This is a genomic window from Enterobacter hormaechei subsp. hoffmannii (genome assembly GCF_001729745.1).
In the GTDB taxonomy this organism is placed as follows: Bacteria; Pseudomonadota; Gammaproteobacteria; order Enterobacterales; family Enterobacteriaceae; genus Enterobacter; species Enterobacter intestinihominis.
On record NZ_CP017186.1, the window covers coordinates 2,120,542 to 2,175,918 of the forward strand.

Annotated in this window: 58 protein-coding genes (2 of these 58 cut by a window edge); 39 read left to right on the forward strand and 19 right to left on the reverse strand. The window is 56.1% G+C overall.

What is annotated here, in order from left to right; all coding sequences use genetic code 11:
• Positions 1 to 429: the final stretch of an EAL domain-containing protein gene (locus BFV65_RS09920; protein ID WP_069596541.1), read on the forward strand. 1,029 nt of this gene lie to the left of the window's left edge; the window shows 429 of its 1,458 coding nt (coding positions 1,030-1,458); the start codon falls outside the window, past its left edge; its stop codon occupies positions 427 to 429.
• An 85-nt stretch (positions 430 to 514) separates the two neighbouring features.
• Here the strand turns inward: BFV65_RS09920 and BFV65_RS09925 are convergent, their stop codons facing one another.
• The 5 genes from BFV65_RS09925 to BFV65_RS09945 form a co-directional block, all read right to left on the reverse strand.
• Entirely contained in the window at positions 515 to 793 is a 279-nt protein-coding gene (locus BFV65_RS09925) for a biofilm development regulator YmgB/AriR family protein (RefSeq protein WP_075208094.1), read from the reverse strand.
• Between the two features lie 23 nt (positions 794 to 816).
• Complete coding sequence (locus BFV65_RS09930; protein ID WP_023300066.1) at positions 817 to 1,116, reverse strand: hypothetical protein; 300 nt, start codon at positions 1,114 to 1,116, stop codon at positions 817 to 819.
• A gap of 112 nt (positions 1,117 to 1,228) precedes the next feature.
• Complete coding sequence (gene ycgZ / locus BFV65_RS09935) at positions 1,229 to 1,468, reverse strand: regulatory protein YcgZ (protein WP_003857265.1); 240 nt, start codon at positions 1,466 to 1,468, stop codon at positions 1,229 to 1,231.
• A gap of 191 nt (positions 1,469 to 1,659) precedes the next feature.
• Positions 1,660 to 1,932 (reverse strand): ElaB/YgaM/YqjD family protein, encoded by a 273-nt coding sequence (locus BFV65_RS09940; RefSeq protein WP_003857263.1) that lies wholly within the window; start codon positions 1,930 to 1,932, stop codon positions 1,660 to 1,662.
• A 186-nt stretch (positions 1,933 to 2,118) separates the two neighbouring features.
• On the reverse strand, positions 2,119 to 2,724 hold the full coding sequence (locus tag BFV65_RS09945) for a transporter (protein ID WP_069596542.1): 606 nt from the start codon (positions 2,722 to 2,724) through the stop codon (positions 2,119 to 2,121).
• Positions 2,725 to 2,967: 243 nt separating this feature from the next.
• On the opposite strand from BFV65_RS09945, the gene BFV65_RS09950 reads away from it, so the two are divergent.
• The 3 genes from BFV65_RS09950 (at position 2,968) to BFV65_RS09960 (ending at position 6,242) form a co-directional block, all read left to right on the forward strand.
• On the forward strand, positions 2,968 to 3,243 hold the full coding sequence (locus BFV65_RS09950) for a metal/formaldehyde-sensitive transcriptional repressor (RefSeq protein WP_003857256.1): 276 nt from the start codon (positions 2,968 to 2,970) through the stop codon (positions 3,241 to 3,243).
• 32 nt (positions 3,244 to 3,275) lie between these two features.
• On the forward strand, positions 3,276 to 4,394 hold the full coding sequence (locus BFV65_RS09955; RefSeq protein ID WP_069596543.1) for an S-(hydroxymethyl)glutathione dehydrogenase/class III alcohol dehydrogenase: 1,119 nt from the start codon (positions 3,276 to 3,278) through the stop codon (positions 4,392 to 4,394).
• A 159-nt stretch (positions 4,395 to 4,553) separates the two neighbouring features.
• Positions 4,554 to 6,242: a methyl-accepting chemotaxis protein gene (locus BFV65_RS09960; RefSeq protein WP_038416029.1), complete on the forward strand. Its 1,689-nt coding sequence runs from the start codon at positions 4,554 to 4,556 to the stop codon at positions 6,240 to 6,242.
• 41 nt (positions 6,243 to 6,283) lie between these two features.
• Here BFV65_RS09960 and BFV65_RS09965 read toward each other — a convergent pair whose 3' ends face one another.
• The gene (locus BFV65_RS09965; RefSeq protein ID WP_022648073.1) at positions 6,284 to 7,207 is read right to left on the reverse strand and encodes a LysR substrate-binding domain-containing protein; all 924 of its coding nucleotides are present in this window, start codon (positions 7,205 to 7,207) and stop codon (positions 6,284 to 6,286) included.
• Positions 7,208 to 7,434: 227 nt separating this feature from the next.
• Between BFV65_RS09965 and hglS the strand changes: the two genes are divergently transcribed.
• A complete protein-coding gene (gene hglS / locus BFV65_RS09970) occupies positions 7,435 to 8,778 on the forward strand; it encodes a 2-oxoadipate dioxygenase/decarboxylase HglS (RefSeq protein ID WP_022648074.1) in 1,344 nt (447 codons plus the stop codon).
• Positions 8,779 to 8,820: 42 nt separating this feature from the next.
• Positions 8,821 to 10,326, forward strand: a complete 1,506-nt coding sequence (locus BFV65_RS09975) for a carboxylesterase/lipase family protein (RefSeq protein WP_063147346.1) — start codon at positions 8,821 to 8,823, stop codon at positions 10,324 to 10,326.
• Here the strand turns inward: BFV65_RS09975 and BFV65_RS09980 are convergent.
• Positions 10,313 to 11,155 (reverse strand): LysR family transcriptional regulator, encoded by an 843-nt coding sequence (locus tag BFV65_RS09980; protein WP_023306170.1) that lies wholly within the window; start codon positions 11,153 to 11,155, stop codon positions 10,313 to 10,315. The genes BFV65_RS09975 and BFV65_RS09980 overlap by 14 nt on opposite strands.
• Positions 11,156 to 11,268: 113 nt before the next feature.
• On the opposite strand from BFV65_RS09980, the gene BFV65_RS09985 reads away from it, so the two are divergent.
• The 4 genes from BFV65_RS09985 to rimL all read left to right on the forward strand — a co-directional run bounded on the left by BFV65_RS09985 (position 11,269) and on the right by rimL (position 15,752).
• Positions 11,269 to 12,438, forward strand: coding sequence for a pyridoxal phosphate-dependent aminotransferase (locus tag BFV65_RS09985; RefSeq protein WP_023306171.1), 1,170 nt, complete (start codon positions 11,269 to 11,271; stop codon positions 12,436 to 12,438).
• Positions 12,439 to 12,448: 10 nt separating this feature from the next.
• Positions 12,449 to 13,222: an ABC transporter substrate-binding protein gene (locus tag BFV65_RS09990; RefSeq protein WP_023300074.1), complete on the forward strand. Its 774-nt coding sequence runs from the start codon at positions 12,449 to 12,451 to the stop codon at positions 13,220 to 13,222.
• 230 nt (positions 13,223 to 13,452) lie between these two features.
• On the forward strand, positions 13,453 to 15,108 hold the full coding sequence (locus BFV65_RS09995) for a glucan biosynthesis protein D (protein WP_032622222.1): 1,656 nt from the start codon (positions 13,453 to 13,455) through the stop codon (positions 15,106 to 15,108).
• 104 nt (positions 15,109 to 15,212) lie between these two features.
• Positions 15,213 to 15,752: a 50S ribosomal protein L7/L12-serine acetyltransferase gene (gene rimL, locus BFV65_RS10000; RefSeq protein ID WP_022648080.1), complete on the forward strand. Its 540-nt coding sequence runs from the start codon at positions 15,213 to 15,215 to the stop codon at positions 15,750 to 15,752.
• On the opposite strand, the gene ydcK is transcribed toward rimL, so the two are convergent.
• Positions 15,747 to 16,727, reverse strand: a complete 981-nt coding sequence (gene ydcK / locus BFV65_RS10005) for a YdcK family protein (protein WP_023306173.1) — start codon at positions 16,725 to 16,727, stop codon at positions 15,747 to 15,749. The two genes, rimL and ydcK, sit on opposite strands and share 6 nt — an antisense overlap.
• Positions 16,728 to 16,848: 121 nt before the next feature.
• On the opposite strand from ydcK, the gene tehA reads away from it, so the two are divergent.
• Together tehA and tehB are read left to right on the forward strand one after the other, a co-directional pair.
• Complete coding sequence (gene tehA, locus BFV65_RS10010; protein ID WP_069596544.1) at positions 16,849 to 17,844, forward strand: dicarboxylate transporter/tellurite-resistance protein TehA; 996 nt, start codon at positions 16,849 to 16,851, stop codon at positions 17,842 to 17,844.
• Entirely contained in the window at positions 17,844 to 18,437 is a 594-nt protein-coding gene (tehB, locus tag BFV65_RS10015) for a tellurite resistance methyltransferase TehB (protein ID WP_063200289.1), read from the forward strand. The genes tehA and tehB overlap by 1 nt, the downstream gene beginning before the upstream one ends.
• Here tehB and pepT read toward each other — a convergent pair.
• Positions 18,434 to 19,663, reverse strand: coding sequence for a peptidase T (gene pepT, locus BFV65_RS10020; RefSeq protein ID WP_069596545.1), 1,230 nt, complete (start codon positions 19,661 to 19,663; stop codon positions 18,434 to 18,436). The two genes, tehB and pepT, sit on opposite strands and share 4 nt — an antisense overlap.
• Before the next feature lie 111 nt (positions 19,664 to 19,774).
• On the opposite strand from pepT, the gene BFV65_RS10025 reads away from it, so the two are divergent.
• Together BFV65_RS10025 and BFV65_RS10030 are read left to right on the forward strand one after the other, a co-directional pair.
• Entirely contained in the window at positions 19,775 to 21,370 is a 1,596-nt protein-coding gene (locus BFV65_RS10025) for an ABC transporter substrate-binding protein (protein ID WP_022648085.1), read from the forward strand.
• A 135-nt stretch (positions 21,371 to 21,505) separates the two neighbouring features.
• Complete coding sequence (locus tag BFV65_RS10030; protein ID WP_022648086.1) at positions 21,506 to 22,180, forward strand: DUF3313 domain-containing protein; 675 nt, start codon at positions 21,506 to 21,508, stop codon at positions 22,178 to 22,180.
• A 33-nt stretch (positions 22,181 to 22,213) separates the two neighbouring features.
• On the opposite strand, the gene BFV65_RS10035 is transcribed toward BFV65_RS10030, so the two are convergent.
• A complete protein-coding gene (locus tag BFV65_RS10035; protein WP_022648087.1) occupies positions 22,214 to 23,110 on the reverse strand; it encodes a DMT family transporter in 897 nt (298 codons plus the stop codon).
• Between the two features lie 174 nt (positions 23,111 to 23,284).
• Here BFV65_RS10035 and BFV65_RS10040 point away from each other — a divergent pair, with 174 nt between their 5' ends.
• The gene (locus BFV65_RS10040; RefSeq protein WP_022648088.1) at positions 23,285 to 24,157 is read left to right on the forward strand and encodes a helix-turn-helix domain-containing protein; all 873 of its coding nucleotides are present in this window, start codon (positions 23,285 to 23,287) and stop codon (positions 24,155 to 24,157) included.
• Here the strand turns inward: BFV65_RS10040 and BFV65_RS10045 are convergent.
• Entirely contained in the window at positions 24,137 to 25,303 is a 1,167-nt protein-coding gene (locus BFV65_RS10045; protein ID WP_069596546.1) for a benzoate/H(+) symporter BenE family transporter, read from the reverse strand. The genes BFV65_RS10040 and BFV65_RS10045 overlap by 21 nt on opposite strands.
• Before the next feature lie 92 nt (positions 25,304 to 25,395).
• On the opposite strand from BFV65_RS10045, the gene BFV65_RS10050 reads away from it, so the two are divergent.
• Complete coding sequence (locus BFV65_RS10050) at positions 25,396 to 25,923, forward strand: helix-turn-helix domain-containing protein (RefSeq protein ID WP_032676237.1); 528 nt, start codon at positions 25,396 to 25,398, stop codon at positions 25,921 to 25,923.
• An 80-nt stretch (positions 25,924 to 26,003) separates the two neighbouring features.
• Complete coding sequence (locus BFV65_RS10055) at positions 26,004 to 27,968, forward strand: peptidase U32 family protein (protein WP_069596547.1); 1,965 nt, start codon at positions 26,004 to 26,006, stop codon at positions 27,966 to 27,968.
• Here BFV65_RS10055 and BFV65_RS10060 read toward each other — a convergent pair.
• Positions 27,965 to 28,198 carry a DUF2554 family protein gene (locus tag BFV65_RS10060; RefSeq protein ID WP_069596548.1) on the reverse strand — a complete coding sequence of 78 codons (234 nt, stop codon included), beginning with the start codon at positions 28,196 to 28,198 and terminating at the stop codon, positions 27,965 to 27,967. The genes BFV65_RS10055 and BFV65_RS10060 overlap by 4 nt on opposite strands.
• A gap of 242 nt (positions 28,199 to 28,440) precedes the next feature.
• On the opposite strand from BFV65_RS10060, the gene BFV65_RS10065 reads away from it, so the two are divergent.
• On the forward strand, positions 28,441 to 28,803 hold the full coding sequence (locus tag BFV65_RS10065) for a hypothetical protein (RefSeq protein WP_015570547.1): 363 nt from the start codon (positions 28,441 to 28,443) through the stop codon (positions 28,801 to 28,803).
• Positions 28,804 to 28,951: 148 nt separating this feature from the next.
• Here BFV65_RS10065 and ftrA read toward each other — a convergent pair whose 3' ends face one another.
• Positions 28,952 to 29,947: a transcriptional regulator FtrA gene (ftrA, locus tag BFV65_RS10070; protein WP_069596549.1), complete on the reverse strand. Its 996-nt coding sequence runs from the start codon at positions 29,945 to 29,947 to the stop codon at positions 28,952 to 28,954.
• A gap of 73 nt (positions 29,948 to 30,020) precedes the next feature.
• On the opposite strand from ftrA, the gene BFV65_RS10075 reads away from it, so the two are divergent.
• The 8 genes from BFV65_RS10075 to zinT all read left to right on the forward strand — a co-directional run bounded on the left by BFV65_RS10075 (position 30,021) and on the right by zinT (position 38,028).
• Positions 30,021 to 30,431 (forward strand): rhodanese-like domain-containing protein, encoded by a 411-nt coding sequence (locus BFV65_RS10075; RefSeq protein WP_023300088.1) that lies wholly within the window; start codon positions 30,021 to 30,023, stop codon positions 30,429 to 30,431.
• A 156-nt stretch (positions 30,432 to 30,587) separates the two neighbouring features.
• Positions 30,588 to 31,691 (forward strand): cobalamin-independent methionine synthase II family protein, encoded by a 1,104-nt coding sequence (locus tag BFV65_RS10080; RefSeq protein ID WP_023300089.1) that lies wholly within the window; start codon positions 30,588 to 30,590, stop codon positions 31,689 to 31,691.
• Positions 31,692 to 31,890: 199 nt separating this feature from the next.
• Complete coding sequence (urtA, locus tag BFV65_RS10085) at positions 31,891 to 33,162, forward strand: urea ABC transporter substrate-binding protein (protein WP_023306184.1); 1,272 nt, start codon at positions 31,891 to 31,893, stop codon at positions 33,160 to 33,162.
• Between the two features lie 22 nt (positions 33,163 to 33,184).
• The gene (gene urtB, locus BFV65_RS10090) at positions 33,185 to 34,759 is read left to right on the forward strand and encodes an urea ABC transporter permease subunit UrtB (RefSeq protein WP_069596550.1); all 1,575 of its coding nucleotides are present in this window, start codon (positions 33,185 to 33,187) and stop codon (positions 34,757 to 34,759) included.
• On the forward strand, positions 34,759 to 35,832 hold the full coding sequence (gene urtC, locus BFV65_RS10095) for an urea ABC transporter permease subunit UrtC (protein WP_063148874.1): 1,074 nt from the start codon (positions 34,759 to 34,761) through the stop codon (positions 35,830 to 35,832). Before urtB ends, urtC begins: the two co-directional genes overlap by 1 nt.
• A complete protein-coding gene (gene urtD / locus BFV65_RS10100; protein WP_032624266.1) occupies positions 35,832 to 36,629 on the forward strand; it encodes an urea ABC transporter ATP-binding protein UrtD in 798 nt (265 codons plus the stop codon). The genes urtC and urtD overlap by 1 nt, the downstream gene beginning before the upstream one ends.
• A 9-nt stretch (positions 36,630 to 36,638) precedes the next feature.
• The gene (urtE, locus tag BFV65_RS10105; RefSeq protein WP_023300094.1) at positions 36,639 to 37,337 is read left to right on the forward strand and encodes an urea ABC transporter ATP-binding subunit UrtE; all 699 of its coding nucleotides are present in this window, start codon (positions 36,639 to 36,641) and stop codon (positions 37,335 to 37,337) included.
• Positions 37,338 to 37,389: 52 nt separating this feature from the next.
• Entirely contained in the window at positions 37,390 to 38,028 is a 639-nt protein-coding gene (gene zinT, locus BFV65_RS10110) for a metal-binding protein ZinT (RefSeq protein WP_069597098.1), read from the forward strand.
• 46 nt (positions 38,029 to 38,074) lie between these two features.
• Here the strand turns inward: zinT and ydeE are convergent, their stop codons facing one another.
• Positions 38,075 to 39,292 (reverse strand): efflux MFS transporter YdeE, encoded by a 1,218-nt coding sequence (gene ydeE, locus BFV65_RS10115; protein ID WP_069596551.1) that lies wholly within the window; start codon positions 39,290 to 39,292, stop codon positions 38,075 to 38,077.
• Between the two features lie 194 nt (positions 39,293 to 39,486).
• On the opposite strand from ydeE, the gene eamA reads away from it, so the two are divergent.
• Positions 39,487 to 40,386: an O-acetylserine/cysteine exporter gene (eamA, locus tag BFV65_RS10120; protein WP_023330139.1), complete on the forward strand. Its 900-nt coding sequence runs from the start codon at positions 39,487 to 39,489 to the stop codon at positions 40,384 to 40,386.
• A gap of 38 nt (positions 40,387 to 40,424) precedes the next feature.
• Here the strand turns inward: eamA and marB are convergent, their stop codons facing one another.
• From marB to marR, 3 genes are read right to left on the reverse strand one after another with little or no spacing between them, the layout of a single operon-like run.
• Complete coding sequence (gene marB, locus BFV65_RS10125; protein WP_003857184.1) at positions 40,425 to 40,640, reverse strand: multiple antibiotic resistance protein MarB; 216 nt, start codon at positions 40,638 to 40,640, stop codon at positions 40,425 to 40,427.
• 32 nt (positions 40,641 to 40,672) lie between these two features.
• Entirely contained in the window at positions 40,673 to 41,053 is a 381-nt protein-coding gene (gene marA, locus BFV65_RS10130; protein WP_001303241.1) for an MDR efflux pump AcrAB transcriptional activator MarA, read from the reverse strand.
• A gap of 20 nt (positions 41,054 to 41,073) precedes the next feature.
• Positions 41,074 to 41,508, reverse strand: coding sequence for a multiple antibiotic resistance transcriptional regulator MarR (gene marR / locus BFV65_RS10135; RefSeq protein WP_020884159.1), 435 nt, complete (start codon positions 41,506 to 41,508; stop codon positions 41,074 to 41,076).
• Between the two features lie 256 nt (positions 41,509 to 41,764).
• Between marR and BFV65_RS10140 the strand changes: the two genes are divergently transcribed.
• Positions 41,765 to 42,430, forward strand: a complete 666-nt coding sequence (locus BFV65_RS10140) for a MarC family NAAT transporter (RefSeq protein ID WP_045622746.1) — start codon at positions 41,765 to 41,767, stop codon at positions 42,428 to 42,430.
• A gap of 93 nt (positions 42,431 to 42,523) precedes the next feature.
• Here the strand turns inward: BFV65_RS10140 and BFV65_RS10145 are convergent, their stop codons facing one another.
• Positions 42,524 to 43,720 (reverse strand): sugar transporter, encoded by a 1,197-nt coding sequence (locus tag BFV65_RS10145; protein WP_069596552.1) that lies wholly within the window; start codon positions 43,718 to 43,720, stop codon positions 42,524 to 42,526.
• 176 nt (positions 43,721 to 43,896) lie between these two features.
• On the opposite strand from BFV65_RS10145, the gene BFV65_RS10150 reads away from it, so the two are divergent.
• The 3 genes from BFV65_RS10150 (at position 43,897) to BFV65_RS10160 (ending at position 46,065) form a co-directional block, all read left to right on the forward strand.
• Positions 43,897 to 44,685, forward strand: coding sequence for a PhzF family phenazine biosynthesis protein (locus tag BFV65_RS10150; protein WP_069596553.1), 789 nt, complete (start codon positions 43,897 to 43,899; stop codon positions 44,683 to 44,685).
• Between the two features lie 22 nt (positions 44,686 to 44,707).
• A complete protein-coding gene (locus tag BFV65_RS10155; RefSeq protein WP_069596554.1) occupies positions 44,708 to 45,520 on the forward strand; it encodes a PhzF family phenazine biosynthesis protein in 813 nt (270 codons plus the stop codon).
• 62 nt (positions 45,521 to 45,582) lie between these two features.
• Positions 45,583 to 46,065, forward strand: coding sequence for a GNAT family N-acetyltransferase (locus BFV65_RS10160; RefSeq protein WP_032622224.1), 483 nt, complete (start codon positions 45,583 to 45,585; stop codon positions 46,063 to 46,065).
• Here BFV65_RS10160 and ptrR read toward each other — a convergent pair.
• Positions 46,019 to 46,897 carry a putrescine utilization regulator PtrR gene (gene ptrR / locus BFV65_RS10165; RefSeq protein WP_022648110.1) on the reverse strand — a complete coding sequence of 293 codons (879 nt, stop codon included), beginning with the start codon at positions 46,895 to 46,897 and terminating at the stop codon, positions 46,019 to 46,021. The two genes, BFV65_RS10160 and ptrR, sit on opposite strands and share 47 nt — an antisense overlap.
• A 99-nt stretch (positions 46,898 to 46,996) precedes the next feature.
• On the opposite strand from ptrR, the gene sad reads away from it, so the two are divergent.
• From sad to BFV65_RS10205, 8 genes are all read left to right on the forward strand, one after another.
• Complete coding sequence (gene sad, locus BFV65_RS10170) at positions 46,997 to 48,379, forward strand: succinate-semialdehyde dehydrogenase (RefSeq protein ID WP_069596555.1); 1,383 nt, start codon at positions 46,997 to 46,999, stop codon at positions 48,377 to 48,379.
• Positions 48,380 to 48,506: 127 nt separating this feature from the next.
• Positions 48,507 to 50,096 (forward strand): methyl-accepting chemotaxis protein, encoded by a 1,590-nt coding sequence (locus tag BFV65_RS10175; RefSeq protein ID WP_069596556.1) that lies wholly within the window; start codon positions 48,507 to 48,509, stop codon positions 50,094 to 50,096.
• A 62-nt stretch (positions 50,097 to 50,158) separates the two neighbouring features.
• On the forward strand, positions 50,159 to 51,085 hold the full coding sequence (glsB, locus tag BFV65_RS10180) for a glutaminase B (protein ID WP_022648113.1): 927 nt from the start codon (positions 50,159 to 50,161) through the stop codon (positions 51,083 to 51,085).
• Complete coding sequence (locus BFV65_RS10185; protein ID WP_022648114.1) at positions 51,085 to 51,447, forward strand: DUF4186 domain-containing protein; 363 nt, start codon at positions 51,085 to 51,087, stop codon at positions 51,445 to 51,447. The genes glsB and BFV65_RS10185 overlap by 1 nt, the downstream gene beginning before the upstream one ends.
• A gap of 58 nt (positions 51,448 to 51,505) precedes the next feature.
• Complete coding sequence (locus BFV65_RS10190; protein ID WP_022648115.1) at positions 51,506 to 52,471, forward strand: sensor domain-containing diguanylate cyclase; 966 nt, start codon at positions 51,506 to 51,508, stop codon at positions 52,469 to 52,471.
• An 82-nt stretch (positions 52,472 to 52,553) separates the two neighbouring features.
• Positions 52,554 to 53,081 (forward strand): GNAT family N-acetyltransferase, encoded by a 528-nt coding sequence (locus BFV65_RS10195; RefSeq protein ID WP_069596557.1) that lies wholly within the window; start codon positions 52,554 to 52,556, stop codon positions 53,079 to 53,081.
• A 116-nt stretch (positions 53,082 to 53,197) separates the two neighbouring features.
• Positions 53,198 to 54,649 (forward strand): tagaturonate reductase, encoded by a 1,452-nt coding sequence (locus tag BFV65_RS10200; RefSeq protein WP_069596558.1) that lies wholly within the window; start codon positions 53,198 to 53,200, stop codon positions 54,647 to 54,649.
• Positions 54,650 to 54,850: 201 nt separating this feature from the next.
• Positions 54,851 to 55,377: the 5' portion of a bestrophin family protein gene (locus tag BFV65_RS10205; protein ID WP_003857155.1), read on the forward strand. 388 nt of this gene lie beyond the right edge of the window; only the first 527 of its 915 coding nucleotides appear in the window; the start codon lies at positions 54,851 to 54,853; its stop codon lies beyond the right edge, outside the window.

Here is a 55,377-nt window from a genome sequence, read left to right on the forward strand (position 1 = left end):
ATGTTACTCAAACCGCAGTGGGCCGGGAAACTGGTCTTTGAAGTAGCTGAAACGATTGACGTAACAAAGGATAAAAATATTCCCGAAACACTCCAGCGTTTACGCGCCGAGGGATGTCGGCTTTTTCTGGATGACTGTTTTTCAAAATATCATGCTATGCTGCCCATCAGACTGATTAATGTTGATGGACTAAAGCTTGATCGCGATATTGTTGAGCACTTTGTGGCTAACGACAAAGACTATAGCATTATTAAAGCGATACAGGTTTACAGCGACATGACGGGGACCGAATGCGTTGCGGAAGGCGTCGATAGCGAAGAAAAATTTGAAAAACTTGTCGCGTTAGGGGTTAAGCGATTCCAGGGTTATTATCTTTCCCGCGCGGTTAAAGAAGAAGAGTTGGATCGAATGGTACGGCTATTTAGTTAACGGCTTCACTATGCTGGTGGTACGACAGACTACAGTATTCGACCACCAGTAAAAAACACTCACTCACCGTCGCAATAGTGTATTCTCAGATATCATCACGCGTAAAGCCGACAACAATTTCAAGTGTGTTGCGAATGACATCGCAGGCTTCAGGCTCCTCGGTAATTTCAAGGGCGTGAATCAGTTGCAGGATGATCTCTTTATTCGAAAGGTTGTCACCGGTCAGCATAATACAGCGTATTGCCGAGCCTAACACTTCAACTTCACCACTGAGATGCTTTCCAGCATTAAGAAAGTGTTCCGCCAGTCCTTTATCGTGCAGGGCTTCAAAATTATACGTCTGGTGCATAGTCGCTTTACTCATGGTGGTCACCGTCTCGGTTAAAATTAGTGTTTCTTATTTGGGCTCAGAAGCGTGTTGTGAGTAAAGAGAGAGCGCATGCGGCCAATATCATAATCGCCCATCACTCTTCCCCGGTCGTGCGATACGCCGGTTACACGCTGGCGCACTTCATCTTCAGCGGCAATCAATGCATTTTTACGCTCATCATTTGATTCAACGTTAGCCATCGCCAGCAGGCGATTAGCAAGAGACGCAAAGGTAATAGGTCCGTTCTCTTTCAGTATGGATAATACGGCCTCACCGATAAGGTCATCCTTAAGTCGTTCAAATTTAGTTCTATGCATAGCTTAATCTCACTCTGCTACACGCGGCTGTAGCATGGGGTTAGTCATCGCATCCAGATGCTCTATTCTCACTCAGCATGACTAACTTAGTAAGTTAAAAACAGTGTTCAGGTTAACGCTCGAAGAAGAGGGCTATCAAACCGTTATAGTGCGCTTTCTCAACGTCAGACGTTGATTCTTCAATTCTGCGCAACAGCTTTGTACAAATTGTCATTCTGCTCAGTTGTACATTTTCTTTGATGATCTCACTGACGATGGCACCAAGGGTTTCCTGCTGTGTTGGGACATTATCCTTGTTAAAATACAAGGTTATAGCGCTTTCTGCTGTAGAGGGAGCATGGTTGCGACGCATAATTTTCCACCGTTGACAAACAATTTTGTAACATCACTGGCATCGAATTTATACTATCCGGTCAAATCTGTACATCTAAATTGTACAAGTTTTTCGTGCGGTTCGGGGATTTGTCAGAAGAACTATCAAAATTAGGGGGGAAGAGAGGGAGAAAAACGTGGGGAAAAGAAAAGGCCCCGGAGGGCCTGAAATTATTTCCGTCCCAGCAGAAGTCCCAGAACGATGCCTACCGCACCCGCAGCGATTAAGCCCGTTAACGGGTTATTTCTGACGGCTTCAGTAACATCCGAGACGGCATCACTGGCCTGGGCAGCATATTTTTTCGCTGCACCTTTCACCTGATGTTTAGGGGAATCAACGAATTCACCAAACTGCTGCTGTGCAGAGCCGGATAATTCATCAAGTTTGTTTTTGGCTTTATCGCCAGCGTATTGTGCATTTTTATCAGTGTCGAAATCAGACATTCCAGCCTCCTTTTGTTGATAGTCTAAGGATAGACGCTGATGGCAAGAGTGAGAGAGAATTCGCTAAAATCGACGCCTGATGACCTCTTTTTAGGATATGTCTTTCTTACATGTCCACCATAACGCCCTAAGGATGGAGTGGATAAATATTTCCCTCGCCGTCTCTGTCTACGTAGCGGGAAGAGACTATTTCTCTCGTGCGTTAGCGCGAAAGGTAATGTAATAGCCAAGGGATGCGGCCAGGCACAGCATATAGCCGAACGATTCCGAACCTTCCTCCACGGCGTTTTTCACGACACGCATATAGTCATGTTCCAGAATGGCGTGCCACAGCACTTGCATCCCAAAGAGACGGGAGAAGACCAGTACAGCCAGCAGGCCGCTCAACAGAATACCGTACCAGGGGGATTGCGTGTATTTTGCCAGCTGTTCCAGGGTAGTGCGAAAATGCATAACGGGGCGAATTATAGCCAGCAGAGCGGTAATCAGCGCGAACCACACCCAACTCCCATGAGAAATGAGATCAAAAAGCGCGTCCAGCTCACGAATTAGCATTGTCAGGAAAAATCCACCCACCAGAATATTGCAGTAACGCATGGATTCGTTCATTTTCGCCAGACGAAAATGGAGAAAAACGATAGTCGCTAATACCGTTTCCTGCATAATTTCGGTCAGTGATAATTCCGGAATATCATGGCCGACAAACCGCATATCAACCCAAAGACAAAGTATAATAAGCGCGCATGCGACCGCCGCGCCAACAAAGAATAAAAAGCTCTTTAGTACAATCATTAACACCACCATTTTGTTTGTAGCAGTATGTTAGGTGACGAGAATGTTATTTCTGTTCACATCGTGCCATATAAGTGCTGAATTTTAACATTACGAGCTAAATAGGATTCGTAGCGGCCAGAATAAACCCTAAATATCTTTTGTTCCTTGCCGGCGATGTGCTCATTGCAGCGTCTCTATCTTGTGGTTTACAGGGCAATAACATACGAGGTACCATACCCCCCTATAGTATCAGGAGGGCGTATGCCGCATTCACCCGAAGATAAAAAACGTATTCTGACCCGCGTCCGCCGCATTCGAGGCCAGGTTGATGCCCTTGAACGCGCCCTGGAGTCGGGCGATCCCTGTCTCGCCATTCTGCAGCAAATTGCCGCCGTGCGCGGTGCTGCCAATGGCCTGATGGGTGAAATGGTTGAAATTCACCTCAAAGATGAGCTGGTGACGGGGGAGACCACCCCGGATCAGCGGGCAGTGCGGATGGCGGAAGTCGGCCATTTGCTGCGCTCTTATCTAAAATAAACCCACACACCTCACAACAAGGGAAAGACATCATGAAATCTCGCGCAGCTGTCGCGTTCGGCCCAGGCCAGCCGCTGAAAATCGTTGAAATTGATGTTGCTCCGCCGAAGAAAGGCGAAGTGCTGATCAAAATTACTCACACCGGCGTCTGCCATACCGATGCGTTTACCCTGTCCGGTGACGATCCGGAAGGCGTATTCCCGGCGGTGCTCGGCCACGAAGGGGGCGGTGTGGTGGTGGAAGTGGGTGAAGGCGTTACCAGCCTGAAGCCCGGCGACCATGTGATCCCGCTCTACACCGCAGAGTGCGGCGAGTGTAAGTTCTGCAAATCCGGCAAAACTAACCTCTGTCAGGCCGTGCGCGCCACGCAGGGCAAGGGTCTTATGCCGGACGGCACAACCCGCTTCTCCTATAACGGCGAGCCAATCTATCACTACATGGGGACCAGCACCTTCAGCGAATACACGGTGTGCGCCGAGATCTCACTGGCGAAAGTGAATCCGCAGGCCCCGCTGGATAAAGTCTGTCTGCTCGGCTGCGGTGTCACCACCGGTATCGGCGCGGTGCATAACACGGCGAAAGTGAAAGAGGGTGACACCGTGGCGGTGTTCGGCCTGGGCGGGATCGGTCTGGCGGTCATACAGGGCGCGGTACAGGCGAAAGCTGGGCGTATCATTGCTGTGGATACCAACCCGGAGAAATTTAAGCTCGCAGGTGATATGGGTGCGACCGACTTCATCAACCCGAAAGACTACGACAAACCGGTTCAGGACGTGATCGTTGAGCTGACCGACGGCGGCGTGGATTTCAGCTTCGAATGTATCGGCAACGTCAACGTAATGCGCTCAGCGCTGGAGTGCTGCCACAAAGGCTGGGGCGAGAGCATCATTATCGGTGTGGCCGGCGCGGGTCAGGAGATTAAAACCCGTCCCTTCCAGCTGGTGACAGGGCGCGTATGGCGCGGGTCGGCATTTGGCGGCGTGAAAGGCCGTACACAGCTGCCGGGCATGGTTGAAGATGCGATGGTCGGCAAAATTCAGCTCGACCCGTTCATTACGCACCGCCTGCCGCTGGAGCAGATCAACGAAGCTTTCGATCTGATGCACGAAGGAAAATCCATTCGTACCGTCATCCATTTCGGCGACAACTGATTATTCTGCCAGCGGTTTTTCCCGCTGGCATTTCTTCCCTGATCTTCTCTAAAGTGTGACCTGTCTGGCGCTTTTAGGCGTAATCTAATTCCCCGCTGTGCCGATGACTCTTTTACAGGCGTGTTTTTACGCATCTTACCTATAAGAGAGTCGACGGTCATGGACAACACAACATCGATGCAGGCGCAGCACAAGCTGAGTTTCTTGCATCACATCCGGCTGGTTCCGCTGTTTTCCTCCATTCTCGGTGGCATTATTCTCCTGTTTGCCTTGAGCTCGGGTCTGGCAGGCTATTTCCTGCTCCAGGCCGATAACGATCAGCAGGATGTCACAGCAGAAATCCAGGTGCGCACCGGTCTGTCAAACAGTTCCAACCATTTACGCACCGCCCGTATCAACATGATCCACGCGGGGGCGGCGAGCCGCATCGCGGAGATGGAGGCGATGAAGCAAAACATCGCTGAGGCTGAGACCCGCATCAGGCAGTCGCAGGATGGATTTGCCGCCTATATGAAGCGCACCGTTCGCACTCAGGCTGATGAAGCGCTGGATGGCGATCTGAAAGCCCGCTATGACGCCTACATCGCCGGTATGCAGCCGATGCTGAAATATGCCAAAAACGGCATGTTTGAAGCCATTATCAACCATGAAAATGAGACCGCGCGTCCGCTGGACGATGCCTATAACGCGGTGCTGCTGAAGGCGATAAAAATCCGCACCGAACGCGCCAACGCACTGACGGCGCAGGCTCACACCCGCACCCGGCTGGGGCTGATGTTTATGTTCGGCGCGTTTGGCCTGGCGCTGGCGCTGGCGGTGATCACCTTTGTGGTGCTGCGCCGTACGGTGATAAACCCGCTTCAGCGAGCCGCTACGCGTATCGAAAATATCGCAAAAGGCGATTTAACCATGCCGGACGAACCGACCGGGCGCAGCGAAATTGGCCGCCTGACGCGCGATCTGCAAACAATGCAGCACGCGCTGGTGGCAACCGTGGGCACGGTGCGGCAGGGGGCGGAGGAGATTTACCGTGGAACCAGCGAGATCTCCGCGGGTAATACCGATCTCTCATCCCGAACCGAACAGCAGGCGGCGGCCATCGAACAGACGGCGGCCAGCATGGAGCAGCTCACCGCGACGGTGAAGCAAAACGCCGATAACGCGCATCATGCGAGTAAACTTGCAGAAGATGCCTCCGGTAAGGCCAGCCGCGGGGGGCAGATGGTCTCCGGCGTGGTGAAAACCATGGGTAATATTTCCACCAGCTCGAAGAAGATCTCTGAAATTACCGCCGTGATTAACAGCATCGCGTTCCAGACCAATATTCTCGCGCTCAATGCGGCGGTCGAGGCGGCGCGTGCGGGTGAACAGGGACGCGGCTTTGCGGTCGTAGCGAGTGAAGTCCGCACCCTGGCAAGCCGCAGCGCGAACGCGGCGAAAGAGATTGAAAGCCTGATTAATGAATCGGTGTCGCTTATCGATCAGGGTTCCGGGGAGGTGGTTGCGGCGGGCAATACCATGAATGAGATCGTCGAGGCGGTTAAACGCGTCACCGATATTATGCTGGAGATTGCGGCCGCGTCTGATGAGCAGAGCCGCGGCATTGTTCAGGTGAGCCAGGCGATTTCCGAGATGGATAAGGTGACGCAGCAGAATGCCTCGCTGGTGGAAGAAGCCTCTGCGGCGGCGGCCTCGCTGGAAGAGCAGGGCGCGCGTCTGACGGAAGCCGTTGGCGCGTTTCGTCTCAATGGGGCACGAGCAGGAAGGACTGCTGCCGCAACCGCAGCAAAACCCGCGCCTTTAACCCCGGCGGCGGCTGTCTCAGGTGATAACTGGGAAACGTTCTGAGTAAGACAGACCCGCCCTCGCGGCGGGTTCTGCGTTTAGGGTCAGAGAGGCATTGACTTACGAATGGCGCTTAACAGCGTTTGGGCGCCTTCAGAGAGCGGGGCATCTACCCGCGTCAGGATCCCAATGGGTTCTCCTGCGCCGGGTGAGGTTACCGGCAGCGCGGTGAGCACGCCGCGTCGCAGATCGTCCTTCACCGCGCCGGACGGCACAAACCACACGTAGTCATAATCCACCGTCAGCTGGCGCGAAAGAGACGCCGAGAGCGTTTCAATACACCCTGAAGGCAGCGTGCAGCCCTGCATTTGCAGCAACGCTTCCGCATTCTGACGCGGAACCGTTCCTTTCGGGGAAACTACCACCGGCCACTCCATTACGCGGCTTAAGGTGACGGTATCCTGCAGCAGGGGATGATTCGGACGCACGACCAGCTTCAGTGATTCCAGGAACAGCAGCTCGTAATTCAGGCCGCTCATCAGTTCCGGATCGGACATCCGGCCAATGCCCAGATCCAGCTCGCCTGACTTCAGGCCCGCCAGCAGCATGGTGTTATTCATAGTCGCGACCTGAAGCGTGGCGTGCTTTTGCTGGCGGTGGAACTGGCCGATCGCCGCAGGCAATATGCCCAGCGCCGCCGTTGGCAGTGCGCCCACGCGCACGATGTCGCTGGCCTGCTCTTCTTTACGGTTTAAGGCCTGACCGGCGGTATTGAGGGCATCAAGAACTTTAACGGCATGCGTCAGGAACTGTTCGCCCACGAGCGTAAGCTGAGCGCCCAGACGGCCGCGGTCGAACAGACGGGTTCCGGTAAGCTGTTCCAGTTCGTTCAGCGTTTTCGATAGTGCAGGCTGACTAAGGTTAAGGGTTTCAGCCGCTCGCCCCAGCGTTCCCTGTTGAGCGACGGCCACAAATGTATGCAAATGGCGCAAGCGTATGCGCTGACTGAACAGACCATTTTTTTCCATAGGCGATGTTAAAAACAGAGCGACGCGGGTGACAAGTTAAGTTGTTTGAATTTGATAACCTGATAGCAAAATATTTTTAACATTTGATCTGTTTGAGTTACAACTGTTTTTCGAAAACGCCCATGCTTTGACCACTCGTCTGCCTGGATCACAATTTGTAAATTCTTCCCAACGAAAAGAACGGGCTTCTCTACACTCCAGGTAGTATTCACTGGAGGCATGACATCATGGCGAACACCATCACGGCTGATGATATTCGGGAACACTTTTCGCAGGCTATGTCGGCGATGTACCAGCAGGAAGTTCCGCAGTACGGCACCTTGCTGGAACTGGTGGCGGACGTTAACCTGGCGGTTCTGGAAAATAACCCACTTTTACATGAACAACTGGCAAATGCAGACGAACTGGCGCGCCTGAATGTTGAACGTCACGGTGCGATCCGCGTTGGCACCGCGCAGGAGCTTTCCACCCTGCGCCGGATCTTCGCCATTATGGGCATGTACCCGGTCAGCTACTACGATCTCTCCCAGGCGGGCGTGCCCGTCCACTCGACGGCGTTTCGTCCGACTGACGATGCGGCGCTCTGCCGTAATCCGTTTCGCATTTTTACCTCGCTGCTGCGCCTGGAGCTGATTGAAAACGTTGCGCTGCGCGAAAGGGCGGCAGAGATCCTCTCCCGGCGAAACATCTTTACGCCGCGCTGCCTGGACCTGATCGACCTGCATGATGTACAGGGACACTTTACCGAGGCACAGGCGCGCGAATTTGTGCAGGAAGCCTTAGAAACCTTCCGCTGGCATCGCCATGCGACGGTCGATCAGGAAACCTATCTGGCGCTTAGCAACGAACATCGCCTGATTGCCGACGTGGTCTGTTTCCCGGGGTGCCATATCAACCATCTCACGCCGCGCACGCTGGATATCGACCGGGTACAGGAACTGATGCCGAAGTACGGCATTGAGCCGAAAATCCTGATTGAAGGCCCGCCGCGCCGCGAGGTGCCGATCCTCCTGCGCCAGACCAGCTTTAAGGCGCTGGAAGAGCCGGTGCTTTTCGCGGGAGAACACAAGGGAACGCATACCGCGCGTTTCGGTGAGATTGAGCAGCGGGGCGTGGCCCTTACGCCGAAAGGACGCGAGCTGTACGACCGTCTGTTAAATCAGGCCGGGACCGGCAAAGACAACCTGACCCATCAGCTTCACCTGCGCGAGATCTTCAGCACCTTCCCGGACAGCGAAATGTTCCTGCGCCGTCAGGGGCTGGCTTATTTCCGCTACCGTCTGACTCCGACAGGTGAGGCGCATCGCCACGCGTTTCGTCCCGGCGACGATCCGCAGCCGCTGATCGAACGCGGCTGGGTTGTGGCGCAGCCGATCACCTATGAGGATTTTCTGCCCGTCAGCGCGGCGGGGATTTTCCAGTCGAATCTTGGAAATGAAACGCAGGCGCGCAGCCACGGCAATGCCAGCCGCAATGCCTTCGAAGCCGCGCTCGGCTGTGCGGTGTACGACGAGTTTACGCTTTACGAGGAGGCGGAAGCGCGCAGCAAACAGCGTTGCGGTTTGCTCTGAAACCGTTACTCTGCAGGGGTGTGATGGAAAAAGAAGGTTGGTATGGAAAATCCCTCCGCCCCTGTGGTTGAAACGCGCCAAGGCGCACTAATTGGTTCTACTGAAGGCGATACCCATGTGTGGTGTGGCATTCCTTATGCGGCACCGCCGGTTGGCCCGTGGCGCTGGCGCTCCCCACGCCCCCCTGCACGCTGGGATGGCGTGCGTCCGGCGACGGCATTCTCCGCCTCCAGCTGGCAGAGCAGCGAAAGCTGTCAGGAGCTGGGCGGCGGCGATCCTGGCCAGTTCTCTGAAGACTGCCTGTACCTTAACGTCTGGTCGCCAGTCGCACGCGCCGATCCGCTTCCGGTGATGGTCTGGCTGCACGGCGGAGGATTTACCCTCGGCGCTGGCGGTCTGCCTCCGTATAACGGCAGGGCGCTGGCGAAGCGCGGCACGGTGGTGGTGACAATTAATTACCGTCTCGGACACCTCGGCTTTTTTGCCCATCCGGCGCTTGAGGGGGAAGAAGAACGCGTGGTGCATAACTTTGCGCTGCTCGATCAGATCCAGGCCCTGGAATGGGTGCGCGATAACATTGCCGCGTTCGGCGGCGATCCTGAGAACATCACCGTATTTGGCGAGTCGGCCGGTGCGCGCAGCGTGCTGTCGCTGATGGCTTCTCCGCTTGCGGGAGGACTGTTCCATAAAGCCATTGTGCAAAGCGGGTACACGCTGCCCGACACCCCGCGCGAGCAGGCCATGCATAAAGGCGAAGTGATTGCTGCCCATTTTGGCCTGCAAAATGCCACCGCGGAACAGCTTCGCGCGATCCCGCCTGAGGCGTTCTGGCCGCTGACCTCGCCACTGAATATCGCCCCTGCGCCCATCGTGGGTGACTGCGTTTTGCCTGAGGCCATGCTCGATGTCTTTTTCGCTGCCCGTCAGCATTCAGTACCGGTGATGATTGGGTCAAACAGCGACGAAGCCAGCGTGATGTCGGTGTTCGGGGTCGATCTTGCCGGGCAGATCCAGAAGCTCCGTCGCGAGCGGCGCTTTGGCCTGGGGCTGATCAAGCTGCTTTATCCGGGCGTGAAGGGCGATGAGGAACTCGGCAGGCAGGTTTGCCGCGACATGGCCTTTACCACCATGGGATACGTGGTGATGCAGGCGCAGCAGCGGGCAGGCGGCCTGTGCTGGCGATACTGGTTTGATTATGTGGCCGAAGCGGAGCACGCGACGTATACCAACGGCGCCTGGCACGGTAACGAAGTGCCCTACGTGTTCGATACCCTTGGGCAGGTGGAACCCTCGCGGCAGTATGTAAATGAACGCGATCTGGCCTTCGCCGCTCAGGTGGCGGACTACTGGGTGAGCTTCGCCCGGGATGCGGGAGCACGCGATAGCCTGGTGGGGCCCACGCGCTGGCCCGCCTGCCGGAAAGGGCGGGACGTGTTGTTACGCATTGGTGTGAATAAACATGCAGGTTTTCGGCTTGAAAACCGTTTTATGCGTGCCCGTATGAGCCTCTTCAAACGGGTAATGAAACACCACGTCAGCCTCGACTGAGCAGACAGGCACGAAACGCATCCAGCCCGTTCTCCGGGTCGGGTGCGTCGCGTAACACCAGCCGGTAGCTCGCCCCCGTCTTTATGCTCGTATCATAAGGCCGTATCAGCCGTCCGGCGCGCACGTCCTCCTCCACCAGCGTTTCATCCGCAATGGCGATGCCCAGCCCCTGAATGGCGGCGGTAATGGCCAGATCCATGGTTTCAAAGTGTTGATTTTTGAGCATAGCTGGCGCCGGACGCGGCTGTTTCGCCAGCCACAGCGTCCAGTCCGTTTTGTCCCGCGTGGGGTGAAGGAAGGTGAGTGTTTCCAGCGCAGAACCGGCCCGCAGCGGGCTCATCACCGGGGTTAAGGCCTCTTCGAACAGCAGATCGCCGGCGCTCATGTGCGTTCCAAACACAATCGCCGCGTCATAGGATTCGGTTTTGAAATTGACGTTATGATCGGTGGTAGTGGTCAGCGCAATCTGGAGTTCCGGCTGTTCGCGCTCGACCTGTAACAGACGCGGTACCAGCCAGCGCATCGCGCAGGTAGGCGCTTTCAGTCGAATTACGGTCTGGTGCGTCCGCGCCTGTTCAGCAACGTTAAGCAGGTGCTCAAACGCAGATTGCAGTTCCGGCAGCAGGGCGCTTCCCTGTGAAGAAAGACGCAGGCCGCGAGCATGGCGTTCGAACAGCGGGAAGCCGAACCAGCTTTCCAGCGAGGCAATTTTGCGGCTTACCGCCCCCTGCGTCAGACAAAGCTCCTTCGCGGCATGGGTAAGATTCAGGTGACGCGCGGTCACGATAAACGTCTCTACGGCATTAAGCGGAAATGAACGACGCGACATATCTCACCTTAGCTATGCATTTTTGTCATGGCTATTATGACAACAATTCGATTGTCCCGGCAATCAAGTTATTGTTTGAATAGTTATGCATTCACCACGAGAAGGGACAGAGGATGACTTTGAAAACGCCGGTGCAGACCCGCTCCAAATTGCCCGATGTAGGAACCACCATTTTTACCGTTATCGGCCAGCTTTCAGCCCGGCATAACGCCATCAACCTTTCTCAGGGTGCGCCGAATTTTTCCTGCGACCCAAAACTTATCTCCGGCGTCACTCGCGCCATGGAGTCAGGGCATAACCAGTATGCCTCCATGACCGGGCTGCAACCGCTCAGAGAGCGCATCGCGGACAAAATTGCCACGCTCTATGGCACCCGCTATGACCCGGCGAGTGAGGTACTGGTGACCGCCAGCGCCAGCGAAGGGCTTTACTCAGCCATCAGCGGGCTGGTTCATCCTGGCGATGAGGTGATCTATTTCGAGCCCTCCTTTGACAGCTATGCGCCGATTGTCCGTCTGCAGGGGGCGACGCCGATCGCTATTAAGCTGACGGTACCGGATTTTGCCGTGAACTGGGATGAAGTACGCGCGGCTATTACCCCACGCACGCGGATGATCATCGTCAATACGCCGCACAACCCGAGCGGACAGGTGTTTTCAGCCGCCGATCTGCACCAGCTGGCAGCGCTGACGCGCCACACCGACATCATCATTTTGTCTGACGAAGTGTACGAGCACGTCGTTTTTGATGGCGAACCGCATCACGGGATGGCAACGCACCCGCAACTGGCGGAGCGCAGCGTGATTATTTCTTCTTTCGGAAAAACCTATCACGTCACCGGCTGGCGCGTGGGTTATTGTGTGGCGCCCGCGGAGCTGATGGATGAAATATGTAAGGTCCATCAATTTTTAATGTTCTCGGCCGATACGCCGATGCAGTACGCGTTTGCCGAACACATGACCGATCCGCAAACCTGGCTGTCGCTGGCGGCGTTTTATCAGCGCAAGCGCGATCTGCTGCAAAGTTTGCTCGCCGACTCACCGTTCAGGCTGCTTCCGAGTGCCGGTTCGTTTTTCCTGCTTGCGGATTACAGCGGCTTTAGCGACGAGCGCGACAGCGAGATGGTGAAAAGGCTGATTGTCGAGTACGGGGTTGCCACCATTCCGCTGTCAGCGTTTTATGCCGATGGCACGGACAATAAACTGATCCGTCTCTCTTTTGCGAAAGATGAGGCGACGTTACGGGCAGGTGCCCAGGCCCTTTGTCGGGTTACACCACGTTAAGGAATTTGAGATGAAATTACGCGCGTTAGTTGTCGGCATAGGACTGCTGTGTTCATTCTCGTCGTTTGCTGCTACCGAGTTGCGATACGGGCTGGAAGCGGAATATCCGCCGTTTGAAAGCCGCAATGCCTCAGGGGAGCTGGAAGGATTTGACGTAGAACTGGGAAATGCCATCTGTAAAGCCGCCGCGCTGAAGTGCAGCTGGGTAGAAACCTCGTTTGATGCGTTGATTCCCGGTCTGCTGGCGAAAAAGTTCGACGCCATAAACTCGGCGATGAACATCACCGAACAGCGTCGTAAGAGCATTGATTTTACCCAGCCCATCTACCGTATTCCCTCCCAGCTGGTGGGCAAAGCCGGTTCTGCGGTAGAGGCCACGCCGGAAGGGCTGAAGGGCAAAACCATCGGCGTTCTCCAGGGTTCAATTCAGGAAACCTACGCCAAAGAGCACTGGGAAAAGCACGGTGTCACCGTGGTGTCTTATAAAGATCAGAATATGGCCTGGGGAGATCTGCTGAATGGCCGCATCGATGCCTCGCTGGTCATGTCAGCGGCCGGGCAGGCAGGTTTCCTCAGCAAGCCGCAGGGTAAAGGGTTTGGCTTTATCGGCAAACCGGTGTCGGACGACACCATCCTCGGCAGTGGGATCGGCTTTGGGCTGCGTAAGGGGGATGAGGCCACCAAAAAGCAGCTTGATGCCGCAATTGATAAAGTACGTGCCGACGGCACGATCGCTAAACTGGCTGATAAGTACTTCCCGGGTATCGATGTCAGCGTAAAATAACCGCCTCGTTGGTCCCGGCTGTTGATGTCCAGCCGGGACTCTTTTATACATAACTTTACCCCTTTTTCAGGCCGTTCTGGTCGACAGAAAATATTTCTCGGTTTGTTCAGATAATCACCCGCCAACAATTGGATTCTTAACCGTTTTTGTTTAGGCTGTGCGTTCTTTCTTGCCGTCATTTCGCTGCGCGCGAAACTCATTCACACGACCATAAGGACGTTTTCTCAGGCATGAATCGCAGACGTTTTCTCAAAGGTTCCCTGGCAATGGCTGCCCTGAGCGGCACTTCTGGCCTTGCTTCTCTGTTTTCCCAGGCGGCGTATGCTGCTGACTCCGACATTGCCGACGGTCAGAGCCGTCGCTTTGACTTCTCTGTTCTGCAATCCATGGCGCACGATCTGGCGAAAACCCCGTGGGGTGGTGCGCCGCGTCCGCTGCCGGAAACGCTGGCCACCATGACGCCGCAGGCGTACAACGCCATCCGTTACGATGAGAAACAGTCGCTGTGGAATAACATTGAAGGTCGCCAGCTGGACGCCCAGTTCTTCCATATGGGGATGGGATTCCGCCGCCGCGTGCGCATGTTCTCGCTGGATCAAAGCACCTCTCAGGCGCGTGAGATCCACTTCCGTCCAGAGCTGTTCAGCTACGGCGATACGGGCGTGGATACCAAACAGCTTGAAGGTCAGAGTGACCTCGGCTTCGCCGGATTCCGCGTCTTTAAAGCGCCCGAACTGGCGCGACGCGATATCGTTTCGTTCCTGGGCGCGAGTTACTTCCGCGCAGTGGATGATACCTACCAGTACGGCCTTTCCGCGCGCGGGCTGGCGGTGGATACCTTTACTGACACCCCGGAAGAGTTCCCGGATTTCACCTCCTTCTGGTTTGAAACCGTTAAGCCGGGCGATACCACCTTTACCGTCTATGCGCTGCTGGACAGCCCGAGCATTACCGGTGCCTATAAGTTTGTGATCCACTGTGAGAAGAGCCAGGTGATCATGGACGTCGAGAACCATCTCTATGCGCGCAAAGACATCAAGCAGCTCGGCATCGCGCCGATGACCAGCATGTTCAGCTGCGGCAACAACGAACGCCGCATGTGCGACACCATTCATCCGCAGATCCACGATTCAGACCGCCTGGCAATGTGGCGCGGTAACGGAGAGTGGATCTGCCGACCGCTGAACAACCCGCAAAAGCTGCAATTTAACGCTTATCTGGATAAAAACCCGAAAGGCTTTGGTTTGTTGCAGCTTGATCGGGACTTCTCCCATTACCAGGACGTCATGGGCTGGTATAACAAGCGACCAAGCCTGTGGGTCGAGCCGCGCAACAACTGGGGTAAAGGATCCATCGCCCTGATGGAGATCCCGACAACCGGCGAGACGCTCGATAACGTGGTCTGCTTCTGGCAGCCGGAGAAACCGGTGCAGGCGGGTGATGAACTGGACTTCAAATACCGTCTCTACTGGAGCGCGCAGCCGCCGGTGCGTTCACCGCTGGCAAACGTCTACGCTACCCGTACCGGTATGGGCGGCTTCCCGGAGGGCTGGGCGCCGGGTGAAAATTACCCGAAAGTGTGGGCCCGTCGCTTTGCCATCGACTTCGTCGGGGGCGATTTGAAGGCCGCCGCACCGAAGGGCATTGAGCCGGTGATCACCCTGTCCAGCGGTGAAGCGAAGCAGGTGGAGATCCTCTACGTCGAGCCGTTCGACGGGTATCGCATTCTGTTTGACTGGTATCCAACCTCTGACTCCACCGAGCCGGTCGATATGCGTCTGTTCCTGCGCTGTCAGGGCGACGCCATCAGCGAGACCTGGCTGTACCAGTATTTCCCGCCCGCGCCGGACAAACGTAACTACGTTGATGACCGGATCATGCGTTAGTCCTTATGGGTTTGTGCCGGGTGGCGGCTTCGCCTTACCCGGCCTGATTCGGACGCATTTGTAGGCCGGGTAAGCGTTAGCGCACCCGGCAATTAAGAGGCACTATGTCTTCAGAAATTATCCCCGTAACCCAGGAAATCGAGCTTCGCGCCGTCGAAGAGCGCTATACCACCGATCTGCACAACCTCGTTATTAAAAACAAAACCTGGCTGCAAACCGCCTTCGACTGGGCGCAGCATGTCGGCACTGAAGAGGACACGCGCCGTAACGTGCAGAGCAACCAGATGCTGCACCAGCGCGGCTACGCCAAAATGTTCCTGATTTTCATGAAGGACGAGCTGGTGGGCGTGCTTTCTTTTAACGCGATAGAGCCTGCGAATAAGGCCGGGTACATCGGCTACTGGCTTGACAAAGCGCATCAGGGGCAGGGCATTCTCTCTCAGGCGCTACAGGCGTTTATGCGCTATTACGTTGAGCGCGGCGAGATCCGCCGCTTTGTGATCAAATGTCGCGTGGCTAACCATAACAGTAACCGCGTGGCGCAGCGCAACGGTTTTGCGCTGGAAGGTTGTTTGCGGGAAGCGGAAATGCTCAACGGCCGCTTCGATGACGTAAACCTGTACGCCAGGTTATTCCCGCTATAGCGCCCCCAGCAGCGGCGTCCGGGTGATCCGCGTGTCACCGTTGATCACTTTGGCTCCCCGGACGTGAATGCTTTCACCCTCCAGCGCCTCGATCGCCGCATCGTCTGTCATCTCCACCTGATGCTCAATCAGGACATCGCCGCTGATACGCGCGCGCCCCTGAATAACGACCTTGTCATCAATCAGGATCGGCCCGCCGCGTAACCACGCCTCGCCACCAATCAATACGTGGTGTTTAATCACGCAGTTACCTTCGACGAGGGCGTTTTCCGCGACCTGTGAACTGTACCGCACGGTCGGGATCGCATCATCCTCTAAACCGGCCAGCAGGCGGGCGTTGCCGTACACTTTGGCGCAGTCGCACACCCAGACGTTATTAAGCGCGTTGCCCTCAAGAATGGCGCGGTCAAACACCTCCGCGCGGTGCTCAACAAAGGCCCAGGTCACCATGGCATCGCCGTAGATTTGCGCCTGATGCACAATACGCGACTGGCTGACCGTGGCTCTGTCGTAAATCTGTAGGATCTGCTCACGGTCGGGTGTCAGCCCTTTGGCTGCAATCACCATGCTGTCATGCAGCACCCGCGCGTCACCCGCGATACGGCATTCCCCGCGTACGGTGGAGTGCTGGATAGTGACGTTGTCACTTATTGCCGCGCCGTGACTCACCTCTGCCGCGTCAAGCCAGCTGTTGCCGCCTACGAGTGCGCGGTGGCTTACGATGCAAGGTTGGGTGAGGCGGGCGTTGCCGGATATCCTGGCCCCGGCAAACACCACGCTGTTTTCATCATAAACCCAGCAATCCCCGTCCTGGGCGAGCGCGTGTTCATCCTCAACCCAACCACCTTTTGTCCCGCTGGTCACATCGTTAAAATCCTTTGCGGCAATTATCTGTCTGAGTAGGGTTGTGCACGGCGTTGATCCGTCCTGCCAGCGCCAGAGACGGGTTTCATTGCTAAGCCTGTATTTTGTCATCGTGTTTTCCCTGAAAAGCCATTCACTAAACGTAGCAAACTTTTGGCGTTTCGAAGTGCTGGCGTCTGCACGGTAAACCCCTTAAAATGGCATTTAAAATACATTTTAAAGTTTAAAAAAAATGCATAACCAAGACCAACGCGTTCTTAACTTGCCCGCCGGTTATTTCGGTATGGTTCTGGGTACCGTAGGTATGGGGTTCGCCTGGCGTTATGCCGGTACTATCTGGCCGGTGACGCGCTGGCCGGGCGAGATCCTGGTGGCGCTGGCGGTGGCGATCTGGTTCCTGCTGAGCGTGGCGTTTCTTACCCGTGCGGTACGGTTTCCACATAGCGTGCTGGCCGAGATGCGGCATCCGGTAATGAGCAGTTTTGTCAGCCTGTTTCCTGCCACAACGCTACTGGTGGCCATTGGCTTTGTGCCGTGGTGCCGACCAGTGTCGCTGGTGCTGTTTAGCGTAGGCGTGGTGATCCAGCTTGCGTATGCCGCCTGGCAAAGCGCCGGGCTGTGGCGCGGTAAGCATCCGGAAGAGGCCACGACGCCGGGACTGTATCTGCCGACGGTAGCGAACAATTTTATCAGCGCCATGGCCTGCGGTGCGCTGGGTTTCCACGATGCGGGGCTGGTGTTCCTTGGTGCCGGGGTCTTTTCCTGGCTGAGCCTCGAGCCGGTCATTCTGCAACGCCTGCGCAGCGTGGGCGAACTGCCCGCGGCGCTTCGTACTTCGCTCGGGATCCAGCTTGCGCCTGCCCTGGTGGCCTGTAGCGCCTGGTTTAGCGTCAACGGCGGCGAAGCGGACACCTTCGCCAAAATGCTTTTCGGCTATGGTCTGTTGCAACTCCTGTTTATGCTGCGTCTGATGCCGTGGTATCTGTCGCAGCCGTTCAACGTGTCGTTCTGGAGCTTCTCGTTCGGGGTGTCGGCGCTGGCGACCACCGGTTTACATCTGGGGCAGAGCAGTCCGTCAGGGTTCTTTCATGCCCTCGCGGTTCCCCTGTTTATTTTCACCAACATCATCATCGCGATGCTGCTGGTCCGTACTTTTATCTTGCTGATGCAGGGCAAACTTCTGGTGCGCGCTGATAAGGCACTGCTAATGCAATCTGAGGAAAAATAATGACTGTCGATGAAAACTACTTTACTGAGAAATATGGGCTGACCCGCACGCACTCAGAGGTCCTGCTCAGCGCGGACATTGTTAAGCCGGGAAAAACGCTCGATCTCGGTTGCGGAAATGGCCGTAACAGCCTCTACCTCGCTGCCAACGGCTATGACGTGACGGCGTGGGATAAAAACCCGATGAGCATCGATAACATCGAGCGCATTAAGGCGGCGGAAGGGATCGCGAATCTGCAAACGGCGATAAAGGACCTGAACAACCTGACTTTTGACGGCGAATACGACTTTATTCTTTCCACCGTCGTGTTGATGTTTCTCGAAGCGAAAACCATCCCTGGTCTTATCGCCAATATGCAGCGTTGCACTAAACCAGGCGGCTATAACCTGATCGTTGCCGCCATGGATACGGAGGACTATCCGTGTACCGTCGGTTTCCCGTTTGCCTTCAAGACCGGTGAACTGAGCCACTACTACGAAGGCTGGGAGCTGATCAAGTACAACGAAGAGGTGGGGGAACTCCACCGTACCGATGCCTACGGGAACCGAATCAAGCTGCGCTTCGCCACCATGTTCGCACGCAAACCCGCTTAACGCGCGGCCAGCAGACAGAGTTGCAGGGCCGTGCGACAGGAGGCCTCGAACGACGACAGCGGTAAAAACTCAAACTTTGAGTGGAAGTTATGGGCGCCGGTGAAGAAGTTCGGGGTGAGCAAGCCTTTGGCTGACAGGGCCGCCCCGTCCGTGCCACCGCGCATGGAGATCGGTTTTGGGGTGATACCGAGCGATTCCATCGCCTCGAACATCAGGTCGATCGCGCGGCGGTCTTCGCCAATCGCATTGCTGATATTGCTGTAGGTATCTTCAATGCGATACTCCACGTTTGCCGTGGGATGCTGCGCAGCAATCCGCGCTGCCACATCGGCAATTTGCTGCTTGCGGGCGGCAAAACCCTCTTTGTCAAAATCACGAATGTTTGCTTTCAGCACCGCTTCGTTTTGCCCGGCCTGGATGCCGTTAAACCAGATATAACCTTCGCGCCCCTCGGTGCATTCCGGGGTTTGCTGGCGATCGAAATGGCAGATGAAATCCGTTGCCATCAGCAGCGGGTTGACCAGCACCCCTTTGGCGGACATCGGGTGCGCCGTGACGCCGGTAAAGCGAATTTCAGCCGCAGCCGCGTTAAAGTTCTCGTAAACAATTTCCCCCAGCTCGCAGCAGTCGATGGTCCAGGCAAAATCGACGTCGAAGCGCTTCAAATCCAGCGCTTTCGCGCCACAGAGACCAATCTCTTCATCGGGCACAAACGCCACCACAATATCGCCATGCTTATGTTCAGCAGTGAGGTTTTCCAGCACCGTCATGACCACGGTGACGGCCGCTTTATTATCTGCGCCTAATACGCTGGTTCCGTCGCTGAAAATAATCTCCTCATCTGGATAAGCCAGAATTTCCGGGTGCTCATTTACGCGCAACCAAATATCTTTTTCTTTATTCAGGCAGAGATCATCTCCCGTAAAGGTTAATATTTGTGGATGAATATCCGGGGATAAACCGACGTCAACGGTATCGATATGGGTAATAAAACCAATCCGCGGCGCGCCGGGAATATTGCCTTTTTTCACGGCGGTAACGGTGGCGAACTCATCAATCACAATTTCGTCTAACCCCAGCGTTTCCAGCTCCTTCGCGAGCTCCCGCGCCATGTCGTGCTGGCCCGGGGTGGAGGGCAGGGTTTTGACTTTCGGGTCGCTCTGGCTGGTGATGGCGAGATAGCGGAAAAAGCGTTGGGTTAATTGTCTGGAGAGTTCTGAGCCCATAGTGTTTCCTTCTGTATTTATTTTTCATGTGTTTGCGCCATCACTTTAATGTTATTTATGAAATGGCAAAAGAAGTAATTAGCCGTCGAATTAAAAAGACAGGAATAAATGATGAAAAGCACATTCACAATGATAACGCTGGCGCTTGCTGCGCTGACGGTCAGTTCCACCGTCGCGGCAAAAACGCTGGTGTATTGCTCCGAAGGATCGCCGGAAAACTTCAATCCTCAGCTCTATACGTCGGGGACCAGCGTGGACGCCAGCGCCGTACCGGTTTATAACCGTCTGGTCGATTTCAAACCGGGCACTACCGAACTGGTGCCGAGCCTGGCGGAAAGCTGGGAGGTGAGCGAGGATGGTAAGGTCTACACCTTCCACCTGCGCAAAGGGGTGAAATTCCACAGTAATAAACTGTTCACGCCGACGCGCGACTTCAACGCGGATGACGTGATTTTCTCGTTTATGCGCCAGAAGGATGTGAATCATCCCTACCATAATGTCTCCAACGGCAGTTATTCCAACTTCGAAAGTCTGGAGTTCGGCAGCCTGATTACCGCCATTGATAAGGTTGACGATCGCACCGTGCGCTTCACCCTGGCGCACCCGGAAGCGCCGTTTGTTGCCGATCTGGCGTGGTATTTTGCCTCCATCCTGTCGGCGGAGTATGCCGATGCCATGCTGAAAGCGGGCACGCCTGAAAAGGTCGATATGCAGCCGATTGGCACCGGGCCGTTTAAGCTGGCGCAATATCAGAAGGATTCCCGCATCCTCTTTACCGCCTTCCCGGACTACTGGCAGGGAAAATCGAAGCTGGATCGTCTGGTGTTCACCATCACGCCGGACGCCTCGGTGCGTTTTGCCAAAGTCGAGAAGAATGAGTGCCAGGTGATGCCGTTCCCAAACCCGGCGGATCTGCCGCGTATGAAGGCTAACAAAGACATCAACCTGATGAGCAAGGCCGGTCTGAATACCGGTTTCCTGGCATTTAACACGCAAAAGCCGCCGCTGGATAACGTAAAAGTGCGCCAGGCGCTGGCGATGGCGATTAACAAACCGGCCATCATTGAGGCGGTCTTCCACGGCACCGGCACGGCGGCGAAAAACCTGCTGCCGCCTGGCGTCTGGAGTGCCGACAGCGAGCTGAAAGACTACGATTACGATCCAGAAAAAGCGAAAACGCTGTTAAAGGAGGCGGGATTTGCCAACGGCGTAAGCATCGATCTGTGGGCTATGCCCGTGCAGCGGCCGTATAACCCGAACGCGAAGCGTATGGCTGAAATGATCCAGGCGGACTGGGCGAAAGTAGGCGTGCAGACCAAAATCGTGACCTACGAATGGGGCGAATATCTGAAGCGCGTGAAGGGCGGGGAGCATCAGGCTGCGCTGATGGGCTGGACAACGGCGACGGGCGATCCGGATAACTTCTTCGGACCACTGTTTACCTGTACGTCCGCCAACGGCGGGTCGAACTCGGCCAAATGGTGCTATAAGCCGTTTGATAACCTGATTGCCGAAGCAAAATCGATAACCGATCGCGAAAAACGCGTGGCGCTGTACAAGCAGGCGCAGCAGATGATGCACGATCAAATGCCGGCGGTTATGATTGCCCACTCGACCATTTTTGAGCCAGTCAGAAAAGAGGTCACGGGCTATGAAATCGATCCCTTCGGCAAACATCTGTTCTGGCAGGTAGATATAAAACAGTAATATTTTTCTGCCCGGATCCGGTCCGGGCACTATTTTTACAATTTGTGCCTTCCCCGTCATTTTTTGCCACAACATTTCCCTCTGTTTTTTGTTATAACTTCAAGTGCATACTTGCAGATAACTCGGAACTCCATCATGCGTACTTCCACTTTTTTTAAAGTTGCAGTGCTTTCTGGCCTGTTGGCCCTTTCTGGCTGTGCGTCAAAAGTCGCAGCCCCCGATCAATATTCAGGCTTTTTAAAAGATTACTCTGACTTGCAGGAGATGACATCAGCAACCGGGAAACCAACCTTGCGTTGGGTCGATCCTTCCTATGATCCGGCGAACTACGACAGTATTATCTGGACCCCGATAACCTATTATCCGACACCAAAGCCAACCACACAGCTTGGGCAAAAAACGCTTGATGAATTGTTGAGTTACACCAATAACACATTAAAAAACGCGATTGGCCAGCGTAAACCAATTGTGACGACGCCGGGCAAACATAGCCTGATCTTCCGCGGCGCCATCACGGGTGTGAGCTCAGAGAAAGAAGGTTTGCAGTTCTATGAAGTGGTGCCCGTCGCGCTGCTGGTTGCGGGTACGCAGATGGCAACTGGCCATCGCACCATGGATACGCATCTTTTCTTTGAAGGTGAGCTGATTGATGCCGCCACGAACAAACCGGTAGTTAAAGTTGTTCGTAAAGGTGAAGGTAAAGAGCTTGCCAACGAGAACACGCCGTTGGGATTCGCCACACTGAAACAGGTTGTGGATGATATGGCGACCGATGCCACCATGTTTGATGTCCATCAGACAGCAAAATAATAAAAACGGCCTGCATCTACGCAGGCCGTTATTTTATGCCGTCAGCAGGCGGCGGAACCAGGTTTCCGGTTTCGTAAACATCACCATATTTCCCCCCAATATCAACAGCAGGCCGACGATCCCGTTGATATGCCACACGTAACCCTCGTACACCGTTGAAATCGACAGCGCCACCAGCGGGAACAGCAGGGTGCTGTACGCGGCCTTACCGGGACCAATGCGGCCTACCAGCGTAAAGTAGGCGCCGAAGGCAATCACCGAGCCAAACAGCGCAAGATAAAGCAGCGCCCCCATATAGCTCACCGTCCATTCCGGCATAAAGCTTTCGCCCCTGAAGAGAGCGATAAGGCCCATCACGACGGTGCCATACAGCATCGCCCAGGCGTTGGTGGTCATGGTTTCCAGCCCGTTTCGCTGATGACGCATGCTGATCATATTCCCCAGCGAGAAGCCGTAGGTGCCGAGGGCGGAAAGCCCGATGCCCGTAAGCAATGACGCGCTCCAGCCGCTGGCGAGCAGATCGTTCCAGAACAGGGTAATGATCCCGATAAGCCCCAGCGCTGCCGCCGTCCAGAAGCGCGCGGGTGGACGCTGGCCGAAGAAGATAAAGCTGTTGATGGCGTTATACAGTACGGCCATCGAGAAAATCACCGACTCAAGGCCGGTATTGATATGGGCGGCGGCGGTATAAAAGCACCAGAAGTTGAAACAGAAAACGCAGCAACCCTGAAGCATGCAGTAGAGATGATCCCGCAGCGCCAGCCTGCGCAGGCGACGAAGGGCGACCAGGACGATCATCATCGTGGCGCTGGCCACGGCGAAGCGCCAGAAAATGGAGACCGGCGCTGCAACCGGCCCCTGTTGTAAAAAAATGGCGATCCAGGTCGTGCCCCAGATAACAACAACCAGCCCATAGAGTAATGCGTTCATGGTGTCTCTCTTCTCATACCGCGAAAAACAACAGTGTGGCGAAAGAAGGGGGCCCCGGCTTTCATCGCCTTGCGCCGGACTTGCAAATTCTTGCGCTTTTTTCTCGCACAATGGCTGGTAACAGGCTGCAACACTTCTTAGACTGACAGTCTGATTAATCACCTGTTTACGGCCATGTCTCTCGTTTACGACACCTTTGAAACGTTACGCCAAAAAAATGCAGTGCTGCGGGAAACCGTCGCGCTCAATACTGGCATTCAACTGGCGGCGTGGTACAACAAGCACGACACGATCACCGTGAAAAGCAACCATCACACCCTTAGCCTGTACGTGGCGGATGGCTATGAAAGCTATCAAAAAACGCCGGGTGGCTGGAAAAATGGCGGCGGGCCGGACCGTTTTTGTCTGATGCCGGAAGAGAGCGAATCCACATGGGATATTCGTGATGACCTGTCGTTCGTGCACCTCTACTGCACCGATGAACACCTGCGGGACGTGGGGGAGAAAATCTGGGATAAACGACCGCTATCGCTGACGCTGGAGGAAAAAATCTTCGGCAGCGATCCGAAAATCACCGCCCTTTATCGCCAGTTTTTGCTCGGCTGCGACTGGCAGCAAAACGCCAATCAGCTCACCCTGAGCACTGCGTCGACCTTATTACTGACGCATTTGGTCCAGCACTATTCCAGCGTCCAGTGGAAGTTACCGGTGGTCACCGGCGGGCTATCGCCGTTTGTGCTGCGCAACGTGCTGGCCTTTATCGAGGAAAATCTGGCGCAACCCTTAACGCTGGCGGAACTGGCGGGCCAGGCCGCACTCAGTGAGTATCACTTTGCGCGGATGTTCCGCCAGTCGATGGGGCTGGCGCCGCATCAGTACGTCATGCAGCGCCGCATGGAGAAGGCCAAAGCGCTGATTCAGCACACGACCACGCCGCTCACCGACATCGCGCTGGCCTGCGGATTTAACTCCGCCAGCCATTTCAGTAACCGTTTTCGCAGCATGACCGGCATCACGCCGTCACAGCTACGCGCGGCGAAGGCGTGAGAAGACAGCGTAACAGATCCCACCCAGCACCAGCCCCCAGAAAGCGGAGCCAAGTCCCAGGAGCGTGACGCCGCTGGCGGTCATCAGGAAGGTGACGATCGCCGCGTCGCGCTCTGCTTCATGATTCAGTGCCTGATACAAACTCCCGCTGATAGTGCCGAGCAGGGCCAGCCCGGCCAGCGTCTGGATGCCGCTCAGCGGCAGGGCGGCCATCAGCCCCGAAATCGACCCGCCGAACACCCCCGCCAGCAGATAAAACCCACCTGCGGCCGCCGCTGCCAGCCAGCGTTTACTGGCATCCGGGTGGGCGTCCGGGCTCTGGCAGATGGCGGCGGTGATGGCGGCGATGCAGATGGAATAGACGCCGAAGGGGGACAACAGCAGCGCCAGCCCGCCGGTGGCAACGATCAGCGGTGAGACCGCCAGCGGATAGCCCGATGCCTGTATGGTGGCGAAGCCGGGCGCATTCTGCGACGCCATGGTCACCAGGAAGAAGGGTAAGCCGACGCTGATCAGGCTGGTGAAGGTGAACGCAGGGGCAATGAATTCCGGCATGATCACCGATAACGTCATTTTATTCGTGACAACGTCACCTCCAGCCCAGGCCACGAACACCCCCACCAGCAGCGTGGCGACAATGGCGTACCGGGGCGCTACGGCTTTAGCCACCAGCCAGGCGACCAGCATACTGCCGCAAAGAAGCACGTGTCCCTCAAGATTGCTGAATGCCTTCAGGCCAAACTGTAACAGCACGCCTGCCAGCATAGCGGCGGCAAGCGAGTGCGGGATCAGTTTCATCAACCGGGCAAACAGGCCAGTGACGCCGCACAGCAGAATCAGCGCATTCGCAAATATAAATACCCCTATGGTTTCCGCCAGCGTCACGCCTTGCAGGCTGGTGGCGAGCAGCGCCGCGCCAGGAGTCGACCAGGCGGTCAGCACCGGGGCTTTATACCACCACGACAATGCAAGCGTGCTGATCCCCATCCCGAGCCCCAGCGCGGTCATCCATCCGGCGATTTGCTGTGTACTGGCGCCCGCCGCCGCAGCCGCCTGCCAGATAATGGCGGCAGAGCTGGCGTAGCCCACCAGAACGGCAACAAAACCAGCCAGCACGGCAGGAAAGAGAGAGGCAGTCGATCGCATGTGAACTCCGTTGTGCGTTATAACGTCCGGGATAAGGTATCACTGTGCGCTATAGCGTACAAGTGGTATGCTTTGCCCCAACAGGAGGAACTATGGATATCACTCAACATCTGGCAACCACACTGAAAGCGCTGCGTCAGGCGCGGGGCTGGAGCCTGTCGAAACTGGCGGAAGAGACGGGCGTGTCGAAAGCGATGCTTGGGCAAATCGAACGCAATGAGTCCAGCCCGACGGTCTCAACCTTGTGGAAAATTGCCACCGGGCTGAACGTACCTTTTTCGGCGTTTATCACTCCAGAGAGCGAACCGCAGGCGGTGTTCGATCCGCAGCAGCAGGCGATGGTGGTGAAACCGCTTTTCCCCTGGGATGAACAGCTTAAGTTCGACCATTTCTCCATCACCCTGTCGCCCGGCGCGCTGAGTGAGTCCACGCCGCACGAAGCCGGGGTGATTGAACACGTGGTGGTGATAAGCGGTGAACTGGATATGCATATCGACGGTGTCTGGCGCACTGTATACGCTGATTCAGGCGTGCGTTTTGCCGGCGATAAACCGCACGCGTACCGCAACAGCAGCACCCGGACGGTGCATTTTCACTCTCTGATTCATTATCCCCGCTAAAGCGTCGCAAAACGGTTTCACTGGCACAGACTTCTGACTACAATAGCCGCCATTTTGACCATAACGGATAACGACGAAGTATGCGCCTGCACCCCCATCATCTTGAACTGCTAAGCCCGGCCCGCGACGCCGCCATTGCCCGTGAAGCCATTCTTCACGGTGCGGATGCCGTCTACATTGGCGGCCCAGGCTTTGGTGCCCGTCATAACGCCAGCAATAGCCTGCGCGACATTGCCGAACTGGTACCGTTCGCCCACCGTTTCGGGGCGAAGGTGTTCGTGACCCTGAACACCATTCTTCATGATGATGAGCTGGAGCCCGCGCAGCGTCTTATTACCGATCTCTACCAGACCGGCGTTGACGCTCTGATCGTTCAGGATATGGGCGTTCTGGAACTGGATATCCCGCCAATTGAGCTGCACGCCAGCACCCAGTGCGATATCCGCACCGTTGAGAAGGCGAAGTTTCTTTCAGACGTCGGGTTTACGCAGATTGTTCTGGCGCGCGAGCTGAACTTGAACCAGATCCGCGATATCCACCAGGCCACCGACGCGACCATTGAATTCTTTATCCACGGTGCGCTTTGCGTGGCCTATTCCGGGCAGTGTAATATCTCTCACGCCCAGACGGGGCGCAGCGCTAACCGCGGCGACTGCTCTCAGGCCTGCCGTTTGCCGTATACCCTGAAAGACGATCAGGGCCGCGTGGTGGCATTCGAGAAACACCTGCTGTCGATGAAAGATAACGATCAGACGGCAAACCTCGGCGCGCTGATCGATGCCGGCGTACGCTCCTTCAAAATTGAAGGCCGCTACAAGGACATGAGCTACGTGAAAAATATCACCGCCCATTATCGTCAGATGCTGGATGCCATCATCGAGGATCGCGGTGACCTGGCGCGCGCGTCCGCCGGTCGTACAGAGCATTTCTTTATTCCATCGACGGACAAAACGTTCCACCGCGGCAGTACGGATTATTTCGTTAATGCGCGCAAAGGGGATATTGGCGCGTTCGATTCACCGAAGTTTATCGGTCTGCCGGTGGGTGAAGTGCTGAAAGTGGCGAAGGATCATATTGACGTTCAGGTTACAGAGCCGCTGGCGAACGGCGATGGTCTCAACGTGATGATCAAACGTGAAGTGGTTGGTTTTCGCGCCAATACGGTGGAGAAAACCGGTGAAAATCGTTATCGCGTCTGGCCGAACGAAATGCCTGCCGACCTTTACAAAGCCCGCCCGAATGCGGCGCTGAACCGTAACCTGGATCACAACTGGCAGCAGGCCTTGCTCAAGACCTCCAGCGAGCGTCGCATTGCGGTGGATATCGCGCTGGGTGGCTGGGAAGAGCAGCTGATCCTGACCATGACCTGCGAAGACGGCATCAGCGTGACGCATACGCTCGACGGCCTGTTCGAGGTGGCGAACAATGCGGAGAAAGCGCTCAGCAACCTCAAGGATGGCGTAGCGAAGCTCGGGCAGACCATTTATTATGCGCGCAATATTGAGGTGAATCTGCCGGATGCGCTGTTCGTGCCGAACAGCCTGCTGAACCAGTTCCGCCGTGAAACGGCTGAGATGCTGGATGAAGCACGCCTGGCAAACTATCCGCGCGGCAGTCGTAAGGCCGAAGCGGTGCCTGCGCCGGTCTACCCGGACACGCATCTCTCTTTCCTTGCGAACGTTTACAACCACAAAGCGCGTGCGTTTTACCATCGTCACGGCGTGCAGTTGATTGACGCCGCGTATGAAGCGCATGAAGAGAAGGGCGATGTGCCGGTGATGATCACCAAACACTGCCTGCGGTTTGCCTTTAACCTTTGTCCGAAACAGGCGAAAGGGAATATTAAAAGCTGGAAAGCGACGCCGATGCAGCTGGTGAATGGCGATGAAGTACTGACGCTGAAGTTTGACTGCCGTCCGTGTGAAATGCACGTTATCGGCAAGATGAAGAATCACATCTTCAAAATGCCGTCTCCGGGCAGCATTGTGGCCTCCGTCAGCCCTGACGATTTGATGAAGACCCTGCCGAAGCGTAAAGGCAGCTAACCCGCAGAGTGGGTATCCGGTTTGCGCGATTTCTGCCAGGCATGGTGCTCGCGCAACCCCTCCGCAGACTCCTCTGCCGCGCTGCGTAACTCGTCGCTGTCAGCTTCATGACGAAGCTGATGGTCGGCGTTTTTCACGTAAAGAAATTCATGTCCTTTGTGCTCCGCCATAATCTGCCCTGAGAACAGGGCGCTAATCACCAGCAGTAGCGAAAAGCCTTTTCTGAACATCTTTTACCCCCGAAAATACGCTACGGTCATCGTAGGGATAATTTCATAGAGTAATTATTCGACTCTTTAAATTTGAGAAAATAGACTGTCAAAAATTGTGGTCGCCATAAAACTCACTTAAGACTATTCTTAAAAGCAATATCGCCGTTGTAAACTCCCATTTCTGGTATGCAAAGAGAAGCTAGATTTATTGGGAAATCATTTACAATAAGATTTTTCTGGCTAAGGATTGGATCGAATAAATGAAAAAAATAATCGTGCTATCACTTCTGGGCGTAGTGGTTGCGGTGGGTGCTGCGGCCAGCATCTATTCAAATGAAGAACCAGAATATATTCAGTCAGCAAAAAGCCGTGTCGGATCGTATTTAACCAGCGATTACGGACGTGTCGAATGTAATAGCACCCAGGTAAGTGAAGATCGCTGGGAGCTGGGCTGTACCAATAAGGCGAGGGGCAAAACCTTCCAGTTCGCTGTTTACCCATCCGAGCAGGCGCCGTATGGGGTCTCTCGTGCGTTTTATCTCGAAGCGATTAATGATGATGCCCGCCAGAGTGCAGAGCAGGGGCTGATGCGTTATCTGCAAATTAATACCAAAGCGGGTTAATCGATTCGTTTATGCTTCGTTGAGGCTCACAGTGGTAGATTGCAGGTGATCCACATCCCGGTATGGAATACCGGAGCGTAGATACCAAAATACAAATCTATCCATGCAAGCATTTACCGCCAGATTATGGCGGTTTTTTTTTGCCCGTTTATCGTACTGGTAAAAATTGTTTGCGATATTGCGCGGGTGAAAGCGCAAATTGCTGCCGGAAATGGTGGCGCAGCGTGGCGCTTTGTCCAAATCCGGTTTGTTCCGCAATATTGTCGATGCTGAGCCGACTGTTTTCGAGATAATCTTTTGCCCGCTGCAATCGCGCAGTCAATAACCAGCGCGCGGGTGTTGTTCCGGTCGCGTCCTGGAAACGGCGCAGAAAGGTGCGCTGACTCATACCCACCCGCAGGGCCAGCGATTCGACGGTATGGGAAACGGCCAGATGCTGGTGAAGATAATCAAACAGCTGGCCCAGGCGCTGGCTCTCCCGCAACTGAGCCACCGGTCGGCTAAGCTGCTGGGTTTGCGAGCCGTCCCGATGGGGCGGGATCACCAGCCGACGCGCCACGCGGTTTGCCACTTCCATACCGTAATTCCGGCGCACCACGTGCAGGCACAGATCAATCCCCGCGGCGCTTCCGGCGGAAGTGAGAATATCGCCTTCGTCCTGGTAGAGCACATCTTCGACCACGGTAATGGCGGGACAGCGTGTTTTCAGCGCTTGCGTATAGCGCCAGTGGGTGGTCGCCTTCCGCCCGTCAAGCAGGCCTGAGGCTGCCAGAACGAAAACGCCAGAACAGATCGAGAGTAGCTGGCAGCCGCGGGCATGCGCCGCGCGGAGCGCCTGGCAGAGCGCTTCGGGTACGGGTTCGTCCAGCCCTCGCCAGCCGGGAACGACAACCAGATCCGCCGTCTCCAGCAGACCCAGATCGCCATCGGCCAGAATACGGATCCCGCCCGTTGCCCGGAGTTCGCCATCATCCACGCTCGCCACGGCAAACTGATACCAGTCATCGCCCATCTCCGGGCGCGGCAAGCCAAAGATTTCTACCGCCACGCCAAACTCAAAGGTACATAAACCGTCATATGCCAGCACGACCGCGCGCGGCGAGGGATGTCTTAAGTTTGTCATCTTTTTGCTGTTTTCTGGCATAGGCGGACGCATTCATGGGCTGAATTAAGGGATAGAGTAGTGTTAACACAAACACCACAAATGAGGAAGATTCATGAGCTATGTTACTGAATTTCCGGCTGCTGAGCCGCAGGAAGCTGTGGGACATTTTCTGCGTCGTCTGAGTGTCGAGACGGACTGCGCCGATGTCCATCATGCGGTATCCAGCGGTGAGCAGGACTTTGTTCTGCTGCACGTTGTCGGAAAGCCTGAACATTTTGCCCGGCGGCATCTGCCCGGCGCGCTGCATTTACCCTGGAGCCAGATCACCGCAGAGCGGATGAAAGCGTGGCCGGAGGGCACGCTGTTTGTCGTCTATTGTGCAGGCCCGCACTGCAACGGGGCGGACAGGGCGGCGCTGAAGCTGGCGCGTCTGGGTCTGCCGGTTAAGATTATGCTCGGGGGCATGACCGGCTGGGAAGATGAGCGGTTCGCGTTTGCAGGATCTTCATCACCCGCTCTGTGAACATGAATTTATTTCAACACAGATGAAATTTTCTCGTTTGTCGGCGGCGAGCCGGTATGACATCTTTTCAGGACGTTTAGACATCCAGAAGTCTAAAGATTCAAGAGATGAATTATCACTGTGGGCAATTAACGCCGACAGACAGAGGAGATTTCCATGCAGCGACACCATGCCCCGTACCGCGCCGATGTAGTCGGCAGTTTTTTACGCCCGGATGCCATTAAACAGGCCCGTCTGCAATTTGCCAGCGGTGAAATCGATGCCGGGCAGCTTCGCGCGGTTGAGGACGAGGCCATTCGTCATGTTGTCGAGCAGCAGTGCGCCTGCGGTCTGCATGTGGTAACGGACGGTGAATTCCGCCGCGCCTGGTGGCACTTTGACTTCTTTGACGGGCTACAGGGCGTGGAGCGTTATGATTCCCAGCAGGGCATTCAGTTCAACGGGGTGCAGACTAAAGCCCATGGCGTGCGCGTAACGGGCAAACTGGGCTTCGGCGATCATCCTATGCTGGAAGATTTCCGCTACCTCAAAAGCATTAGCGGTAATGCACAGCCGAAGATGACCATTCCAAGCCCGAGCGTGCTGCACTTCCGCGGTGGCCGCAAGGATATTGATGCTACGGTCTACCCGGATCTGAAGGATTACTTTGACGATCTGGCGACCACCTGGCGCGATGCCATTCGGGCCTTTTACGATGCAGGCTGCCGCTATCTGCAGCTGGATGACACCGTCTGGGCCTATCTTTGTTCGGAGGACCAGCGCCGCCAGATCCGCGAGCGCGGTGACGATGCAGACGAACTTGCCCGGACCTATGCCCGGGTGCTGAATAAGGCGCTGGAGGGCAAACCGGACGATCTGACCGTCGGGCTGCACGTCTGCCGCGGCAACTTCCGCTCAACCTGGATTTCCGAGGGCGGCTATGAGCCGGTGGCGGAGGTGCTGTTCGGCACGGTGAACGTCGACGCGTTCTTCCTGGAGTACGACAACGACCGTAGCGGGGACTTCGCGCCACTGCGTTTTGTGCGCCCGGGTAAACAGCAGGTGGTTCTGGGGCTGATCACCACCAAACACGGTGAACTGGAGAACCCGGAAGGGGTGAAAGCGCGTCTGGAAGAGGCTGCGCGCTACGTGGCGAAAGAGCAGATTTGCCTCAGCCCGCAGTGCGGATTTGCTTCTACGGAAGAGGGTAACAGCCTGAGCGAAGCCCAGCAGTGGGATAAAGTTCGCCTGGTAACGCAAATCGCCAGCGACGTCTGGTAACGCCGTTTACAGCGCTGCATTATTACAGTGCAGCGCTGTACCATTCTGAGTCGTTTCCCGTCACTCCTCTCTTCGATCCCTTTAAAATCCTGTCTCTGCAACCTGGCACTGTTTTTGCTCTCCTGAAACTGGCGTTACTTTTTTCTGCGTCCGGCGGTAACGGACGTCTTCGCACAGCTTTCTTTTCAGGAGTGAAAATATGCACCGTCGTACCTTTATTAAAGCGTTCACCTTGTCCGCCTCCGTCATCGCCATGGGAATGAGCTTTGGCGTCCAGGCCGCAGAGACCATTAAAGTCGGGATTATGCACTCTCTCTCCGGCACGATGGCCATTTCAGAAACGCCCCTGAAAGATGTCGCCCTGATGACCATCGATGAAATCAACGCTAAAGGCGGCGTGCTCGGGAAAAAGCTGGAGCCGGTGGTGGTTGACCCGGCATCCAACTGGCCGCTGTTTGCCGAAAAGGCCCGCCAGCTTCTGAGCCAGGATAAGGTCGCCGTGGTGTTTGGCTGCTGGACCTCCGTATCGCGTAAATCGGTTCTGCCGGTTTTTGAGGAGCTGAACGGTTTGCTGTTCTATCCGGTGCAGTATGAAGGTGAAGAGATGTCACCTAACGTCTTCTATACCGGCGCGGCGCCTAACCAGCAGGCGATCCCGGCGGTGGAGTACCTGATGAGCGAGGACGGCGGCAGCGCGAAGCGCTTCTTCCTGCTGGGTACGGACTACGTTTACCCGCGCACTACTAACAAGATCCTGCGCGCCTTCCTGCACTCGAAAGGCGTTGAAGATAAAGATATTGAAGAGGTCTACACCCCATTTGGACATAGCGATTACCAGACCATCGTCGCCAGTATCAAAAAGTTCTCCACGGGCGGCAAAACGGCAGTGGTCTCCACCATCAACGGTGATTCCAACGTGCCTTTCTATAAAGAACTGGCGAACCAGGGGCTGAAAGCCACGGACGTGCCGGTGGTGGCGTTCTCGGTGGGTGAGGAAGAACTGCGCGGCATTGATACCAAACCGCTGGTGGGTAACCTGGCGGCGTGGAACTACTTTGAATCCGTCGACAACCCGACCAACCAGACCTTTGTCGCGGCTTACAAAGCCTACGCGAAAGCCCATAAGCTGCCGAATGCCGATACCGTGGTCACCAACGATCCGATGGAAGCGACTTACGTTGGCCTGCATATGTGGGCGCAGGCGGTTGAAAAAGCGGGAACAACCGACGTGGACAAAGTGCGCGCGGCAATGGCGGGCCAGTCGTTCAACGCGCCGTCCGGCTTTACGCTGACCATGGACGCCACCAACCACCACCTGCATAAGCCCGTCATGATTGGTGAAATTGAAGGCAACGGCCAGTTCAACGTCGTCTGGCAAACCGAACAGCCGGTACGCGCTCAGCCGTGGAGCCCGTTTATCGCCGGGAATGACAAAAAGCCTGACCAGCCGATGAAAACCGCCAGCAACTAAGCCACCACCAGGGAGAGACGTCATGAACGCCATACGCATGATGATTGCGATTGTGTGGCTTACCGGACTGCTGCCAGGGATGGCGCAGGCATCGGATGCCGATGATTTCGTTGCCGCTAGCCGCAGCCAGCAAACCGCCATGCTGACCCGCTGGGCAGCCACGCCGGAACCTGCACGTTTGCCGCTGCTTAAGGCGCTGCAACAGGAGAACCTTTATACCGACAGCCAGAAGAAGGCATTTACCCGCATCGACGGCGAAATGGTTGCCCTGGGCGCGGCAAAAAGCGCTGAAGGCACGACCAAAGCCGTGCGGCTGACCAACCGACTGCGCGTGTTAACCGTCACGGCGCTGGCGACGCATCAGCTTGTCAGTGACAGTGTCACAGAAAGGCGTCATGCCGCGCGGCAACTTCAGCGTGACGCCCAGCCGGATATGCTCGGCTTTCTGCAACAGCGGGCCAGTAGCGAAACGGACGACGTCACCCGACAGTCGCTGATGCTGGCGCTGGCAAACCTCCAGCTGACGAGCCCACAGGCTGAAGTACGGCTCAAGGCTGTTGAGCTGTTGGGACAGTCTGACGATCCGGACGTGCAGGCCACGCTGACGCCGTTCACCCGGACACAAACCGAGCCGGACGCACGGGTACGTGCCGCCGCCGCTGAGAGCCTGGAGCGTATTCAGCACCGGCTGATGTGGGGCGAACTGCTGGGGCAGGCCTTCATGGGCCTGTCGTTGGGGTCGGTACTCTTGCTGGCCGCGCTCGGGCTGGCTATCACCTATGGTCTGCTGGGGGTGATTAACATGGCTCACGGTGAAATGCTGATGCTCGGGGCGTATGCCACCTGGATGGTGCAGCAGGTAATGGCGCAGTGGATGCCTCAGTGGCTGGCGCTTTATCCGGTGGTGGCGCTGCCGGTGGCGTTTTGCCTGACCGCAGGCATCGGGATGGTGCTGGAGCGCACGGTGATCCGCCATCTTTATGGCCGCCCGCTGGAAACCCTGCTCGCCACCTGGGGGATCAGCCTGATGCTTATCCAACTGGTGCGAATGACCTTTGGCGCCCAGAATCTTGAGGTCGCTAACCCGGCCTGGCTGTCCGGCGGGGTGCAGGTTTTCGCCAACCTGACGCTGCCCTGGAACCGTATTGTGGTGCTCGGCTTTGTACTGCTGGTGCTGTTCTTCACCTGGCTCATTCTGAACAAAACGCGTCTGGGTCTCAACGTGCGGGCGGTGACGCAAAACCGCAGCATGGCGGCCTGCTGCGGCGTTCCCACCGGACGGGTAGATATGCTGGCGTTTGGCCTTGGGTCCGGCATTGCCGGGTTGGGCGGCGTGGCGTTGTCCCAGCTGGGGAACGTGGGGCCGGAGCTGGGCCAGGGATACATCATCGATTCATTCCTGGTGGTGGTGCTCGGCGGCGTCGGCCAGCTGGCCGGTAGCGTCGCGGCGGCCTTTGGTCTGGGGATCTTCAATAAAATTCTTGAACCGCAGATGGGCGCCGTGCTGGGCAAGATCCTGATTCTGGTGGCGATCATTCTGTTTATCCAGAAACGTCCGCAGGGGTTATTCGCACTTAAAGGGAGGGTGACAGACTGATGAGCCAGCCATTGACCTTAACACTGGCGCGCAGGGCACCGCGCACCGCGCAAATCTTCGGCAGTCTGCTGGTTGCGGCGCTGCTGGTGCTGCCTTTTCTCGCGCTGTTACCCGCAACGCATCCGCTGGCCGTTTCGACGTGGATGTTGACGCTTATCGGCAAGATCCTCTGCTACGCGGTTGTCGCCGTGGCCCTCGATCTGGTCTGGGGCTATGCCGGTATGCTCTCGCTGGGGCACGGCATATTCTTCGCCCTGGGCGGCTATGCGATGGGCATGTACCTGATGCGCCAGGCGGCCGGGGACGGGCTGCCCGCGTTTATGTCGTTTCTCTCGTGGAGCGAACTGCCCTGGTTCTGGTGGGGAACGCAGCATTTTGCCTGGGCGTTGGTGTTAATCGTGACGATCCCCGGCCTGCTGGCGCTGGTCTTCGGCTGGTTTGCTTTCCGCTCGAAGATCAAAGGGGTCTATTTCTCCATCATGACCCAGGCGCTGACCTATGCGGGCATGCTGCTGTTCTTTCGCAACGAAACCGGCTTTGGCGGCAATAACGGCTTTACCGGCTTTACCACGCTGCTCGGGTTTTCCGTTACGGCGACTACCACGCGGATCGCGCTGTTTCTCGCAACGGTCATGCTGCTGCTTCTGGCCCTGGGCACAGGCTACGCGCTGGCGAAGAGTAAATTTGGCCGCATTTTAACGGCGGTGCGCGATGCGGAAAACCGTCTGACGTTCTGCGGCTACGATCCGCGCGGCTTCAAGCTGCTGGTCTGGACGCTTTCCGCCGTACTGTGTGGTCTGGCGGGGGCGCTGTACGTTCCGCAGGTGGGTATTATCAACCCGGGTGAAATGTCGCCGACCAACTCGATTGAAGCGGCCATCTGGGTGGCGCTGGGCGGGCGCGGCACCCTGGTAGGCCCGGTGATTGGTGCGGCGCTGGTCAATGGTGCGAAGAGCTTTTTCACCGTGGCGATGCCGGAGTACTGGCAACTGTTTCTTGGGCTGATTTTCATCGCCGTGACGCTCTTTTTACCGCGCGGCGTGTTCGGTCTGTTTCGTAAGGGAGATAATTAATGCAGCCCTCTGAAGGACTCTTTACCCGCCAGCTACCGGGCGATCGTTACCGTGAGCAGACCGATCCTGTGTTACAGCTCGAGGCCATTAACGTCAGTTTCGATGGTTTTCAGGCGTTGACCGATCTCTCACTTAATATCGGCATTGGAGAATTGCGCTGCATCATTGGCCCTAACGGCGCCGGTAAAACTACGCTGATGGACGTGATCACCGGCAAAACCCGGCCAAAAAGCGGGAAGGCTATTTACGATCAGTCCATCGATCTGACAGCCCTTGAACCGGCGGCCATTGCCCGTCAGGGCATTGGCCGTAAGTTTCAGAAACCGACCGTGTTTGAAGCGCTGACCGTAGGGGAAAACCTCGAAATCGCCATGAAAGCCGACAGGTCCGTCTGGGCGAGCCTGCGGGCAAAACTCAGCGGCGAGCAGCGCGACCGCATTGACGAGATGTTGGTTTTGCTGCGGCTTGGCAGCGAGCGCGATCGCCGCGCCGGGCTGCTTTCCCACGGGCAGAAGCAGTTTCTGGAGATCGGCATGCTGCTGGTGCAGGATCCGCATCTGTTGCTGCTGGACGAACCCGCCGCCGGTATGACCGACGCAGAGACGGAATACACAGCCGAGCTGTTCCGAACTCTGGCAGGCAAGCATTCGCTGATGGTGGTTGAGCACGATATGGGCTTCGTCGAGACCATCGCCGACCACGTCACGGTGCTGCATCAGGGGCGCGTACTGGCCGAAGGCTCGCTTCGCGAGGTACAGGCCAATGAGCAGGTGATTGACGTCTATCTGGGACGCTAAGGAGAGGGGATGTTACAGGTTAACGAGCTGAATCAGTACTACGGCGGAAGTCATATTCTGCGCGGGGTGAGCTTTGAGGCGGTGGTCGGGGAAGTTACCTGCCTGCTGGGGCGCAACGGGGTGGGGAAAACCACACTGCTGAGGTGCCTGATGGGGCTGATCCCGGTGAAAGCCGGGGAGGTGGTCTGGCAGGGAAAGACCATCACTCACAGTAAACCGCACCAGCGGGTGCAGTCCGGCGTGGCGTATGTTCCGCAGGGGCGGGAGATTTTTCCGCGTCTGACCGTAGAAGAAAACCTGCTGATGGGACTGTCGCGCTTCTCCGCGGGAAACGCAAGGAGCGTGCCGGAGGAGATTTGGCAGCTTTTCCCGGTGCTGAAGGAGATGAAACACCGTCGCGGAGGCGATCTTTCCGGTGGTCAGCAGCAGCAGCTGGCGATTGGTCGCGCGCTGGCGAGCCGTCCACGGTTACTGATCCTGGATGAACCCACGGAAGGTATACAGCCGTCGGTGATTAAAGAGATTGGGCAGGTGATCCGCAGCCTGGCGAACCGGGGGGATATGGCGATCCTGCTGGTGGAGCAGTTTTATGATTTTGCGGCGGAGCTGGCCGACAGCTATCTGGTGATGTCGCGCGGCAGCATCGTCCAGCAGGGGCGCGGTGAGAACATGGAGCAGGAGGGGGTTCGCGGACTGGTTGCGATCTGAAATGTTATACTATAACATCCTCATTCTTATAACACGGAATGAGGGTTTTGCTGTGGCTGCACAACTTGGAAAAATTGCGCTGACTCTGGGAACGCTGCTGGTAAGCGGCTCGCTTTTTGCCCATTCGCACGGTCATCAGATGACGGAGGCGGAACAGAAGGCGGCAAACGGCGTCTTTGAGGATAAAGACGTCAGGGACAGGACGCTGTCTGACTGGGACGGGACCTGGCAGTCCGTTTACCCGTTCCTGCTTGATGGTTCGCTGGATCCGGTTTTCGAAAAGAAAGCGCAGAAGGGGGATAAATCCGCTGCCGAGGTGAAAGCCTACTACCGTAAGGGCTACGCGACGGACGTGGACGCCATCGGCATTGAAAACAACGTGATGGAATTCCACAGAGGCAAAACGGTGAGCAGCTGCCGCTACGACTACAGCGGCTATAAAATTCTGACCTATGCGTCGGGGAAAAAAGGCGTGCGCTACCTGTTTGAATGTAAGGATAAGGCAAGCCAGGCGCCTAAGTTTGTGCAGTTCAGCGATCATACCATCGGGCCGAAAGCCTCTTCACACTTCCATATCTTTATGGGCAACACCTCCCACGAGGCGCTGCTGAAAGAGATGGATAACTGGCCGACCTACTACCCGAACGAGATGTACAAAGAGCAGGTGGTGGAGGAGATGTTGCACCACTAGGCTGTTGGATTTGCCGGGTGGGGGCTTAGCCTTACCCGGCGTGGGATTAGGGTTTCGTAGGTCGGGTAAGCGCAGCGCCACCCGACACGCTATCTTCACTTTTCACGCGCATCCCGCGCAAAACCATCAGCCACGCCGCAATAATGGCGGCCATCATAATAATAAATAACGACCAGTGCGGCAGATGGGTCAGGATGAGCCCGGTGATCATCGGGTTCGCCGCCGCGCCCAGCCAGCCCAGCGCCTGGGCGGAGAAGTAGCTCGCCTTCATGCCCGGCGGGGCGATATTGTCGATCAGCATGTATTCACCCGGGGCATAAATAATTTCACCCAGGGTGAAAATCGCCGCCGCAATCCCCCAGTAAAGCAGGTTCTCGCCGGAAAGCATAAACCCGCCCAGCCCTAGGATGAAAAAGAGCGTTGCGGCTGTCATTAGCGGGCGGATGTTGCTTGCGGAGATCTTGCGGCCAAGCGCGTATTGCAGGGTGACCACCACCACTGCGTTGACGGGCAACACAACGGCCACCACCTTTTCTGCGAAATCGCTGTCCGCATACGCGGCGAGGACATACTGGGAAATGCAGCTGGCGAACGATCCGCCCACATAGGACGCCAGCAGGCCGGAGAGCGTGTACCAGAACAGCGCCCGGTCCTTCAGCAGCACCGAGGGCTGCCACGGCGCTTTTTCCTCCACGCTGTCAGACGCTACGCTTTTCTGCACAAAGAAATGGATAAACCCGAGCGGCAGTGCGGCGCAGAAGGCCGCCAGCCAGAACGGCAGTTGCAGGCTGTACATCACCAGTAGAGTGCCAACCGGCGGCCCAATCGTCCAGCCGATGTTCAGGAAACTGTAGTTGAGTGAGAAAACGCGCGCCTTTTCGCTGGAGGTCAGCACGTCGGCAAACCACGCTTTCAGCACCGTTGAGAAGACGGAATAGGCGCAGTTAATCAGGGCAAAGAACAACACCACCAGCGTCACGCTATTCACCAGCGGAATGGCCACAAACCCGGCGATAAAGGCCACGATGGCGACCAGCATATAGCGTTTTTTGTCGAACTTGTCCGCCAGGATGCCAAACCCCAGGCTAAACACCACGCCAATGGTCAATGCCACGGTAAGGGCATAGCCAATATTCTCCACGCTCATATCGTACACGCGTGTGAGATATATGGTCATAAAGGGCAGCGTTGCCCCGCGGCCAATTGTTAATAACAATGACGATGCCAGTAGCGCTGCGGTTGAGCGCCTGATTGATGGTTTCATTTTCCTGCCCGACAAATGCTTATGCTTTTTTTTGTTGTGTTATTACAGGATTATCATGGGATCGGCAGCTTGTATAGCACCCAATTTATCCGCAAGTGCTTCTCCTCAGTACCAGAATTAATGATCTTCTCGCGGGGGTATTTTTTCTGTTACCTTGAAGTGTTTACAAAAATTTAATAATTCAGGGGCGGAAAATGACGCGGAAAGACGGGCTGTTAGCGTTACTGGTTGTCGTGGTGTGGGGACTCAATTTTGTGGTCATCAAAATGGGGTTGCACAACATGCCTCCACTCATGCTGGCGGGTCTGCGCTTCCTGCTGGTGGCCTTCCCGGCGCTGCTTTTCGTTGCCCGCCCAAAGATTCCCCTGAAGCTTCTGCTGGGCTACGGCCTCACCATCAGCTTTGGTCAGTTTGCGTTTCTTTTTTGCGCTATCAAATTCGGTATGCCTGCGGGTCTGGCTTCGCTGGTGCTTCAGGTGCAGGCTTTCTTTACCATTATTCTCGGCGCGTTTGTCTTTGGCGAACGTTTGCAGGGCAAACAGCTGGCGGGCATTAGCCTTGCGGTCTTTGGCGTGCTGGTGCTGATAGAAGGCAGCCTCAACGGTCAGCATGTCGCGCTGCTGGGCTTTATGCTCACCCTGGCGGCGGGGCTGAGCTGGGCGTGCGGCAACATCTTTAACAAGCTGATAATGCAGCATGAGTCGCGTCCTGGGATCATGTCGCTGGTGGTCTGGAGCGCGTTGATCCCCATTGTGCCGTTTATGGCCGCGTCGTTTATTCTGGATGGTCCGCAGGTGATGCTGAAAAGCCTGGTGGAGATCGACCTGACGACCATTTTGTCGCTGATCTACCTGGCATTAGTCGCCTCAATCATTGGCTACGGCATCTGGGGATCGCTGCTCGGACGCTATGAAACCTGGCGCGTGGCGCCGTTATCGCTGCTGGTACCGGTAGTCGGGCTTGCCAGCGCCGCACTGTTGCTGGATGAAACGCTCAGCGCGCTGCAACTGTGTGGCGCAGGGCTGATTATGGCCGGGCTGTATATCAACGTCTTTGGCTTGCGGGTGCGTCGGGCGACGCGGGTGCGGAGTTAAGGCAGAAAAAAGCCCCGCATTAGCGGGGCAAAAACGAATTACAGGTCGTGATTATAATACGGCACGCCTAATTCGTCGGATTTGTCGCTGCCAGCGCCCATGTGATTGAAGTCCCAGGGCGACTGGTTTTGCGTGGACGGCATAATCATGGTGTCACGATTATTTTGCTGCCCCGCACTGGGGGTTTGCTCCGCGAAGCTCTGGCCGGAAACCAGCACCAGCAAGGTGAGGGCGGCGGAGGCGATAAATTTCATGATTTCCTCGGTTACGTCTTAACAGGCGATGATTAACTGCAATGTTTTAGCGGATACAGATAACGGGATTCACCCGGCATACTGGTAATACGGTACTTATGAGGCGGCACGTCAAAGTAGTTCTTGAACGTACGCGTCAGGGTTTGTTGCGATTCAAATCCGTAACGTTCCGCCAGATAGAGGATCGGCTCATTGCTTTCTTTCAGTTTTTGGGCAATCTCCGTCAGCTTACGGCTGCGAATATATTGTCCTAATGAATGGCCGGTCTCTTTTTTAAACATCCGTTGCAGGTGCCATTTTGAGTAACCTGAACGCTCAGACACTTTCTCAAGGGAAAGTGGAGATTCCAGGTTATCTTCGATCCAGTCCAAAATGCTATGAATGGTGATAGCGTCAGTATTGCGTCTGGACATCGTCATACCTCTTTTTCTGTTTACGGCAGGATTTTCTTGAGTAAAAGCTCAAGCGTTGCCACTTCATCTGCCGTTAAGTTTTTTGTCAGTTCCTGGTGCAGTGTTTGTCCTACTAATTGATGACATTGCTCACACATGGCCGCGCCATCGCTGGTCAGTTTCACCAGTACGCCACGTTTGTCATTCGGGTTAGGGCTTCGTTCTATCCATCCTTTGCAGACGAGACGATCCAGCATGCGGGTCAACGCACCCAGATCGACAGAGAGCACCTTTTTCAGCTCAACCGGCGTGATACACACTTCGCAGCGAATGGAACACAGCACTTTGAACTGTGTTGCGGTGATATCCAGCGGTGACAGGTAGTCATTGAGCAGGCGATCTTTTTTCTGGTTAACCATATGAATAAGACGACCCAGTGGGATTATGTCGTTAAAGAGATCACTGGTGCTTTTCACAATGGTTGCCCTGGCAAGTAGTTTAGTCACGGCAGATATTATTGCTCAGGCAAGTATAAGTCAACTGAATGGATCAGCCGATGCCACGAATTGCTAAAACGCTTCAGGAACTTTTTCTGTACGCTTTTAAATCATATAGATAATCTGGGGTTATTAGTTACGCGGGACAATTATGGTTACGTTGCGCGGATAGCTCAGGACGAGACTTTCCCCCTATAATTGCGGTAATGAATAAGGATAAGGACTGCGGTGCATTATGTTGGATTTGATTAAAGCAGTGGGGCTTGGGCTGGTGGTGTTGCTTCCGCTGGCGAACCCGTTAACGACCGTGGCGCTCTTTCTGGGGCTGGCGGGTAACATGAACAGCGCGGAGCGCAACCAGCAGTCGAGGATGGCCTCCGTCTACGTCTTCGCGATTATGATGGTGGCTTATTACGCCGGACAACTGGTGATGAATACTTTTGGTATTTCGATTCCCGGTCTGCGTATCGCCGGTGGGCTGATTGTGGCGTTTATTGGTTTCCGGATGCTGTTCCCGGCGCATAAAGTGCATGAATCGCCGGAAGCCAAAAGCAAATCGGAGGAGCTTGAAAGCGAACCGAGCGCCAATATCGCGTTTGTGCCGTTAGCCATGCCGAGCACGGCGGGGCCGGGAACGATTGCGATGATCATCAGTTCCGCCTCAACGGTGCGTGATGGTGTTACTTTTCCGCACTGGGTTATTACCGTTGCGCCGCCGATCATTTTTGCGCTTATCGCCATTATCGTCTGGGGGTCATTGCGCAGCTCCGGGGCGATTATGCGCTGGGTGGGCAAGGGGGGGATTGAAGCTATCTCCCGTCTGATGGGCTTCCTGCTGGTCTGTATGGGCGTGCAGTTTATTATTAACGGCGTGCTGGAGATCATTAAGACGTATCACTGAGGACATTGCCGGGTGGCGCTGCGCTTACCCGGCCTACAAGTCCGTAATAACCTAGGCCGGGTAGGCCGAAGCCGCCACCCGGCACAACTAACGTCAACCGTGGCTGGTCTGTTCTTCCATCGCGACCGGCCATTTACGGAAGATAAGCACCGACCAGATCAGCGCAATCAGCGCGGGAATCGCCCCGAGATAGCCAATGGCCGACATCGATACATGCAGGCTGATCTGATTTCCCACCAGCGCACCGGCCCCAATTCCCAGATTGAAAATTCCCGAGAACAGCGACATTGCCACGTCCGTGGCGTCCGGGGCCAGGGCCAGCACTTTGACCTGCATTCCCAGACCAATAATCATGATCGCCACGCCCCAGAACAGACTGAGGATCGCCAGATGACTCTCGCTGCCTGCCGCAGGCATCAGTAACAGCAGGCACGCCAGCAGCAGGCTAATCGCACTGCTTACAAGCGCAGACGCGTGCTTATTGCCCAGCTTCCCGAACAGGATACTGCCGATAATACCCGCGCCGCCCAGGATCAGCAGCAGAACGGTGGCGAAGTTAGCGCTAAAGCCCGCCACAACCTGAACAAACGGCTCAATATAGCTGTAGGCCGTGTAATGGGCGGTCACCACAATCACGGTCAGCAGATAGATGCTCATCAGCGCTGGTCGACGCATCAGCAGCGGCAGACTTTTCAGCGAGCCGGAGTGTTCGCTGGGCAGTTTTGGCAGCAGTTTGATCAGACACACCAGGGTGATCAGCGCCCCCATGCCGATGGCAAAGAAGGTGGTGCGCCAGCCGAAGTATTGACCCACAATGCGCCCGATCGGCAGGCCTAACACCATCGCCAGCGCCGTTCCGGTGGCAATCAGGCTCAACGCCTGGGCGCGTTTCCCCGCCGGGGCGAGACGAATGGCGAGCGATGCGGTGATCGACCAGAAAACGGCATGGGCAAACGCGATGCCGACGCGGCTGATCACCAGCACCGTAAAGTTCCATGCCATAAATGACAGCACATGGCTGGCTATGAACACCACAAACAGCCCAATCAGCAGCTTACGACGTTCCATCTGGCTGGTCAGCAGCATAAACGGCAGCGACATCAGCGCTACCACCCATGCATAGATGGTCAGCATAATGCCAACCTGTGCCGTTTCCATATGGAAGCTGGCTGCAATGTCGGACAGCAGCCCAACCGGAACAAATTCCGTGGTGTTGAAAATAAACGCTGCGATGGCGAGCGTGACCACGCGTAGCCACGCGACCCTGCGGGAAACCGTGTGTGTTGTCATAGGGATATCTGGGATTCGTTGCCTGAAAGATGAGGAGACGATCTTAAAGCCTTAAACGGCGAAAACTCAACCGTTATGTGATGTGAATCACAAAATTTACCTTCATGCAGCGGTAGCGAACGCGGTTGTTTTCATTGAAGATAAAGAACAACACAACAAAAACAGGCGGTAACACAATGCAGGAGATTGATTTTTATCTGGTAGATGCGTTCAGCGAGTCCTCCTTTGGCGGCAACCCGGCGGCGGTGTGCCCGCTCGACGCGTGGCTACCGGATGAGACGTTACTGCGGATGGCACAACAGCATAACCAGTCGGAAACCGCGTTTTTTGTGTGCACCAAAGGGGGGATTGAGCTGCGCTGGTTCACCACGCTCACCGAGGTTAATCTGTGTGGTCACGCGACGCTTGCCGCGGCGTATGTTCTGTTTAACGAACTGGATTATCCGGACTCACGCCTTCATTTTGACACCGCTTCTGGTCGCCTGAACGTCAGCCGTGAAGGTGACTGGATGACGCTGGACTTCCCGGCCTGCCCGACGCAGGCACAGACGCCGCCACCGGAGATGCTCACCGCACTCGGTATCAGCCACTACGTCGAGGCGCGAAAAGGCCGCGCCTGGGTGCTGGTACTGGAGAGCCGCGAGCAGGTGGAAGCCATTAATCCGGATTTCTCCGCCATGACGCCGGGGGAGCATAAAGTGGCCGTCACCGCCCAGGACGAGGGGGAATACGACTTTGTCAGTCGTTTCTTCTCGCCGGGCGTGGCCGTGCCGGAAGATCCTGTCACCGGCTCCGCGCACACCATGCTGATCCCTTACTGGAGTGAACAGCTTGGCAAAACACAGATGTTTGCCCGTCAGGTTTCTGCCCGTGGTGGCGACGTACGCTGCGAACTGAAAGGCGACCGCGTGCGGATGGGCGGGCAGGCGGCGCTGTATCTGAAGGGCACAGTATTTCTGCGCTGAATAAATCTAAGAGGAACCAACGATGCAGGAAATTGATTTTTATCTGGTGGATGCCTTCAGCGACAGGGTGTTCGGCGGCAATGCGGCGGCGGTGTGTCCGCTGGAAGCGTGGCTGCCGGATGAGACGCTGCTGAAGATGGCGAAGCAGCATAATCAGTCAGAGACGGCGTTCTTTGTCCGAACGGATAACGGGTTTGAACTGCGCTGGTTTACCACGCAGGATGAAATTAACCTCTGCGGCCACGCAACCCTCGCGGCTTCTCACGTTATTTTCGAATACCTGGATTATCCACATACGGAAATCACCTTCACCACGCGCTTTGTCGGCGAACTGACGGTACAACGCAGCGGCGACTGGCTGACGCTGAATTTCCCGGCGTGGTCAACCGAGGTTGTCGATACTCCACCCGCAGTGCTATTCAGCGCGCTGGGCATTAACGCGGCAAAAGAGGTGCGTGTGGGGCGCGATTACATCGTGGTGCTCGACAGCCAGCGGCAGGTGGAGGCGCTGACGCCGGATATCACAGCCATGCTCCCGCTGGGGAAAATGGTCTGCGTTACGGCGCCGGGAGATGAGTATGATTTCGTCAGCCGCTTCTTCTGCCCGGGGGAAGGGGTCCCGGAGGATCCGGTGACGGGATCAGCGCACAGCATGCTGATCCCGTACTGGAGCGAAAAGCTTGGCAAAACGCAGATGTTGGCCCGCCAGGTCTCCTCCCGTGGCGGGGATCTGCGCTGTGAGCTGAAAGGCGACCGTGTGCTGATTGGCGGCCAGGCCACGCTGTATATGAAGGGGAAAATTTTCCTTCGTCTCCAGGATTACGGTCATCATTAAAAACTATGACGCCGGTATACAGGGCGGGCGGTATGTTGAACGAAAACGACAAGGAGCCTGCCATGTATTCTATTACCGCTGAATCCGCCCATCATCCAGATATTCTCGCCCTGATTACGGCGCTGGACCGTTATCAAAGCGTTCTCTATCCCGCGGAAAGTAATCATCTGCTGGATTTAACCGAACTGCCGGACGACTCGCTGATCCTGATGATTATTCGTGACACTCAGCTTAACGCTGTCGGGTGTGGCGCTGTTGTTTTGAACGGGGACGGGACCGGGGAAATGAAACGGGTCTATATTGATCCAACCCATCGCGGGCAACGGCTGGGTGATAAATTACTGGCGGCGCTGGAAGATGAAGCCCTCAGCCGCTGCTGCCACACCGTCCGGCTGGAGACGGGGATCAAACAACATGCCGCCATTCGTCTGTATCAACAGTGTGGATACGAACGGCGCCCCGCGTTTGCCCCCTACAACGAGGATCCGCTGAGCCTGTTTATGGAGAAGACACTGGTGGCTGACGTTCGTTTAGCAGCCCTATAAACGCCTCAAGCTGGCGGGTCATCGCCCCGCGTCGCCACACCAGCCAGGTGGTGAGCCAGCGCCAGTTTTCCGCCAGCGGCCACGCCGCCACCTGATGATGCCCCGGCATGCTCTCCAGCATGGAGCGGGGCATCAGCGCAATGCCTGCCCCGGCAATCACGCAGGCGAGCATCCCGTGGTAGGACTCCATCTCGTGGATCCTTCCCGGCGTTACGCGGTCAGCATGAAACCAGCTCTCCAGATGACGCCGGTAGGAACAGTTGGCGCGAAAGGCATAAACCTCGCTACCGCTCACCTGCGTGGCTTTTGACACTTCCGCATGGCCCGCAGGGGTGACCAGCATCATCTCTTCCCGGTAAACCGGCATTCCTTCCAGTTCGGGGTGTGAGAGCGGCCCGTCGACAAAGGCGGCGCTGAGCGTCCCCTCAAGCACACCGTCAATCATCGTACCGGAAGGCCCGGTGGATAACGCAAACTGAATGCGCGGATAGCGCTGATTAAACCGCGCCAGACTTTCCGGAATGCGTACGGCGGCGGTACTTTCCAGCGCGCCGAGCGAGAATAATCCCTGCGGTTCATCCCCGGCGACGACCATTCGCGCTTCGTCGACCAGCGCCAGGATCTGCTTGCTGTAGCGCAAAAAATTGTGCCCGGCGGGGGAAAGCCGCAGGCGCTGATTCTCGCGAATAAACAGCTCCACACCGAGATCCGCTTCAAGCTGTCGGATGCGGGTGGTGAGGTTTGACGGCACCCGGTGTACCTTCTGCGCCGCCTGGGTAATGCTGCCGGTCAGTGCGACGGCGTTAAACATCTCAAGCTGTGTTAAGTCCATGCCGTTCTCGATTCGTGAACAAGGTGGTGAGTATTATTCATTTTTAAGAAATAGCAGAGTGGGCCACAATCAATCAACTGTTATTACATGGAGAACTTCATGACGTATTCATCTGCTACCCATGCCTACTCTGTCAACCCGGCTACCGGCGAAACGCTGGCTGCTTACCCGTGGGCAACGTCCGGTGACGTTGAGCGTGCCATTGCGCAGGCGGATACCGGTTTTCGTCAGTGGCGACGCGAAAGCGTGGCGCACCGGGCGCAAAAACTTCGCGATCTGGGTGCGGCGCTGCGTAGCCGTGCGGAAGAGATGGCGCAGACTATCTCCCGGGAGATGGGCAAGCCCATTGGGCAGGCGCGTGCGGAGGTGGCTAAGTCCGCCAGCCTTTGCGACTGGTACGCTGAATACGGCCCGGCAATGCTGCGCCCGGAATCTACCCAGGTCGACAATGCGGTGATTGAGTACCGTCCGCTGGGGCCTATTCTGGCGGTGATGCCGTGGAACTTCCCGCTCTGGCAGGTGCTGCGCGGTGCGGTGCCGATCCTGCTGGCAGGGAACAGCTATCTTCTTAAACATGCACCAAATGTGCTCGGCTCGGCGGAGCTTATCGGGAAGGTGTTCGCGGATGCCGGTTTCCCGGAGGGGATCTTTGGCTGGGTGAACGCGACAAATGACGGCGTCAGCCAGGCGATTAACGATCGGCGTATCGCGGCGGTGACCGTAACCGGCAGCGTTCGGGCTGGTGCGGCAATTGGCGCGCAGGCGGGCGCGGCGCTGAAGAAATGCGTGCTGGAGCTGGGCGGCTCCGATCCGTTTATCGTTCTGAATGATGCCGATCTGGATCTGGCTGTCAACGCGGCCGTGGCCGGACGTTATCAGAATACCGGACAAGTTTGCGCGGCGGCGAAACGCTTTATTGTGGAAGCGGGCGTGGCGGACACCTTTACCCAACGCTTTGTTGACGCGGTCAAGGCGCTGAAAATGGGCGCACCGGATGAGGAAGATAACTATATTGGCCCGATGGCGCGATTTGATCTTCGCGATGAACTGCATCAGCAGGTACAGGCTACGCTGGCGGAAGGGGCGACCCTGCTGCTCGGCGGCGAGAAGCTTGCCGGGACCGGTAACTTTTATGCGCCAACCGTACTCGGCGACGTCACCCCACAGATGACGGCCTTCCGTCAGGAGCTGTTTGGCCCGGTGGCTGCGATTACCGTCGCCAATGATGCGTCGCACGCGTTGCAGCTGGCTAACGACAGCGACTTTGGCTTATCAGCGACGGTCTTTACCGCGAACGATGCGCTGGCTGAAACCTTCTCTCGCGAGCTGGAGTGCGGCGGAGTCTTTATCAATGGCTACAGCGCAAGCGATGCGCGCGTTGCGTTTGGCGGAGTGAAGAAGAGCGGCTTCGGGCGAGAGCTTTCACATTTCGGTCTGCATGAGTTCTGTAACGTTCAGACGGTCTGGAAGGATCGCGTGTAATGTTGATGCCGGGTAGGGCAAGGCCGCTACCCGGCAATTCACGTTTCCTGTCATTATTTTGCAATGGTTCTGTCATTTTCGTTTCGTAGACTCGCTCGCGTCTAACGTATTGTTACAGAAGAAAATTATGAACCTAACGCAAATTTTTCGTCGTCTTGCGCAGCGCTTTTTTCCTCGTCAGTTTGGCCTGCTGACCGGCATCTTTTGTATTATCGGCCTTTTCTCCGCCCTGCAACTTTCATCCTCCTTCCTGCTTACCGCTTCCCTGAATCAAGCCCAGCGTAACGAACAGCGCAATCAGCTGGCCTGGCAGCAACAGAGCAGACTGGATCAGGCGCGTATTTCGCTGCTTGCGGCGAGCGATCTGCTCAACCGCTCCGGGGTGTACTTTATGCAGGATAAAGAGACCGGTTCGGAAGGGAGCTGGCATAGCCTGATGGACGAGGCGCAAAAATCCCTGGCGGCGTCTCAGCAGGCATGGCAAGCCTGGCTCGCGCTTAATCCTCCGCAGGACGAGGGGCTTGTTAATAGCTATCAGCTGTTCTTCGGTGCCATTAGCGAGCAGGCGGAAGGGCTGGTGAAAACCAACAGCATCGACCTCTTTTTCGCCGTACCCGCCCAGGCGTTTCAGACCGATTTTAATGACAACTTTGCACGTTATCAGCAACGGAGTGAGAAGCAGGCGATACAGGGGCGTCAGTCGCTCATGGAACAACTCTCAGGCCTGCAACGGCTGTTCCTGTTTGCGCCGCTGGTGCTGCTGGCTATTGCCATTGCCGTCTGGTTTGCAATGGCGAAATGGGTGATATCCCCGCTACGCCGTCTGATTGTCCATATTAACCAGCTTGCGGCAGGGGATTTGTCGGGAATACCCCCTGACGTTGTGCGTTTTAACAGTGAAATCAGCCAGCTCAGCGGCAGTATTACCGCCATGCAGCGCGGGCTCCAGCAACTGGTGACTCAGGTCAGCGAGGCCACTACCTCTATGGTCGAAAATATCGGGTCACTTGCGCAGGGGAACCAGAAGCTTTATCAGCAGTCCACGCGACAGGCCAAAGAGCTGGAGGAGGTGACCGCGCATATCGCCGATCTCGAAAACCACGTTGAGGGGAACACGGGTTATGCAAAACTCGCCCGCTCGCGCGCGGATGAAGCCCGACAGGCTGCCGTCGGCGGGGAGCAAATGATGACAGCGGTGAATGGCTCAATGCAGACGATCGTCGACCGATCCTCAGAGATGCGTGGGATCGTCGCCATGATCGACAGCGTGGCGTTTCAGACCAATATTCTGGCCCTCAACGCTGCCATTGAAGCCGCCCATGCGGGAGAACAGGGGCGCGGGTTCGCGGTGGTCGCCCGTGAAGTGGGGCTGCTGGCCAGAAAAAGCAGTCACTCTACGCAAACCATCCAGTCGCTAATTAACCACTCGCTACAGGGCATTGAAGAAGGTTCTCAGGTGGTAAACCGTCTGGAAGAAAATCTCCAGCAGGTCACCGGGCTGGTGGCCAATCTGAGTAGCCTGCTGAATGATATTTCGCTGGCCACTCTAAATCAGGGGGAAAGCATTCATCAGATGACGCGCCAACTTCAGGCGCTGAATCAGGTATCGCGTCAGACAGATGTGCTGGTTAGCGAAGCGTCGAATGCCTCTGAGCGCCTGCATCGGGAGTCAGATCTTTTGTTGCAGGCCGTCTCGCGTTTTCGTCTCCCTGCCTGACGTGACGTATAAGCCTCTGTTATACTCGCAGCCCGTTTTAGCCTGAGGGCAAGGAGCAAAGTGTGGCTGCGGTCATCCATAATGAGATGCTGGACGAGATTCTGGCGCAGGTTCGTCCGTTACTGGGGCAGGGTAAGGTTGCCGATTACATTCCCGCGCTGGCCTCGATCAGCGGTAATAAGCTCGGCATCGCCATTTGTACTGTCGACGGGCAGCGTTTTCAGGCGGGAGATGCACTGGAGCGCTTTTCAATTCAGTCGATCTCAAAAGTGCTTAGCCTCGTTGCCGCCATGCGCCAGTATGACGAGCAGGAGATCTGGCAGCGGGTGGGCAAAGATCCCTCCGGTCAGCCCTTCAACTCCCTTCTCCAGCTTGAAATCGAACAGGGTAAGCCGCGCAACCCGTTTATCAACGCCGGGGCGCTGGTGGTGTGCGATATGCTGCAAAGCCGTCTGAGCGCGCCGCGCCAGCGTATGCTCCAGATTGTGCGGCAGCTTTCCGGCGTGCAGGACATCGCCTACGATCCGGTGGTAGCGCGCTCTGAGTTTGAACACTCTGCACGTAACGCCGCCATCGCCTGGCTGATGAAGTCCTTCGGCAACTTTCATAATGATGTCGCCACGGTTCTGCAAAACTATTTTCATTACTGCGCCCTGAAGATGAACTGCGTTGAACTGGCGCAGACTTTTCTGTTTCTGGCGCATCAGGGCCATGCCCCGCATCTGGACGAGGACGTTGTCTCCCCGATGCAGGCCCGGCAGATCAACGCCTTAATGGCAACCAGCGGAATGTATCAGAACGCCGGGGAGTTTGCCTGGCGCGTGGGGCTGCCGGCTAAATCCGGCGTTGGCGGTGGCGTCGTGGCCATTGTTCCGCACGAGATGGCGATTGCCGTCTGGAGCCCGGAACTGGACGAGACCGGCAACTCACTGGCGGGCGTCGCGGCGCTGGAACAGCTGACCAAACGCCTTGGACGGTCCGTATACTGATGTCCACGTTAGATCCTCTGTTCACGCGCCTGGCTCGCTCCACGTTTCGTTCACGATTTCATTTAGGGATGAAAGAGCGGCAATACTGCTGGGATAAGGGCGCGGACACTATCGATAAGCATGCCGCTGATTTTGTCGCCGCGCGGCTGGCGCCTGCACACCCGGTGAATGACGGTAAGCAGACGCCGATGCGCGGCCATCCGGTTTTTATCGCCCAGCATGCCACGGCAACCTGCTGCCGGGGCTGTCTGGCTAAGTGGCATGCTATCCCGCAGGGCGTGCCGCTGAGTGCGCAGCAGCAACAGTATATCGTCAACGTGATCCATCATTGGCTGGTCATTGAGGTAAATCGTGCCTCCTGAACTGACAATGTCTCTGTTTAAGCTACGCTTTTACTAATGCTCAGCGTCAGGAGACGTCATGAAAGCACCTCTAATTCCCGTGAATGAAACGGAGCGCATGAATGCGCTGCGCGAGTCCGGTCTGCTTGAGATCGACAATTATCCCGCGTTTGATCGTCTCACGCGGCTGGCAACACGCTTTTTCAGGGTGCCGCTGGCGATGATTACGCTGGTGGATGACCACGCTGCGATCGTGAAATCTGCCGACGGGCGGGCACTCGCCAGCCAGCCTCGCGATCTCTCGTTTTGTGGTCATACGATCCTGGGTGACGCGCCGCTGGTGGTGGCTGACACGCTGCTGGACGAACGCTTTGCGGATAATCCGCAGGTGGCGGGAGATCCGGGCGTGCGCTTTTATGCCGGTTTCCCGCTGCGTTTACGTGACGGGGCGTGCGTAGGATCGTTGTGTCTCATTGATTACGCACCGCGTGAGTTTACCGCTGCGGATTCCGCCGTACTGGCCGATCTCAGCGCGCTGGCAGAAGATGAATTTGCAGCCGTTAGCGCCGCCACGACCGATGAACTCACGGGCCTGTTTAACCGACGCGGGTTTAACCAGTTTGCGCAGTTTGCACTGTCGGTTTCGCAGCGTAGGGCAGAACCGTTAACGCTTGGCTGGCTGGATCTGGACCATTTCAAAACCATTAACGATCGCTTCGGGCATCAGGAGGGCGACAAAGCCCTGAAAGCGATGGCCGCCCTGATGCGCTCCTCATTCCGCGAGGCCGATATGCTGGTACGTTTCGGGGGAGATGAGTTCGCGGTGCTGTTTGCGGATACCGATGAGCCTGGCGCCTGGATCGCCATGCAGTATCTTGTCGAACAAACGGAGAAGTATAACGCGCGTCAGCTGCATCCCTGGTCGTTACAGTTCTCCTGGGGGCTGAGCGAGTTCGATCATCACCGCAACGATATGCAGGCGTGGTTAAAACACGCGGATGCGCAAATGTACGCCATGAAGCGGCAACATCACGGCGAAAAATGACATAACGAAATCCTATGTCATCGCTTATTGCGTAACAAAAATGTTAATAGCAAAGTGGAGAGATTCAACCTAAGGACGCGCAATGAACTCTCCCATGCTGATTAAACCTCTCTCCCAACAGGACATCCTCACCCACATTGATGCCCTGAGCGATATTCTCGTCAACTGTGTCAACGGCGGCGCCTCCGTCAGCTTTATGCTGCCTTTTTCTCCCGAGAAAGCCCAAACCTTCTGGCTCGGCGTCGCAGACAGCGTCGGGCGCGACGAGCGTACCGTCCTGGGCTGTTTTGACGCGGAGCAGGGGCTGGTTGGCACGGTCCAGCTGATCACCGACCAGCCGGAAAACCAGCCGCACCGCGCAGATGTCGCGAAACTTCTGGTACATGAGAAGGCGCGCCGTAAAGGTGCGGCAATGGCGCTGATGGAAGCCGTGGAGACGGTTGCGCGTGAAAAAGCGCTTACGGTGCTGGTGCTTGTTACCTCGACCGGCAGCGGCGCGGAGACATTTTATCAGAGAGCGGGCTGGCAAAAGGCGGGGGAGATCCCACGCTACGCCCTGATGCCGAACGGGGACATGACGGCGACCTCGGTGTTCTATAAATTTATTTGATATTTTTCACCATCGCGTCCTGAGTTGATCCAGACAGGGGTTCTGGTCCTGAAGTTTTGATAAGTTATCACACCAATCTTATCAGGCTGTATGACTAATCATAAAGGACCTCCATTGTGAACACACTCAACCGTCGTGATTTCCCCGGTGCGCGCTACCCTGAACGTATCATCCAGTTTGGCGAAGGTAACTTCCTCCGCGCGTTCGTTGACTGGCAAATCGACCTCTTAAACGAGCATACCGATCTCAATGCAGGTGTGGTGATTGTGCGGCCGATCCAGAGTGATTTTCCGCCGTCGCTGAGCACCCAGGATGGTCTGTATACCACGATTATTCGTGGTCTGAATGAGGAGGGGGAAGCGGTAAGCGATGCGCGTCTTATTCGTTCCGTGAATCGTGAAATCAGCGTCTACAGCCAGTACGATGAATTCCTGAAACTCGCCCATAACCCGGAGATGCGGTTTGTCTTCTCCAATACCACGGAGGCGGGGATCGGCTATCACGCGGGCGATAAGTTTGACGATGCGCCAGCTGTCAGCTATCCGGCCAAACTGACGCGTCTGCTGTTCGAACGCTTTACCCACTTTAACGGGGCTGCGGATAAAGGCTGGATCATCATTCCTTGTGAGCTTATCGACTACAACGGCGATACCCTGCGTGAACTGGTGCTGCGCTATGCACAGGAGTGGGCGCTGCCAGCGGCATTCATTGCGTGGCTGAATAACGCTAACACCTTCTGCTCGACGCTGGTTGACCGCATTGTTACCGGCTATCCGCGTGATGAGGTGGCAGAGCTGGAAGCCGGGCTGGGCTATCACGACAGCTTCCTCGACACGGCAGAACATTTCTACCTGTTTGTTATTCAGGGGCCAAAATCACTTTCAGCTGAATTGCGCCTGGATAAATACCCGCTCAACGTCCTGATTGTTGACGATATCAAGCCTTATAAAGAGCGTAAGGTGGCGATCCTCAACGGCGCACACACGGCGCTGGTTCCGGTCGCTTTTCAGGCCGGGCTGGATACGGTAGGGGAAGCCATGAACGACGGGGAGATTTGCGCATTCGTAGAGAAGGCTATTTATGAGGAGATTATTCCGGTCCTGGATCTGCCGCGCGATGAGCTGCACTCCTTCGCCAGTGCCGTAACGAGGCGTTTTCGTAATCCGTACATTAAGCATCAGCTGCTGTCGATTGCACTGAACGGGATGACCAAGTACCGCACCCGCATTCTGCCGCAACTGCTGGCAGGGCAGAAGGCGACCGGTGAACTGCCAGCACGTCTGACCTTTGCCCTGGCGGCGCTGATTGCATTTTACCGTGCCGAGCGCAACGGTGAGCGCTATCCGGTGCAGGACGATGCGCACTGGCTTGAACGTTACCAGCAGCTGTGGACGCAACATCACGACAAACAAGTCACTACCCGTGAACTGGTATCGTCGGTGTTAAGCGTGAGCGAGCACTGGGAACAGGATCTCACTCTGGTGAACGGACTGGTAGACCAGGTTGCGCAGGATCTGGATGCAATTTTAAGCAAAGGCATGCGCGAGGCGGTGAAACCGCTCTGCTAATCATAATGCCCGGCGTTTGCCGGGTTTTTTACAGATCAGTGTTAGTTACAACATGCTATACATCTTTTTTTTAAAAAGCACAGGCAGCACCGTGCGGTGAGGGCTTAACAGGTCAGAAATTGCAATGAACTATTAACATGCTTGCAACCGTGATGAGGATCACGTTTAATAGCCGCGCTCTTTACTTTTCTGAAGCTGATTATGATTGTTCGTCCTCAACAGCACTGGCTGCAACTGATTTTTGTCTGGCATGGTTCGGTACTTCCCAAAATTTATACCCGACTGCTGCTTAACTTCCTGCTTTCCATCGCCGTGATTGTCATGCTGCCGTGGTACACCTCGCTGGGTATCCGCTTTACCGTCGCGCCGTTCAGCATTCTGGGCGTGGCTATCGCCATCTTCCTGGGATTTCGCAATAACGCCTGTTATTCGCGCTACGTTGAGGCGCGTCTGCTTTGGGGGCAGTTGATGATAGCGGCGCGCTCGCTGTTTCGCGAGGTAAAAAACACCTTGCCGGATGATAAACATCTTGGAGAGTTTGTACGCCTGCAAATCGCGTTTGCTAACTGTCTGCGTATGACACTGCGCAGAGAAACCAATGCCGATCAGCTGTCCCGCTATCTGGCTCCAGACGATTTACGCAAAGTGATGGATGCCAACTCGCCGGCGAACCGTATCCTGCTGATCATGGGGGAGTGGCTGGCCGTGCGGCGGCGCAGCGGGCACCT

Excerpts from the sequence above, each read along its gene's own strand:
- BFV65_RS09925 (WP_075208094.1), bottom strand. The coding sequence starts at position 793 with ATGAGTAAAGCGACTATGCACCAGACGTATAATTTTGAAGCCCTGCAC.
- BFV65_RS09930 (WP_023300066.1), bottom strand. The coding sequence starts at position 1,116 with ATGCATAGAACTAAATTTGAACGACTTAAGGATGACCTTATCGGTGAG.
- ycgZ (WP_003857265.1), bottom strand. The coding sequence starts at position 1,468 with ATGCGTCGCAACCATGCTCCCTCTACAGCAGAAAGCGCTATAACCTTG.
- BFV65_RS09940 (WP_003857263.1), bottom strand. The coding sequence starts at position 1,932 with ATGTCTGATTTCGACACTGATAAAAATGCACAATACGCTGGCGATAAA.
- BFV65_RS09945 (WP_069596542.1), bottom strand. The coding sequence starts at position 2,724 with ATGATTGTACTAAAGAGCTTTTTATTCTTTGTTGGCGCGGCGGTCGCA.
- BFV65_RS09950 (WP_003857256.1), top strand. The coding sequence starts at position 2,968 with ATGCCGCATTCACCCGAAGATAAAAAACGTATTCTGACCCGCGTCCGC.
- BFV65_RS09955 (WP_069596543.1), top strand. The coding sequence starts at position 3,276 with ATGAAATCTCGCGCAGCTGTCGCGTTCGGCCCAGGCCAGCCGCTGAAA.
- BFV65_RS09960 (WP_038416029.1), top strand. The coding sequence starts at position 4,554 with ATGGACAACACAACATCGATGCAGGCGCAGCACAAGCTGAGTTTCTTG.
- BFV65_RS09965 (WP_022648073.1), bottom strand. The coding sequence starts at position 7,207 with ATGGAAAAAAATGGTCTGTTCAGTCAGCGCATACGCTTGCGCCATTTG.
- hglS (WP_022648074.1), top strand. The coding sequence starts at position 7,435 with ATGGCGAACACCATCACGGCTGATGATATTCGGGAACACTTTTCGCAG.
- BFV65_RS09975 (WP_063147346.1), top strand. The coding sequence starts at position 8,821 with ATGGAAAATCCCTCCGCCCCTGTGGTTGAAACGCGCCAAGGCGCACTA.
- BFV65_RS09980 (WP_023306170.1), bottom strand. The coding sequence starts at position 11,155 with ATGTCGCGTCGTTCATTTCCGCTTAATGCCGTAGAGACGTTTATCGTG.
- BFV65_RS09985 (WP_023306171.1), top strand. The coding sequence starts at position 11,269 with ATGACTTTGAAAACGCCGGTGCAGACCCGCTCCAAATTGCCCGATGTA.
- BFV65_RS09990 (WP_023300074.1), top strand. The coding sequence starts at position 12,449 with ATGAAATTACGCGCGTTAGTTGTCGGCATAGGACTGCTGTGTTCATTC.
- BFV65_RS09995 (WP_032622222.1), top strand. The coding sequence starts at position 13,453 with ATGAATCGCAGACGTTTTCTCAAAGGTTCCCTGGCAATGGCTGCCCTG.
- rimL (WP_022648080.1), top strand. The coding sequence starts at position 15,213 with ATGTCTTCAGAAATTATCCCCGTAACCCAGGAAATCGAGCTTCGCGCC.
- ydcK (WP_023306173.1), bottom strand. The coding sequence starts at position 16,727 with ATGACAAAATACAGGCTTAGCAATGAAACCCGTCTCTGGCGCTGGCAG.
- tehA (WP_069596544.1), top strand. The coding sequence starts at position 16,849 with ATGCATAACCAAGACCAACGCGTTCTTAACTTGCCCGCCGGTTATTTC.
- tehB (WP_063200289.1), top strand. The coding sequence starts at position 17,844 with ATGACTGTCGATGAAAACTACTTTACTGAGAAATATGGGCTGACCCGC.
- pepT (WP_069596545.1), bottom strand. The coding sequence starts at position 19,663 with ATGGGCTCAGAACTCTCCAGACAATTAACCCAACGCTTTTTCCGCTAT.
- BFV65_RS10025 (WP_022648085.1), top strand. The coding sequence starts at position 19,775 with ATGAAAAGCACATTCACAATGATAACGCTGGCGCTTGCTGCGCTGACG.
- BFV65_RS10030 (WP_022648086.1), top strand. The coding sequence starts at position 21,506 with ATGCGTACTTCCACTTTTTTTAAAGTTGCAGTGCTTTCTGGCCTGTTG.
- BFV65_RS10035 (WP_022648087.1), bottom strand. The coding sequence starts at position 23,110 with ATGAACGCATTACTCTATGGGCTGGTTGTTGTTATCTGGGGCACGACC.
- BFV65_RS10040 (WP_022648088.1), top strand. The coding sequence starts at position 23,285 with ATGTCTCTCGTTTACGACACCTTTGAAACGTTACGCCAAAAAAATGCA.
- BFV65_RS10045 (WP_069596546.1), bottom strand. The coding sequence starts at position 25,303 with ATGCGATCGACTGCCTCTCTCTTTCCTGCCGTGCTGGCTGGTTTTGTT.
- BFV65_RS10050 (WP_032676237.1), top strand. The coding sequence starts at position 25,396 with ATGGATATCACTCAACATCTGGCAACCACACTGAAAGCGCTGCGTCAG.
- BFV65_RS10055 (WP_069596547.1), top strand. The coding sequence starts at position 26,004 with ATGCGCCTGCACCCCCATCATCTTGAACTGCTAAGCCCGGCCCGCGAC.
- BFV65_RS10060 (WP_069596548.1), bottom strand. The coding sequence starts at position 28,198 with ATGTTCAGAAAAGGCTTTTCGCTACTGCTGGTGATTAGCGCCCTGTTC.
- BFV65_RS10065 (WP_015570547.1), top strand. The coding sequence starts at position 28,441 with ATGAAAAAAATAATCGTGCTATCACTTCTGGGCGTAGTGGTTGCGGTG.
- ftrA (WP_069596549.1), bottom strand. The coding sequence starts at position 29,947 with ATGCCAGAAAACAGCAAAAAGATGACAAACTTAAGACATCCCTCGCCG.
- BFV65_RS10075 (WP_023300088.1), top strand. The coding sequence starts at position 30,021 with ATGAGCTATGTTACTGAATTTCCGGCTGCTGAGCCGCAGGAAGCTGTG.
- BFV65_RS10080 (WP_023300089.1), top strand. The coding sequence starts at position 30,588 with ATGCAGCGACACCATGCCCCGTACCGCGCCGATGTAGTCGGCAGTTTT.
- urtA (WP_023306184.1), top strand. The coding sequence starts at position 31,891 with ATGCACCGTCGTACCTTTATTAAAGCGTTCACCTTGTCCGCCTCCGTC.
- urtB (WP_069596550.1), top strand. The coding sequence starts at position 33,185 with ATGAACGCCATACGCATGATGATTGCGATTGTGTGGCTTACCGGACTG.
- urtC (WP_063148874.1), top strand. The coding sequence starts at position 34,759 with ATGAGCCAGCCATTGACCTTAACACTGGCGCGCAGGGCACCGCGCACC.
- urtD (WP_032624266.1), top strand. The coding sequence starts at position 35,832 with ATGCAGCCCTCTGAAGGACTCTTTACCCGCCAGCTACCGGGCGATCGT.
- urtE (WP_023300094.1), top strand. The coding sequence starts at position 36,639 with ATGTTACAGGTTAACGAGCTGAATCAGTACTACGGCGGAAGTCATATT.
- ydeE (WP_069596551.1), bottom strand. The coding sequence starts at position 39,292 with ATGAAACCATCAATCAGGCGCTCAACCGCAGCGCTACTGGCATCGTCA.
- eamA (WP_023330139.1), top strand. The coding sequence starts at position 39,487 with ATGACGCGGAAAGACGGGCTGTTAGCGTTACTGGTTGTCGTGGTGTGG.
- marB (WP_003857184.1), bottom strand. The coding sequence starts at position 40,640 with ATGAAATTTATCGCCTCCGCCGCCCTCACCTTGCTGGTGCTGGTTTCC.
- marA (WP_001303241.1), bottom strand. The coding sequence starts at position 41,053 with ATGTCCAGACGCAATACTGACGCTATCACCATTCATAGCATTTTGGAC.
- BFV65_RS10140 (WP_045622746.1), top strand. The coding sequence starts at position 41,765 with ATGTTGGATTTGATTAAAGCAGTGGGGCTTGGGCTGGTGGTGTTGCTT.
- BFV65_RS10145 (WP_069596552.1), bottom strand. The coding sequence starts at position 43,720 with ATGACAACACACACGGTTTCCCGCAGGGTCGCGTGGCTACGCGTGGTC.
- BFV65_RS10150 (WP_069596553.1), top strand. The coding sequence starts at position 43,897 with ATGCAGGAGATTGATTTTTATCTGGTAGATGCGTTCAGCGAGTCCTCC.
- BFV65_RS10155 (WP_069596554.1), top strand. The coding sequence starts at position 44,708 with ATGCAGGAAATTGATTTTTATCTGGTGGATGCCTTCAGCGACAGGGTG.
- BFV65_RS10160 (WP_032622224.1), top strand. The coding sequence starts at position 45,583 with ATGTATTCTATTACCGCTGAATCCGCCCATCATCCAGATATTCTCGCC.
- ptrR (WP_022648110.1), bottom strand. The coding sequence starts at position 46,897 with ATGGACTTAACACAGCTTGAGATGTTTAACGCCGTCGCACTGACCGGC.
- sad (WP_069596555.1), top strand. The coding sequence starts at position 46,997 with ATGACGTATTCATCTGCTACCCATGCCTACTCTGTCAACCCGGCTACC.
- BFV65_RS10175 (WP_069596556.1), top strand. The coding sequence starts at position 48,507 with ATGAACCTAACGCAAATTTTTCGTCGTCTTGCGCAGCGCTTTTTTCCT.
- BFV65_RS10185 (WP_022648114.1), top strand. The coding sequence starts at position 51,085 with ATGTCCACGTTAGATCCTCTGTTCACGCGCCTGGCTCGCTCCACGTTT.
- BFV65_RS10190 (WP_022648115.1), top strand. The coding sequence starts at position 51,506 with ATGAAAGCACCTCTAATTCCCGTGAATGAAACGGAGCGCATGAATGCG.
- BFV65_RS10195 (WP_069596557.1), top strand. The coding sequence starts at position 52,554 with ATGAACTCTCCCATGCTGATTAAACCTCTCTCCCAACAGGACATCCTC.